This window comes from Streptomyces sp. NWU339, assembly GCF_003143855.1.
Lineage (GTDB): Bacteria > Actinomycetota > Actinomycetes > Streptomycetales > Streptomycetaceae > Streptomyces.
This window is the reverse complement of the sequence record NZ_QFRK01000022.1, coordinates 57,672-115,342: the sequence shown is the minus strand read 5'-3', so window position 1 is coordinate 115,342 and position 57,671 is coordinate 57,672. Positions and strand designations below refer to the sequence as shown.

Sequence of the window (57,671 nt, the reverse complement as noted above, 5' to 3'; positions counted from 1 at the left end):
GGCATGGCGGCTGGCTGACGCCTGACCCGGCACCAGAAAGTGGAAGGTGCGTGAGGGTCCGCCGCTGACACGGGGGTGACACGGGCATTGGGTTCCACTGTCATGAGGCGAGAGGTCCCCAGGTGGTCTGCCGGCATGAAGCCGAGAGCTCGCACCTTTCCGTCCCGGTTCGGGGATCTTCCGTGTGACACTTCTGCGGGCGCCGTGACCGGGCGCCCACCGTGCCGGTCGTCCCCGGCGCGGACAGGACCGGTGGGGGAACTCATGGAAGCTCTTTTCTACGTCATACCCGTCATCGTGATCGTCGGCGTGTCCGTCATGGCCGCCAGGACCATCAGCCGCAGCAGGCAGATCAGCGGCGCCTGGAACCACGGCCTCACGGCCGAGGGGAGATGTCTGCGGACCTACACCAGGACCAGAGGCGGCGCGGGGGACACCGGCGCGGGGGACACCGGCGTGCGCACCACCCTGCACCACGTCTACGAGTTCACGACCCGAGAGGGGCGCGTCATCCGCTTCGACGAGGCGAACGGCCCGTCGACGGTCGTCGAGGGCGACCACGTCACCGTGTACTACCTCGCCGACAGCCCGGAGCGTGCCACGGCGCACGCCCCGGCCCGCGGGAAGCTCGCCGCGGGGACGGGTGGCGTGCTCGTCTTCCTCGGTGTGGTCATCGCGGTGTGCGTGGGCTTCATGGTGATCGCCCACACCATGTTCACGGAGGCGGACGGTCTCCTGCCGTAGGACTCTTCCCGCACGACGTGCGGCCGCGCCCGGAACGGGCCAGGGAGCCGCGGACGGCGTCCGGCGCGGGCGCGGACCGAGCACCGTGTCCCTCGCGGCCGGGTTCGGCAACGGCACACTCCTGCCGATCGACCGCGTCGCCGCCGGACCGGCTCCACTCCGCCCCGCCGCGGCCGGGACGCTACGACCACTTCGCCATCGTGCACCGCCGCGACACCACCCTCAGCCGGGCCACCCGCACCCTCGTCGACCTCGCCACCACCCGCCTCCGGCAGGCGACGGCCCGAGGCAGGCAGGCCGATCGCTGAGGCGCCCCCGACACACCTCCACTCGGACAAGACGGAGAACCAGATTGCGGATCCGCTTCCTTCTGCGTCTCGGAGGAATGAGATTGCGCAGACCGGGAAGGAGATGCGGTCGGGCACATTTCCGCCAGGGCGCCCTCCACCCTTTCCGCTGCGTTGCCGACGTGAAGTTCAAAGGGTGAAAACATGCAGGGCGACGACCTTCGCGGCCAGCCCGGGGGACGACCCCCCGTCGCACCCGACGAGGTGACGAAACCGCAGCTCATCCGCCGAGAGTGGGGCTCGATGTCGACCTGTGGCCGCACGGCCGGACCGGCTGTCGCGGCCCGCACTTCCGACGGGTCGACGCCGTTGATTGCGACAGCAAATTAGCGCAACTGAGCCAATCCTGCTACGGTCAAAAGAAATCCGTCTCTCTGAACCGGTCGATACGTGCGGACTCTGGCGACCGGATGGCTCCGCCCTGCCCGTAAGGGTGGGAACGGGGCCGCATGGCGAAAATAAAGGGACATACGTGACGAACAGAAAAAGAGTAGCGATTATCGGTGCCGGCCCCTCGGGCATGGCTCAGCTGCGGGCTTTTGAGACCGCAGCGCGCGCGGGGGCTGACATCCCCGAGATCGTCTGTTTTGAGAAACAGACCGACTGGGGTGGCCAGTGGAACTTCACCTGGCGCACCGGACTCGACGAGTACGGCGAGCCCGTGCACTCGAGCATGTACCGCAATCTGTGGTCGAATGCTCCGAAGGAAGCGCTGGAGTTCGCTGATTACACCTTCGACGAGCACTTCGGTCGCGCCGTCTCCTCATACCCGCCGCGCCCGGTTCTGTGGGACTACATCGCCGCCCGGCTGAAGAAGACGAACGTGCGCGATTTCATCCGTTTCCAGACCGTCGTGCGCTGGACGGAATACGACGCCGAGCGTGAGGTCTTCACGCTCACGGTCGAGAATCTCCCCACCGGAGAAACGACGACCGAGGAGTTCGACCATGTGGTCGTCGCCAGCGGTCACTTCGCTTTCCCCAACATGCCGCAATTCCCCGGCATCGAGACCTTCCCCGGGCACATCGCCCACGCGCACGACTTCCGCGGCGCGGAAGCCTTCAAGGGGCAGGACGTCCTCGTCGTCGGCTCCAGCTACTCGGCCGAGGACATCGGCAGCCAGGCGTTCAAGATGGGCGCACGCTCGGTGACGGCGAGCTATCGTTCCGCGCCGATGGGCTACGACTGGCCCGAGGGCTTCGAGGAACGCCCCCTCATCAAGCGCATCGAGGGCAACACGGTCCACTTCGCCGACGGCACCTCGAAGCACATCGACGCCGTCATCCTGTGCACCGGCTACCTGCACAAGTACCCGTTCCTGCCCGACGAGCTCGCGCTGAACTCCCCGAACAACGTGTACCCGGACGGCCTTTACCGCGGTGTCGTGTGGCAGGACAACCCGCGTCTGGCCTACCTCGGCGCGCAGGACCAGTGGTTCACCTTCAACATGTTCGACGCGCAGGCCTGGTACGTACGCGACCTCATCCTGGGCCGCGCCGAGCTGCCGTCGGAGACCGAACGCTCCGCGTCCATCGCCGAGTGGCGGGAACGTTTCGAGAAGCTTTCCTCGGACGCCGAAGAGCTCCGCTTCCAGGCCGACTACGTGCGTGATCTGCTGCGGCAGACGGACTACCCCGAGTTCGACCTCGACCGGGTCGTCGAGATCTTCCTCGCGTGGAAGCGCGACAAGAAGGCCGACATCATGGGCTACCGCGACCGTGTCTACCGCTCGGTCATGACGGGAACCCTGGCCGCCGAGCACCACACACCGTGGCTCGAAGAACTCGACGACTCGATCGAGCGCTACCTCGCCGAAGACCCCGCCAAGACCCGGCAGAACGCCGAGTTCAGCGCAGCGGCGTAACTCCCCGAGGTCGGGGGCGGACCCCACTACGGGTCAGGGGCCCAGCAGCTCTCGCTGCGGGCCCCTGACCCGTATCCATGGGGTGGGCACAACTGGGGGATGTCGGTTGCCGGGGCCAGGGGGAGCGCGCCGTGGGCCGCGCCGGACGGCTCGTGTGTGAGGGGTGGGGATCGCGCCGCAGCCCTGCGAAGACCCTCCGCGATCGCCTCGGCATCGGCGCGGCCCGCTCAAGGACCCTGGCCTCCGTGATCCGCGCGGAACGCAACGACCACTTCCAAGGGCAGCCCTGGTCGAAGACCGTGAGCTGTTTCCGACCTGGCTGATGTCAGGCCGAGTCGGCGTGGGGGCCGGAGGTGGGAAGAGGTGAAGCTCCTGTCCGGCCGGGCCGTGGACCGGGTGATCCGGGAAGGGGGCAGACCGTGTCAGATGTCCGCTATACGGTTGACCCGGACGATCACCGGGAGAAGGAGCAGCCGTGAGGCCCACCCTGGCCGCCGCTCAGGTCCGCGGCAGTCTGACGCAGTACCTCACGACGACGTACGCCCTGTCCGACGCGGACACCCGGCTCGCCCTGGAGCGGTTCCTCGGGCATCCGGAGACGGGGATCTTCCGGGGGCCGTACCTGCGGATCAGGACGCCGTTCCACAAGGCCGGTGACGGGTGGCGGGACCATCTGGAGTGGCGTCCGGGGTTCCCGCCGTACCGGCACCAGGCGAAGGCGTGGGAGCGGCTGAGCACGCTGCGCGGGCCGGCCCGGCCGACGCTGATCACGACGGGGACCGGGTCCGGGAAGACCGAGTCGTTCCTGGTGCCGGTGCTCGACCACTGCCGGCGGGAGAAGGCGCGCGGCCGGCGCGGGGTCAAGGCCGTGCTGCTGTACCCGATGAACGCGCTCGCCACCGACCAGGCCGGCCGCATCGGCGAGTACCTGGCGGAGCCGGACCTCGCGCAGGTCACCGCGGGCCTCTACATCGGCGACCGGCCGGACACCGACTTCCGGCGGGTGCTGACCCGGCGCGAGGAGATGCGCCAGTCGCCGCCGGACGTGCTGATCACCAACTACAAGATGCTCGACCTGCTCCTCCAGCGCGGCGAGGACCGGCCGTTGTGGGAGGACGCGGAGATCGCGTACGTGGTGCTGGACGAGTTCCACACCTACGACGGCGCGCAGGGCACGGACGTGGCGATGCTGCTGCGGCGGCTCGCCGCGGCCACCGGGCGCAGCGCGCCGGGACGGCCCCTGGGGTCGATCTGTCCCGTGGCGACCTCGGCGACGCTGGGCGCGGGCGGCGGTGAGGCGCGCCGGGGCGGCGGCATCCTCGAGGTCGCCGAGCAGGTCTTCGGGATGCCGTTCGCGCCGGACTCCGTGATCGGCGAGGAGCGCATGTCGCCGGAGCAGTTCACCGGCGAGGTGGACTACGAGCTGCCCGACCCGCCGAACCCCCGGGAGGTCGTCGAGTGCTCCGGCGGCCCCGGGGTGGAGGCCCGGCCCGATCTACTGGACCTGGACGGGCTGGCCGAGAAGCTGCTGGGGCGGCGCGGGCTCGACCCGTTCCGGCTGGGCCGGCTGCTGCGGCGGCACCACTTCACGGGCGCCGCGCTGGCGCTGCTGAGCGGCGAGCCGCTCGGCGAGTGGGAACTACGGGGCCGGATGAGCGAGTTCGGGTACGCGTGGGCGCGGACCGCCCGGGAGAACCCGCGGCTGGTGCTCCAGGCGCTGGGGCGGTTCATCGCGCTGCTGTCGGCCGCCCGGGACCCCGAGTCGGACGAGAGGCGGCCCCGGCCGCTGCTGCACGTCGAGGCGCACCTGTGGGTGCGGCCGGTCACGCGGGTGCTGCGCGGGGTCGGGCCCCTCCCGGAGTTCCGCTGGTACGAGGACGACCGCACCGCCGCCCGCCGGGCCGCCCTGGCCGCGGCGCCCGGGGAGGACGACGCACGGTCCTCGGGGACCTGGCCGTCCGGTGACGCGCGCCGGGCGGAGGTTCCGCCGGGATCGGACACCACGGTGCGGCCGTCCTCCGTGCACCTGCCGGCCGTCTACTGCCGCCACTGCGGGCGGTCCGGGTGGGCCGCGCTGTCCCCGGAGGCCGACCCGCAGCGGCTCGTCATGGCGCAGGACAAGGTGTGGCGGGCCGGACTGGGCCGGGACAAGCGGCGCATCCGGTACTTCATCGCCGCCACGGCCGCCGAGCGGGACGAGGCGCTGGACGCGCTGACCGGCGCCCGGCCGGTGTCCGCGAGCGGTTTCGACCCGCTGTCCGTCGTGGTGCTCGACGGGGCGCAGGGCACCTACCGGCTGCCCACGGCGGCGGACCGCGACGAGCTCCAGGACGGCTGGTTCGCGCTGGCCGTCACCGACCGGAAGTCGGCGGACCGGGCGGCCCTCGACGACCGCTGCCCGGCCTGCACCACCGACAACGGCATCCGCTTCCTCGGCACCTCGCTGCCGGCGCTCGCCTCGGCCACGGTCACGCAGCTGTTCACCGGGGGCGACATCGCGCTCGTCCCGGAGGAACGCAAGACGCTGCTGTTCAACGACTCCACGCAGGACGCCGCGCACCGCGCGGGCTACGTCGCCAACGCCTCGTACAAGTTCTCGCTGCGGTCCCTGCTCGCGCACACCCTCGACGCCTCCCCCGAACCGCTGGCGCTCAACGACCTGATCGGCAACGTGCTCGACTCGGTCGACGACCCCGAGGCGCTGGCCGCGGTGGTGCCGCCCGACCTGCACGACGAGCCGGGCGTGGACCGGGTGCTGTCGGGGCGGGGCACGGGCGACGCCCCGACGTGGAAACTCATCGGTGAACGGCTCGCGTTCGCCACCGTCATGGAGTTCGGTCTGCGCTCGCGCCAGGGCCGCACCCTGGAACTCACGCGGACGGTCACGGCCGAGGTCGTCGTGCCGGACCCGGACCGTCTCACCGCGCTCGCCCGCGACCTGCACCTGTCCCTGCCCGGTCAGCTCGTCGCGACCGGTGGGCTGCCGACGCCGGAGCGGTACCTCGCCTTCGTGCGCGGCCTGCTGGAGCGGGTGCGCATGCGCGGCGGGGTGCGGCACCGGTGGCTGGAACCCTGGATGCGGGACGCCGGGGTCACCCGGTTCAAGATCTGGGGCGGCCGACCGGACGGCATGCCCGCCTTCCCCGACGGGGTGGCGGCACCCCGGTTCCTGCTGGACGCGCCCAAGGAGCGGTCCACGTTCGACACGGCCACCGGCCGGCTCGGCTGGTACCAGGACTGGACCCGGCGCTGCCTCGGCCTGGATGCGGCCGGGGCGAACGAGTACCTGCGGCGGCTGCTGCCCGCGCTGGCGGAGGAACACGTCCTCGCGGTGCGCACCGCGCAGGACCGCACCACCCGGGTCTACGGCCTGCAGCCGGGCCACATCGAGGTGCGGCTGCTCGACGACGCCCTGGTCAACAAGGCGTACGTCGGCTGCGCGGACTGCGGGTGGGAGCAGGTCGTGCCGCCCGAGCGGCGCACCCGCTGGTACGGGCACCCGTGCCCGCGCTACCGCTGCCGGGGCACGCTGCTGCCGCCGCAGACCGAGCCGTCCGTGAGCGTCACCGGCACCTCGGGCGGCTTCGGCGGCACCCGGGAACGCGACTACCGCAACGACTACTACCGGCGCCTGTACCTGACCGGCGGCACCTTCCGCGTGGTCACCGCCGAACACACGGGCATGCTGACCCGCCCGCAGCGCGAGCGGGTCGAGCGGACCTTCCGGCAGGGCACCCACTACACCGACCCCAACGTGCTGTCCTGCACGCCGACACTGGAACTCGGCATCGACATCGGCGACCTGTCGGCCGTACTGCTGGGCTCCCTGCCCAAGGGACCGGCCAACTACGTGCAGCGGGCGGGCCGGGCCGGGCGCCGCACCGGCAACGCCCTGGTGGTCGCCTTCGGCGGGCGGCGCGCCCGCGACCTGTACTACCTCGACGAGCCCGGCGAGATGATCGACGGGGACATCGTGCCGCCGGGCTGCTACCTGTCCGCGGTGGAGATCCTGCGCCGCCAGTACACGGCCCACCTGCTCGACCTGGCCGCCCGGGGAGCCCTCACCACGGCCGACGGGGAGCGGCTGCAGCCCGCGCCGCGCCTGGTGTCGGCGCTCTTCGGCACCACCGGCTGGTGCCAGGACCTCGCGGACGCCGCGCTCACCCACGGCGCGCGCCTGGCCGAGGAGTTCCTGTCGCTGTTCCCCCTCGGCCGGGCGGACGGCGCCGGGGTCTCCGAGCACGCCGCCGGAGAACTGCGCGCGTACGCGACCGGCGGGGTCGTACGGGCGTTGCAGGAGGCGGAGGAGGACTGGACGTCGCGGCGGGAGGAACTGCGCTGGCGGATCGCGGCCATCGACACGGCGCTGGACGGCCTGGTCCGCTCCGACCCCGAACAGGACCGGGAGTACCGGCAGTTGCTGGCCGAGCGGCGCGCCACCGGCGACCTGCTGCGCGAGCTGAGCCGGACCAGCGCGCACGGCGCCCTGGTCGACCTGGGGCTGCTGCCGAACTACAGCCTCGTCGACACGACGACGCGGCTGGAGGCGACGCTCTACTGGACGGAGAACCCCGGGGAACCCGGGGCCCCGGAGGGGGCGGAGGACGCGGAAGGGACGAGCTCCGGATCGGGCTCCGGGGCGGGCGGGAAGAAGACGTACCGCAGTGAGGTGCGGGACTACGAGCGTTCCCGCAGGCTCTCCCTGACCGAACTCGCGCCCGGCAACAGCTTCTACGTCAACGGCTACCGGCACGTCGTGCGCGCCCTGGACATCGGCGGCCCGGAGCGGCGCGCCTGGTCGGTGTGGCGGCTCTGCCCGGCCTGCGGCTACACCCGGACCGCGAACGCCCAGGCGGACACCTCGCCGTGCCCGCGCTGCGGCGGACGGGAGATCGCCGACGCCGGCTGCGTGCAGTACGTACTGGAGCCCAAGCGGGTCCTGGCCCGCGACAAGCGGGACGACGCCCGGGTCCGGGACGACAAGGACGAGCGGGACCGCCGCCGCTACGCGATGCTCACCACCGTCGACGTCGACCCGGCGCATCTGGCGCCCGGTTCCTGGCGGCACGAGACGGCCGTCTTCGGCGTCGACTTCACCCGGCGCGCGGTCGTGCGGACGCTGAACCTGGGCCTGGACCGGCAGGACGGCAGCAGTACGGTGCCGGTCGCCGGTGAGGAGGTCCGCCTCAACCCCTTCTACGTGTGCACCGGTTGCGGGGGCGCGACGGCGGACGGGCGTCCCGTCGTCGACCAGCCGCGCGACGCGCTCACCGATTCGCTGGCCGTCGCCGCGGGCGGGCGGGCCGGCGCCCACCACATGCTGTGGTGCCCGCGCCGCAAGGCGCGCCATGAGGGTGAGGAGCGGGCGGCCGGTCAGGACGTACCGCTGCTGCTGGCCCACGAGCTGACCACCGAGGCCGTGCGCATCCTGCTCCCGGCGTCCGTCGCCCGCGCCAAGGAACGCCTCGCGTCCTTCACCGCCGCCCTGTTCGTCGGCATAGCCGCCCGGTACGGCGGCGACCCCGACCACATCGACATCGCCTCCGCCTCCATGCCCGACCACGGCGACGCCGACTGGCCCCGGCGCTTCCTCGTCGTCTACGACCGGCTGCCCGGCGGCACCGGCTACCTGCACCGGCTGGCGTCGGCGGACGGCTTCCGCGAGGTGCTGCTGGAGGCGCGCAGGGTCATCGAGGGCTGCCCCTGCCGGGAGAAGGGCCAGGACGGCTGCCACCGCTGCCTGCTGCGCCGCGTACCGGCGGGCGACTACGACCGGGTGAGCCGCAACGAGGTCCGGCAGATGCTCGACGAACTGCTCGGCGAGGGCGGCGAGAGCTGGAGGACCTCACCGGTCGCCGCCACGCACCACATCCCGCTGGAGCGCCAGGCCGAGAGCGACCTGGAGGTCATGTTCATCGACACGCTCAAGGAGTGGGCCGCCCAGCCCGACGCGCGGGCCAGCGCCGACGCCTACACCACCACGGCGGGCACCTACTCGCTGGACCTGCGGCTGACCGGCGCGGACGGCACCACCCTGAGCTGGCGGGTCTCGCAGCAGAGGGTGCTGGACGGCACCCGTCCCGACGTCCTCTTCGAACGCCTCGACGCCCCCGGCCCGCGCCTGGCGCTGTACCTGGACGGCTTCGAGTTCCACGCCGGCGCCCGGCACAACCGGCTGGCCGACGACGCCGCCAAGCGGACCCGGCTGCGCGCCGAGGGGCTGCGCGTCTTCCAGCTGACGTACCACGACGTCAAGGAGTGGCGCACCCGGGTGCGGGACACCGGCCACCGTGCCGCCGGGCCGGTGGACCCGGTGTGGCTGCCCTACGGCGAGCAGGCCCGGCGCCAGGCCCGCGACTACTACGCCAAGGTGCGCGGCGGTCTGCCGGGCGAGCTGGCGGAGCACGTGTGGGTCAATCCGGCCGACCTGCTGCTCTCCTACCTCCGCCGCCCGGACGCCGAGTTGTGGCTGGCCCGCGCCGAAGCCGTCGTGGCCGGCCTGACCGGGACGCGGCCGCACGCGGCGGCGGTGGCCGAGGACGTGGTGGGCGTCCGGCTCGCGGCGGCGCTGCGCGGCACGCCCCCGCGGGGCGCGGGCGGACCGGTGCGCGTCCTCGCCGCGGTCGACGGTTCCGGGTGCCCGGTCGTGGCGGCGGCGGACGGCCGGCACAAGCCGCCCGCCTGGACCGCCGCCACCGTCCTCGACGACTCCGCGGCGGCCGTCGCGGACACCGGGACCCACCGGACGCGCTGGCGGGGCTGGCTGTACTGGAGCAACGTGCTCCAGTTCCTGGAGCAGGGGGGCGGCGACAGCGTCCAGCTGACCACCGGCATGCTGGACGCCTTCTCCGTCGACACCCTCGCGGTCACGGGCGGCGGCGGCTGGCTGGCCTCGACCCGCGTCGACCTCGGTGCCCTCGGCGGCCGGGAGACGGCCGTACCGGCGGATCTCGTGGATCCCAGGGATCGCGTGGATCCCAGGGAGAGTGCGACGGCGGTCGCGGCGACCGTCCACGACACGGCGGTGGCCGTCGCGGACAGCCGGCCGTCGCCGCACGGCGGCTGGGAGTCGGTGCTCGAACTGCTGGACCCGGACGAGCCGGGGCTGCAGCTCCTGGCCGTCGCGCTGACCAGCATGGGCGCCCCCGTCCCCGTCGACGGCTACGAACTCGACGACCACGGCTGGATGGCCGAACTGGCCTGGCCCGCGCGGAAGGTCGGCGTCGTCCGCACCCCCGCCCCCGTGGACCGCGAACCGGACCACGAGGCCGCGGACCGGGACGCGGCCTTCGCGGCGGCCGGCTGGGAGGTCCGCCCCGCGAGCGACTGGACGGCCGCCGAGCTGGCCGAGCGGCTCAAGTCGTAGGAACGGACCGCACGGAACGCGAAGCATGCACGGAACAGACGGAACGCACGGAACGCACGGAACGATCCAGGGGGAGCCCCACCGATGAACACCGCGAGTGTGACCCTGCGTCTGCTCGACAAGGCCGACAAGGAAGTCCTCCGGCTCCCCCGCACGGTCAAGGGCGCCCTCTACGACTTCCAGCACAAGTTCAAGCAGAACCCGCACGCCACCGGCCTCCAGCTGAAGCAGTTGAAGCAGCAGGCCAAGGGGGACAGCAGGCTGTGGTCGGCCCGGATCAACGACGAGTACCGCGCGCTGCTGCTGCGGCTCGCCGACCACGACTGGCTGATCGTCTCGGTCAAGCACCGCAAGGAGGTCTACGAGAACCTCGACCGGCTCGCCTACGGCGTCAACCAGATCACCGGCGGCATCGAGTACGTCGACCTCCAGGTCGTCGAGGAGAGCGTCCTCAGGCGGACCGCGCCCGAACGGCCGGCGCCGGTCCCCGAGGCCCGGCCCGCGCGGCCCGAGCAGCCCGCGCCGCTGTTCGCCCGCTTCTCGGACGAGCAGCTGACCGGTCTCGGTGTGGCCGAACCGCTGGTGCCGGTGGTCCGCACGCTCACCACCGAGGAACAACTGCTCGGACTCGTCGAGTACGCGCCCCAGCTCACCGGCGAGATCCTGCTCTCCCTCTTCGACGGCAAGTCCTACGAGGACGTGCTGGAAGAGGTGACGGCTCCGGTCGCCGCGCCGGAACCGGTCGACACCGACGACTTCCGGGCCGCCGCCGAGCGCCCGGCGACGATGGTCACGACCACGGACGACGCGCTGCGCGAGGCCCTGGAGGGCGAGGACTTCGGCCGCTGGAAGGTGTTCCTGCACCCCACGCAGTCCCGGCTGGTGGAGCGGGACCACTCCGGCCCCGCCCGGGTGGGCGGCGGTCCCGGAACGGGCAAGACCATCGTCGCCCTGCACCGGGTCAGGCACCTGGTCGAACAGCTGCCCCCGGGTCACAGCAAGCCCGTCCTGCTGACCACGTACAACAAGAATCTGGCCGCCGACCTCCGCGCGCGCCTGCTGGAACTCGGCGGTGAGCGACTGGTGTCCCGCGTGGACATCAGTCACGTCGACCAACTGGCCCTGCGCGTGGTCCGCGAGGCCGAGCCGGGCAGCACGAAGCAGACGATCGACGACAACCAGGCGCTGCGCGAGTGGCGCGCCATGTTGGACGAGCTCGACGAGACCGAGTGGGACGCCGACTTCCTGCACGACGAGTGGACCCAGGTGATCCTCGGCCAGGCCGTCGCCTCCCGGACCGACTACTTCCGTGCCCGCCGGGCGGGCCGGGGACGTAGCATCACCCGGCCGGAACGCGCCGAGCTCTGGCAGCTGGCCGAGAAGTTCACCCAGCGCCTGGACCGTCTCGGCCGCCAGACCTGGGCCCAGGTCGCCGAGCGGGCCGCACGCCTGGAGATGGAGCGGGAGCGGCGCATCCAGGCCGTCGAACAGCAGCGGGCCGCCGCCGGCGGCCTGGACAACATCCACCTCCAGGACGGTTCGGCGGGGTGGCTGCGCCACCGCTACCGGCACATCGTCGTGGACGAGGCCCAGGACCTGCGCCCGGGCCACTGGAAGATGCTGCGCGCCATGGTCGCCCGCGACCGCAACGACATGTTCCTCGTCGGCGACACCCACCAGCGCATCTACGGCAACCAGGTGACGCTCGGCAGCCTCGGCGTCAACATCCGCGGCCGCTCCGCCCGGCTCACCCTCAGCTACCGCACCACCCGGCAGATCCTCGGTTCGGCGCTCGGGCTGCTGAGCGGGGAGTCGTTCGACGACCTCGACGGCAGCGAGGAGACCCTTGCCGGATACCGGTCGGTGCTCAGCGGCACCCGCCCGCTGCTGCGTGCGTGCGCCGACTGGGAGGCCGAGCGGGAGGCCGTCGCCGAGTTGGTCACGCAGTGGAGCGACATCCCGTCGGAACAGATCGCGATCTGCGTCCCGACGAACGACATGGCGCGGGAGGTCGCCGTGGCCCTCCGGCAGGCGGGCGTCCACGCGGTGGAGATCGGCCCGGACGGACCACGCGGCGACGAAGGCGTGCACATCGGCACGATGTTCCGCTTCAAGGGCCTGGAGTACCAGCGCATGATCATCGCCGGCGCGGCGGAAGGCCTCGTACCGCGCGCGGACGTGATCCGCATGCGGCACACCGACGCGCTCCGCCACCGCCGCGAGCTCCAGCGGGCCCGCTCCCTGCTCTTCGTCGCGGCCACCCGCTCCCGCGACGCCCTGGCCGTCTTCTGGCACGGCACGCCCAGCAGGTTCCTCGCACCGCTGCTCGGCGGCTGACACCGCCGGCACTCAGCCGGCGCTCAGCCGGAGCGCTGCCGGGCCGCCTCCACGGCCCGGTCGAACAGTGTCTCCGCAGCCGTGACCGCGTGGACGAGATCGTCCGGGCTCGCCGTCAGCGACTCCAACAGGGCGTCGGCTTGGGTCAGTCCCGCCCGGTGGATCAGACCCTTCTCGTTGGTGACCCACTCCCCGCGCGCCGCCGTCACCGCGTGCGCGGTCTGGGTCGCGGCGACGGCGATGCTCCCGGCGACCTGAGTGAGGGCGCCCTTGGGGGTGTGGCCGGCCTTGGCGTAGGCGAGGGTGGCGGTGGCCGTGCCGTACCAGCGGGGCGGGGCGCTCTCGCGCAGGGCCCGCGGGTAGGCGGCGGGGCGGGGGAGGTCGCCGCGCAGCACCTTGTTGATCGCGAGCTCCGCGACGAGCAGGTACGTCGGGATGCCGGCGAGGTGGAACATCAGCGGCTCAACGCGGAAACGGCCCTGCTCCGCGTCCGACAGTTCGTTCTCGACGACGTCGAGGTCGCGGTAGTGGACGTCGACGCGGCGCCCGTCGATGGTCAGCCAGGCGCCGCCGTTGAAGACGCCGCCGCCCCAGCCGCCGATCTCGGAGACCTCGCCCTCCCAGCCGATCGCGCGCAGGTCGTCCGGGTCGAAGGCTCCCCGGTAGTAGACCGCCAAGTCCCAGTCGCTGTCCGGCCGTTCGGTGCCCTGGGCGCGTGATCCGCCGAGGGTGACGGCCCGGACGCCGGGGAGGGCGGCGAGCCGGTCGGCGGTCGTGTCGAGGAAAGCCCGGTCGGACGGAGAGGGCGACACGGTGGCGGCTCCTGGCGGTCGACGGGGCGACGGACGGCACGGGGGTGACCCGCGGGAAGGGTACGGGGACGGCTGCGCGGGGTCGAACGGTATGCGACGCGGCGCCGTGTCGCGGCGTGCGTGCGGGCCGACGCGTCCGGCCGAACGCGAGCCGGGGCACGCGGTCGTGACGCCGCGTCGCATCCACACGCGTGGTGCGTTCACATCCGACCACTCCGCCCTCTTGTCATGCTCGATGCAACATAGTCATCATAAGTCGCCGTCACTTTCCGCACCCGTCTCCTCACCCACAGGTGATGGGGCGCTTCGGACGGCACAACGCTCCGCGAAAGCCCTTGTCTTTCCCGGGTGGGCGAACCCCACCCCCCGATCAAGGAGACCCGTGGCACCCTCTCGAAGATCTCCACGCCGAGTCGCTCTGGCTTCCCTGGCAGCCCTGGTGTTACTGCCCTGGGGTGCCGGAGTCGCGGCGGCCGCCGAGCCGAGCGCGCCCCCGGCACAAGAGCTGCTGAGCGCCAAGGCCGAGCAGAAACTGCTCAAGCAGTTGGACGAGAAGGACAAGACGGCCTTCTGGGTCGTCATGAAGAAGGAAGCCGACCTTTCCGTCGCCGAGCGCGCCGAGGGCAAGACGGCCAAGGCCAAGGCCGTGCTCACGGCCAAGAAGAAGGTCGCGCAGGACACCCAGTCAGGTGTCCTCAAGGCGGCCAGGGCGGCCGGATCGGACGCCGTCTCGTTCTGGATCGACAACTCCGTCAAGGTCGTCGGCGACATCGAACTCGCCACGAAAATAGCCGAGTTGCCCGAGGTGCAGGCGATCGAGGCCGATCAAACGATCAAGCTCGACACACCGGTCAAGGGCAGCAGTGAGCCGACCGTCGACGGCGTCGAGTGGGGTGTCGACCGGATCAACGCCCCGCAGGTGTGGAGCACGTACGGCGTCCGCGGTGAGGGCGTCGTCATCGCCAACATCGACAGCGGCGTCCAGTACGACCACCCGGCGCTCAAGAACCAGTACCGGGGCCGCAACGCCGACGGCTCCTTCTCCCACGACCACAACTGGTTCGACCCGGCGGACGTCTGCGCGGGCGACAGCCCGTGCGACAACAACGGCCACGGCACCCACACCATGGGCACCATGGTCGGTGACGACGGCGACGCCAACCAGATCGGTGTCGCACCCGGCGCCACCTGGATCGCCGCCAAGGGCTGCGAGAGCAGCAGCTGCTCCCGCGATTCCCTGCTCGCCTCCGGACAGTGGGTGGTCGCGCCGACCGACGCGAACGGCGCCGACCCCCGGCCCGACCTGGCCCCGGACATCGTGAACAACTCCTGGGGCTCGAGCGTCCAGGACCCCTGGTACCAGGATGTGGTGAACTCCTGGCGGACCGCGGGCATCTTCCCCGCCTTCTCCAACGGCAACAGCGGCCCCGGCTGCAACACGGCGGGCTCCCCCGGCTCCTACATCAGCAGCTACGCGAGCGGCGCGTTCGACAGCAACAACGCCATCGCGAGCTTCTCCTCGCGCGGAACGGGCGAGAACGGCACCGTCAAGCCGAACCTGGCCGCGCCCGGCGTCAACGTCCGCTCCGCCTACATGGGCGGCGGCTACAGCGCGCTGAGCGGTACGTCGATGGCGTCCCCGCACACCGCCGGGGCTGTCGCCCTGGTCTGGTCCGCGTCGGCCTCCCTGCACGGCGACGTCGCGGCCACCGAGGCGCTCCTCGACGGCACCGCGATCGACGTGTCCGCCCTGACCTGCGGCGGTACCGCGGACGACAACAACGTCTTCGGTGAGGGCCGGCTCGACGCCTACGCCGCGGTGAGCGACGCCCCGCGCGGCGCGACCGGTTCCCTGACGGGCACCGTCACCGCCGGCGGCAACGCCGTCGCGGGCGCCCAGGTCGTCGCCGACGGACCGATCGACCGCACGGTCGTCACCGACGCCGAGGGCGACTACACCTTCCCCGCCCTGTCGGTGGGCGACTACGACCTGACGGTCAAGAAGTTCGGCCACACCGACGCGACCGGCACGGCCGCCGTCGGCGACGGCCGGAACACGGTGCGGGACTTCACCCTCACCGCCGCTCCGTCCGCCAAGGTGTCCGGCACCGTCACCTCCTCGGCGGGCCCCGCGGGCGGCGCCGAGCTGTCCTTCGCCGGCACGCCGGTGACCGCCACCGCGGACGCCCGGGGCCGCTACGAGGCGACCCTGCCGCACGGCACGTACACGCTGAACGCCACGCACGACTCGCGCTGTGTGGCGCCGGGGAGCACCCAGGTGTCGGTGTCCGGTGACACGGTCGCCGACGTGCGCCTGCCCGACCGCCTCGACGCCTTCGGCACGGCGTGCGCCTCCGGAGCCGAGTCCTGGGTGTCGGGCACCGACAAGCTGAACGTGACCGGCGACTCCGGCAACGTCAAGATCGACCTGCCGTTCCCGGTCCCGTTCTACGGCAGGACCTACCAGTCGGCCTGGGTCAGCACCAACGGGTACCTGAACTTCCTCGCGGCCAACTCCAGCAACTCCAACAGCGCGCTGCCCGGCACGGCGGCCCCGAACGCGGCTCTCTACCCGTTCTGGGACGACCTGCTGGTCCGCGCCGACGCCGGCGGCGTCTACACCGCGGTCCGGGGCGAGTACCCGAACCGGTCGCTGGTCGTCGAGTGGCGGGACATCGTGAACTGGTACGACCAGGGTGTCCCGTTCTCCTTCTCCGCCGAGATCGGCGAGGACGGCTCCGTCACCTACCGGTACAAGGACATCGCCGACACCCCCGGCGGCTACTCCACCGGCAGGAGCGCCACCGTCGGCGTCGAGAACGCCACCGGTACGGACGCCCTGCAGTACTCCTTCAACACCGAGGCGATCTCCGACGGCCTCAGCGTCGCCTTCCGCACGACGAAGTCCGGTGTCGTGCTCGGCACGGTCACGGACGGCAACGACGACAAACCGGTGTCCGGCGTCGAGGTGACCACGGGCTCGACGAACACCACGACGGACTCCAACGGCAGGTACGCGCTGCAGCTGGGCACCGGCGAGCACACGCTGGCGTTCTCGGCCACGGGGTACGCCGGCGAGGAGAAGACCGTCACCGTGGAGCCGGGCCGCGCCGCCGACGCGAGTGCCTCCCTGGCCACCGGACGGGTCGCGCTCGACCAGAAGCAGATCACGGTCGTCGCCCCCGCCGACCAGACGCGGGAACGGTCGGTGACCCTGTCCAACACCGGTTCCGCGACCCCGTACACGATCGTCGAAGCCGTCGACGGCGCGGTGCGGGACGTACCGTGGCTCACGGTCTCGCCCGCCCGGGGCGACCTGGCGAAGGGCGCCGCGCAGACGGCGAAGCTCGGCTTCGACACCACGGGCCACAAGCCCGGTGACGTGCTCTCGGCGGACCTGCTGGTGCGTTCCGACAGCGGGCGCACCCCGGAGATCAAGGTTCCGGTGCAGTTGGTCGTCCCCGGCTACCAGCAGGCGCTCGACAGCGGCGCCGGCTCCTCGTCGACGGACGCCCGCGGCGACGGTTGGCAGCCGGACCGGGCGCACGTCAAGGGGTCCTTCGGATACCTCGGCACCACGAAGACGACGTCCACCAAGAAGGGGATCAACGGCACCCAGGACCCCCAGCGGTTCACGACGGCCCGTGAGGGCATGCACGAGTACCGCTTCGACAACGTTCCGAACGGCGTCTACACCGTGGAGCTGGACTTCGCGGAGCTGTCGTCGACGAAGCCGACCGCCCGGGTCTTCGACGTGATCGCGGAGGGCAAGGAGGTCGAGCCGAGTCTGGACATCGCCCTGGAGACCGGCACCTACACGGCTCTGCAGCGCACCTACACGGTGACGGTCATCGACGGAGTGCTGAACGTCCGCTTCGTCGCGAACTCGGGCAAGACACTGGTGAACGCCGTCCGCGTCACCGAACGTCCCGACCTTTCGTGAGCCGTCCACGGCACTGAGCACCACGGCCCGTCCCGCGCCCGCCGCGGGACGGGCCCCGTTCCCGCTCCTCTTCTCGTCTTCCCGGACTCCGCTCACGCCTGTACCGGACCCCGGGGTCCGGTACAGGCGTGAGCGGAGCGAAATACGGATGCGGCGGCGCGTCATGTACCCCCATGCTCGGTGGTTGTCCGCCCCGTCCCCTTCGAAGACCGGAGCCCCTGTGATCCAGCGCGTCACCGTCCCGAGTCTCTTCCCGCCCCCCGCCTACGCCCACGCCTCCGTCGTCGAGGCGGGCACCAGACTGGCGTTCCTCGCCGGGTCCGTTCCGCTCGACGCCGACGGGAAGCTCGTCGGGGAGGGCGATCCGGTGCGGCAGGCCGAGCGGGTGGTGGCCAACCTCGAGGAGCAACTGCGCGCGGTGGGCAGCGACTTGCGGCATGTCGTGGTGACGGACGTGTACGTCGTGAGCAGTGAGCCCGCGGTGCTCTCCGCCGTGTGGAACGTGGTGGAGGCGTCCGGGCTGAGCACCGGGCCCCACTCGTCGACCCTGATCGGTGTGGCCTGCCTCGGCTATCCCGGGCAGCTCGTCGAGATCACCGCGACGGCCGTCGTCCCGGACGCGACGGCGGCGGTCTCCTGATGGCCGACGAGCGGGCCGTGGTGCTGCGCCGAGCCGTTTCGCCCGACGACGCCGAGGCCGCGGCCGGCGTCTGGCTGCGGTCCTTCGCCGCCGCGCTGCCGAGCGTGGTCCGGCCGCGGACCGACGACGAGGTGTACGGCTACTTCCGCCACGTCCTCGTGCCGCTGCGCGAGACATGGGTGGCGGAGGCGGAAGCGGAGGGTGGTGGTGGCGTCGTCGGGGTGATGGTGCTGGAGGGCGAGGAGCTGGCGCAGTTGTACCTCGCCCCCGAGTGGCGGGGGCTCGGGCTCGGTGACCGGTTCGTCGCGCTGGCCAAGGAGCGCGGCCCCGCGGGGCTTTCCCTGTGGACCTTCCAGGTCAACGCGCCCGCGCACCGCTTCTACGAGCGGCACGGCTTCGAGGCCGTGGAGTGGACGGACGGCGGCGGGAACGAGGAGCGGGAGCCGGACGTGCGGTACGTGTGGCGGCCGTAGGGCGGATCGTCAGCCGTGGGGGCGCGCGTACCGGTCGGTCGCCGCCACCAGTGCGTCGTTCCCGGTCGCCCCGGCGTCGTGCCCGGCCTCGTCCACGATCACCAGCTCGCTGTCCGGCCAGGCGTGGTGGAGGCGCCAGACGGTGCCGAGGAGGTTGCCGAAGTCGAGGCTGCCCTGGACCAGGGTGCCGGGAATGCCCTTCAGCAGGTGCGCGTCGCGGAGGACCACGCCCTCGTCGTTGCCCTCGCCCAGGAAGTGGTCGTGGCCCCAGTAGTGGGTGACGGTGCGGGCGAAGCCCCTGCGGAACTGCGGGTCCTCGAACCGCGCGACCGAGCCGGGCGGGGCGGGGATCGTCGCCGTCTCCCAGTCGGTCCAGGCCCGCGCGGCCCGTTCCCTCACCTCCGGGTCGGGGGACTCCAGCAGCCTGCTGTACGCGGCGGCCGGGTTGCCGTCTCGCTCGTCGGCGGGCAGTTCGGCGAGGAAGCGGGCGAAGGCCTCCGGGAAGATCTTTCCCAGTCCTCGGGTCAGCAGGGCCACTTCGGGATCGGAACCGGTGGCCACTGCCGTCAGCACCAGCTCGGACACCACCCCGGGGTGCGTCTGCGCGTACCGCAGTCCCAGCACCGACCCCCATGACGCGCCCCACACCAGCCACCGCTCGATGCCCAGGTGGGTGCGCAGCCGCTCCAGGTCGGCCATGAGGTGTGCGGTCGTGTTGACGCTCATGTCGGTGGCGTGGTCGGCGGCGTGCGGGGTCGAACGTCCGGCGCCGCGCTGGTCGAGCAGCACGATGCGGTACGCGGCCGGGTCGAAGTAGCGCCGGAGGGTGGGGCTCGCGCCGCTTCCCGGCCCGCCGTGCAGCACCAGCGCGGGCTTGCCGTGCGGGTTGCCGCAGGTCTCCCAGTACACGCGGTTGCCGTCGCCGACGTCGAGCATGCCGTGGTCGTACGGTTCTGTCTCCGGATACAGGCCCATCGCCGCACCCTAGCGGGGCGTGCCGCGCGGGCTCATCTCATTTCCGTGTGGGCAGCCCCGCCGCCTCGGCTGCCGCGTGCAGCACCTCCCGGAGCATGTCGGGGGTGAGTCTGCCGGTGAAGGTGTTGCGCTGGCTCACGTGGAAGCAGCCGTACAGGTGCAGGTCGTCGCCGTCCGGGGCGGGAAGCGTGACGTGGGCGCCGTGGGCGAAGGCCGGGCGGGGGCGGGGCACGGTCCAGCCCGCCTCGGTGAGCGCGGGCAGCGCGGCCTGCCAGCCGAAGGCTCCGAGGACGAGCGCGGCCCGCAGCGTCGACCGCAGCAGCCGCAGTTCCCGGACCAGCCAGGGCCGGCAGGCGTCCCGTTCCCCGGGGGTCGGCTTGTTGGCGGGCGGGGCGCAGTGCACGGGTGCGGTGATGCGTACGCCGTACAGTTCCAGGCCGTCCCCGGCGTGCGTGGAGGTCGGCTGCGAGGCGAGTCCGACGTCGTACAGCGCCTCGTACAGCACGTCGCCGGAGCGGTCCCCGGTGAACATCCGGCCGGTGCGGTTGCCGCCGTGCGCGGCGGGCGCCAGCCCGACGATCAGCAGCCGGGCGTCCGGCGGCCCGAATCCCGGCACCGGCCGGCCCCAGTACGTCCAGTCGGCGAACGCGGCGCGCTTGGTACGGGCGACCTCCTCCCGCCAGTCCACCAGCCGCGGGCAGGCGCGACAGCCGGCGATGCGCCGGTCGAGGTCGAAAAGGCCCGGGAGGCCGTCGATGCCGGCCGGGCCGGAGAGGCCGCTGGGATCCATGGCTCCACGGTAGGACGGGCCGCCGCCCGCGGGTTCACGGCATCGGCTGGGTGGTGCCGCGCGCCGCCGCCGGCACGGTGGGCCGGTCGGGCTCGCGCAGCCACGGGAGAGTCCCCCGCGATCAGCATGGCCGCCGTCAGCAGCCAGGGCAGCGACCCGGGGCTCATGGCTCCCACGGCCACACCGGTGAGCGCGCCGACCGACTGCTGGGCGAGAGATTGGACGGACGGCGCGATGGCCCGGCCGGTGCCGGAAGCGCGCCGGTGGAGCAGGTCGTTCCCGTTCGGGCCCGCCACGCCGGACCCGAGGTGGACCGTCCGAAGCCGGACCTCGGCGAAATCCCTTCTCGCCCGGCCGTCCCGGACGGCTAAGGTCGGGACCATGGCTTCCGAGGACCCGAAGACCGCCGCCGCTGTGGCCGCTGCCGAGGCTGCCGGACCGCAGGCCGGCGAGACCGTTCGCACCGACAGCTGGATCTGGTCCGTGCGCCTGCTCAAGACGCGTTCCCTCGCCTCCACCGCCTGCCGGGGCGGCCATGTGCGGGTGAACGGCGAGCGGGTGAAGCCCGCGCACTCCCTGCGCGTCGGTGACGAGGTGCGGCTGCGGCACGAGGGCCGGGAGCGGGTCGTCGTCGTCAAGCGGCTGATCCGCAAGCGGGTGGGCGCCCCGGTGGCCGTCCAGTGCTATGTCGACAACTCCCCGCCGCCCCCGCCCCGCGACGCCGTCGCCCCCGCCGGTGTCCGGGACCGCGGCGCGGGCCGCCCGACCAAGCGCGACCGCCGCGAGCTGGAACGCCTGCGGGGCCTGGGGGGTCCCGGCGCCCCCGGCGGCACGGCGCCGCGTCCCTGAACTGACGGCGCCGGTCCGGGGCGGGCCCACGATCAGGACGAGCGGTGTCACCGCGCCTTCGGCGCCACCGCTCTCACCCAGATCCTGTCCTTTGTCAGGTACTGGTCCACTGCCAGGCCCGCCTCCTCCAGCTCCCCCTCGAACTGCTCCCTCGTCAACCGCCGCGACCGGAACGTCTGCGTCCATACCGCGTCCGGGAACACGTACTCCGCGTACACGGAGTCGACCCCGTCGCCGACCGGCTCGACCGACACGATCCGCACGGTGAAGCCGGCCGGGTCCACCCGCTCGCGCGGCACGTTCGTGTGGTAGTCCTCGCCCTCCCGCTGGATCAGTACGCACCCTCCCTTCGCCAGATGCCGCGTACAGGTACGCAGCAGGCCCCGCCGCACCTCCGGGTCGCCCGCGTGCACCAGGAACGACGCGAGGAGCACCACGTCGAACGTCTCGTCCAGCCGCAGCTTCTCTATGGGGCCGCATATGGTCCGGGCCCCGCGGACGCGCTCCAGCATCTCGGCGGACTCGTCCACAGCGGTGACCTCGAATCCGCGCTCCAGCAGTGCGTGGGTCATCCGCCCCACTCCGCTGCCCAGCTCCAGGATGCGCGCGCCCGCCGGAACGGCGGCGGCGATGATGTCCGGCTCGTCACCGACGGGCAGTCGCGAGTACAGCTCCACCGCGCAGCCGTCCGGGGTGATCGCCCCGGGGCCCGTCCCCTCGTATCCTTCACGTCCTTCACGCATTTTCAGCTCCATGTCCGCCCAACGGACCGGATCCGCAAGCCCGTTCCCCTCCTCTCCCGATTCACTCGATCGAGTGAGAACGCCCTCTTCGTCGTCCTGGCGTACGGTGAAGTCGGGAGGGGTGGTGACGAGGTGCGTACGGGCAGTGAGCCGAGGACCGCGCGCAGTGCGTTGCGCGCGCGGCTCTGGCTGAGCGTCTGGGGCGAGGTGTGGACGGTCTCCGGGACGGTGGCGTTCGCGCTCTCCGGCCATCCGGGCTGGGCGCTCCTGTGCGGGGTGCTGTGGCTGGTCGTCACGACCGATCTGATCATGATCGTCCGGCACCTCCGGCAGGGGCCGCACTACCAGCCGGGCCGCGACGTCCCCCCGTACGAACCGCCCCGGGGCCCGTGGTGACCGTGTGACCGGGGGGGCAGCGCGGGCGGCCCCCTCAGGTGTCGAAGCTCGCGGCCTTCAGGTACTCCGGGTTCGGGTCCAGCGCGGCGGCCAGCCGGAAGTGGCGCCTGGCCGGTTCGGGGCGGCTCTGCCGCTGGTAGGTACGGGCGAGCGCGAAGTGCGCGAAGGCGTTGTCCGGCTCGCGCTCCAGGACGATGGAGAACTCGAGCTCGGCCGGCCTCAGCTGGGCCGCCGCGAAGAACGCACGCGCGCGCAGCAACCGCGCCGCGGTGTTCTCCGGGTACGCGTCGATGACCCCGTCGAGCAGCTTCACCGCGCCCCGCGGGTCCCGCGAGGCGAGCAGCTGCTCGGCGGCACGGAAGTCGATGACATGTGTCTCCGGCGTACGTCCGGTCGAACCACTGAGCTCGGGCACAGCCGCATCCTTCCCTCGTCGAACCGGTTCAACGCCCCGGACGGGGACCCCTATTCCTGCGCGGGCCGGCGGGCCGCCCGCTCCCTGCGCACGAGTTCGGCCCATATGTCCTTCACCCGCCGTGCCAGCTCCTCCAGGGGGACGTCGTTGTCGATGACGACGTCCGCGATCTCCCGGCGCTGCTCGCGCGTCGCCTGGGCGGCCATCCGCGCGCGTGCGTCCTGCTCGCTCATGCCGCGGCGGCCCACGAGACGGTCGAGCTGGGTCTCGGCGCTCGCGTCGACCACGATCACGAGGTCGTAGAGGGAAGCGAGGCCGTTCTCCGTGAGCAGGGGTACGTCGTGGACGACGACGGCGTCCTCGGCGGCGGCTTCCTCCAGCTCACGGGAGCGGGCGCCCACCAGGGGGTGGACGATCGAGTTGAGGACGGCGAGCTTCTCCGGGTCGGCGAAGACGATCGATCCCAGTCTCGGCCGGTCCAGGCCGCCGTCCTCGGCGAGTACGCCCTCGCCGAAGGACTCCACGACCGCCGCGAGTCCGGGTGTCCCCGGTGCGACGACCTCGCGCGCGATGCGGTCCGCGTCGATCAGTACGGCCCCGCACTCGACGAGCAGCCGCGACACCTCGCTCTTGCCGGCTCCGATCCCGCCGGTCAGGCCCACCGTCAGCATGACCCGAAGCTTAGGGCCTGCCGCCGACGGCGACGGTGGCGGCCCTGTCTCAGTTGTCGCCTTCGCGCTCCGCGAGGAACCGCTCGAACTCGAGCCCGATCTCGTCCGCCGACGGGATCTCCACCGGCTCGGCGAGCATGTTGCCCCTGGTCTCGGCGCCCGCGGCGGCGTCGTACTGGTGCTCGAGGCCCTGGATGAGGGCCGTGAGCTCGTCGTCGCCCTCCCGGACCTGGCGGTCGATCTCGGTCTGCGTGCGGTGGGCGTCGGTGCGCAGGGAGTGCGCCACGCCCGGCAGGACCAGGCCGGTCGCGGCCGTGATGGCCTCCAGGGCGGTCAGCGCCGCGTCCGGGTAAGCCGAGCGGGCGATGTAGTGCGGCACGTGCGCGGCGACGCCCAGCACGTCGTGCCCGGCCTGCATGAGCCGGTACTCGACGAGTCCCTCGGCGCTGCCGGGCACCTGCGCCTCCTCGAAGGGGCCGGTGTGGCCCGGGACGAGGTCGGTGCGGTTGCCGTGCGGGGTGATGCCCACCGGTCGCGTGTGCGGGACGCCCATCGGGATGCCGTGGAAGTTCACCGAGAGGCGGACGCCGAGCCGCTCCACGATCTGCCGCACCGCGGCGGCGAATCTCTCCCACTCGACGTCCGGTTCGGGACCGGACAGCAGCAGGAACGGCGCCCCGGTGGCGTCCTGGACCAGCCGCACCTCGAGGGCGGGCACCTCGTAGTCGGTCCAGCGGTCGCGGGTGAAGGTCAGCAGCGGGCGCCGGGCCCGGTAGTCGACGAGCCGGTCGTGGTCGAACCGGGCGACCACCTGGTGGGGCAGCGAGTCGAGCAGCCGCTCGGCGATCTGGTCGCCGGTCTCGCCCGCGTCGATGTACCCGTCGAAGTGGTAGAGCATGACAAGTCCGGCCGATTCCTGGGCGAGCGCCATGTCGACGACGGCCAGCCCCTTCGGCTCCCATGCGTACAAACCCTGCGGATCAAGCACCGTGACCGCTCCTCCTCGTGTTCCTAGGGGACAACGTGACGCGCGGCACCGGCATTCCCGGGTGAGGACAACTCCCCGAGGGGCGCGGGGCCGTGTCGACATGCGGCTCCGCTGCGCGGGCGCGACGAGCTCCCACCGGTCCGCAGTCGACGCCCGACCCCGAAGCGCAGCACTGAGGGGCCGCACCTCGAAAGGTGCGGCCCCTCAGTTACCGGCTAGAGCTCAGCGGCCGGATTTCAGCTCTGGCCGCCGGCCAGCTTCTCGCGCAGCGCGGCCAGCGCCTCGTCCGAGGCCAGGGCGCCGGAGTTGTCGCCGCCCTCGGAGGAGTACGAGCCGCCACCGGACGCGGCCGGAGCCGCACCCGCGGTGTCGCCACCCTCGGCAGCGGCCTTCTCGTCCGCCTCGCGGGACTTGATGACCTGCGCCTGGTGCTGCTCGAAGCGGGACTGCGCCTCGGCGTACTGGGTCTCCCACGCCTCCCGCTGAGCCTCGTAGCCCTCGAGCCAGTCGTTGGTCTCGGGGTCGAAGCCCTCGGGGTAGATGTAGTTGCCCTGGTCGTCGTAGGACGCGGCCATGCCGTACAGGGTCGGGTCGAACTCGACCGCCGTCGGGTCGGCGCCGAAGGCCTCGTTGGCCTGCTTCAGCGAGAGGCTGATGCGACGGCGCTCGAGGTCGATGTCGATGACCTTGACGAAGATCTCGTCGTTGACCTGGACGACCTGCTCCGGGATCTCCACGTGGCGCTCGGCCAGCTCGGAGATGTGGACCAGACCCTCGATGCCCTCGTCCACGCGGACGAACGCACCGAACGGAACCAGCTTCGTGACCTTGCCGGGCACGACCTGGCCGATCTGGTGGGTGCGGGCGAACTGCTGCCACGGGTCTTCCTGGGTCGCCTTCAGCGACAGGGAGACACGCTCGCGGTCCATGTCGACGTCGAGCACCTCGACGGTGACTTCCTGACCGACCTCGACGACCTCGGAGGGGTGGTCGATGTGCTTCCAGGACAGCTCGGAGACGTGCACCAGGCCGTCCACGCCACCCAGGTCCACGAAGGCACCGAAGTTGACGATCGAGGAGACGACGCCGGAACGGACCTGACCCTTCTGGAGGGTGGTGAGGAACGTCTGGCGGACCTCGGACTGGGTCTGCTCCAGCCAGGCACGGCGGGACAGGACCACGTTGTTGCGGTTCTTGTCCAGCTCGATGATCTTCGCCTCGAGCTCCTTGCCCACGTAGGGCTGGAGGTCGCGGACGCGGCGCATCTCGACCAGGGAGGCCGGGAGGAAGCCGCGGAGGCCGATGTCGAGGATGAGACCACCCTTGACGACCTCGATGACGGTACCGGTGACGATGCCGTCCTCTTCCTTGATCTTCTCGATGGTGCCCCAGGCACGCTCGTACTGGGCGCGCTTCTTCGAGAGGATCAGGCGGCCTTCCTTGTCCTCCTTCTGGAGAACAAGGGCTTCGATCTCGTCACCGACGGCGACGACCTCGTTGGGGTCGACATCGTGCTTGATCGAGAGCTCGCGGCTCGGGATGACACCTTCGGTCTTGTAACCGATGTCGAGCAGGACCTCGTCCCGGTCGACCTTCACGATGACGCCGTCGACGATGTCGCCGTCGTTGAAGTACTTGATCGTCTCGTCGATCGCGGCGAGGAAGGCTTCCTCGTTACCGATGTCGTTGACCGCAACCTGCGGGGTGGTGGCGGTGGTCTCGGTGCTGCTCGTCATGTGGGAAAGGGCTCCGGTACGGACAGTGAGTCGTAGGTACTGCTACGCCGGAGCCCGTTTCGCTCTGCAGAAGCCGGACAGCAAAAGAAGCGCCGTTCCATCACCGGGTGTCCCGGTGGCGCCTCGAGAACCGAGGGGACATACAACAGATGCGAGCGCAGCCTGCTATGTCTGAGGTGCGCAGGCCCGCAGCGCAACTTGTAGCATACGGGGGCAGCCGGGCAGGGTCAATGCGCGAAGCCCCCCACCCGGGGCGGATCGCCGCATAACCGGCACAATTCCCCCTTCTGGGGGTAGCGCCGCACGTCAGACGCCGCCTCGAGGCCACGCGGGACCCGCGCCACGCAGGACCTCGCGCGCCCCCCGCGGCGACAGCCGGGGCAACTTGACGGAAGAGTACGACGATGGAGCTGATCATCCAAGAGCCCGAAGCGTCCGAACCCGAGGCGACCCGACGGAACGCCGGCGTCACCGAGAGCTCCCGCGCCAACCGGGGCTGGTGGGACCGCAACGCGGACGAGTACCAGGTCGAGCACGGCACGTTCCTCGGCGACGACCGCTTCGTGTGGTGCCCCGAGGGGCTGGACGAGGTGGAGGCCGAACTGCTCGGCCCGCCGGAGGACCTGAAGGACCGCGACGTCCTGGAACTCGGCGCCGGCGCGGCCCAGTGCTCACGCTGGCTGGCCGCGCAGGGTGCGCGCCCGGTGGCCCTGGACATCTCGCACCGGCAGTTGCAGCACGCGCTGCGCATCGGGGGCCCGTTTCCGCTGGTGTGCGCCGACGCGGGCGCCCTGCCGTTCGCGGACGCCTCCTTCGACCTGGCCTGCTCGGCGTACGGGGCGCTGCCCTTCGTCGCCGACCCGCGGCTGGTGCTGCGCGAGGTGCGCCGGGTGCTGCGGCCCGGGGGCCGGCTCGTCTTCTCCGTCACGCATCCGGTGCGCTGGGCGTTCCCGGACGAGCCCGGCCCGGAGGGACTGAGCGTCTCCGGCTCCTACTTCGACCGCACGCCCTACGTCGAGCAGGACGAGCAGGGCCGCGCGGTGTACGTCGAGCACCACAGGACGCTGGGCGACCGCGTCCGCGACATCACCGCCTCGGGCTTTCGCCTGGTGGACCTGGTGGAACCGGAGTGGCCGGAGTGGAACACCTCCGAGTGGGGCGGCTGGTCCCCGCTGCGCGGACACCTGATCCCGGGCACGGCGATCTTCGTGTGCGTACGGGACTGAGTGCGTGGTCCGTCACGACGCTCTCGACGCCCTCCCGGTGCGCGAGGCCCTTCCCGCGCTGACCGACGCCCTGGAGGCGCACGGCACCGCCGTTCTCGTCGCCCCGCCCGGCACCGGCAAGACGACCCTCGTGCCGCTGGTGCTGGCCGGGCTGGTCGATGGCGGGCCCGCGCGGCGGGTGGTGGTCGCCGAGCCCCGGCGGATCGCGGCACGGGCGGCGGCCCGGCGGATGGCCTGGCTGCTGGGCGAGCGGGCCGGCGGGTCCGTGGGTTTCACGGTGCGCGGGGAGCGGGTGGTCGGGAGCCGCACGCGCGTGGAGGTCGTCACGACCGGCGTGCTCCTGCAGCGGCTGCAGCGGGACCAGGAACTGACCGGGGTGGACGCGGTGGTGCTCGACGAGTGCCACGAGCGGCATCTGGACGCGGACACGGCGGCGGCGTTCCTGTGGGACGTGCGCGAGACCCTGCGGCCGGAGCTGCGCCTGGTGGCCGCGTCGGCGACGACCGACGCGGCGGGCTGGGCGCGGCTGCTGGGCGACGCGCCCGTGGTCGAGGCGCACGGCACGGCCCATCCGGTGGAGGTGGTGTGGGCCCCTCCCGCGCGTCCGGTACGGCCGCCGCACGGCATGCGGGTCGACCCGGCGCTGCTGACGCATGTGGCGTCGGTGGTGCGGCGGGCGCTGGCCGAACGGGACGGTGACGTCCTGGTGTTCCTGCCCGGCGTGGGCGAGATCGCCCGGGTCGCCGCGCAGCTGGGGCAGCCGGGGCAGCTGGGACAGCTGGGACAACTCGGAGCGGTCGAGGTGCTCCAGGTCCACGGGCGGGCGCCGGCATCGGTGCAGGACGCGGTGCTGGCCCCCGGGCAGCGGCGCCGGGTGGTGCTGGCGACCTCGGTGGCGGAGTCGTCACTGACGGTTCCGGGGGTCCGGGTGGTCGTGGACGCGGGACTCGCGCGTGAGCCCCGCGTCGACCACGCGCGCGGGCTGAGCGCGCTGACGACGGTACGGGCCTCGCAGGCGGCGGGCAGGCAGCGGGCGGGGCGGGCCGGACGTGAGGCGCCGGGCGCGGTGTACCGGTGCTGGGCGGAGGCCGAGGACGCGCGGCTGCCCCGGTTCCCCGCCCCCGAGATCAAGGTGGCCGACCTGACGGCGTTCGCGCTGCAGGCGGCCTGCTGGGGCGATCCGGACGCCTCCGGGCTCGCGCTGCTCGATCCGCCGCCGCGCGGGGCGATGGCGGCGGCCGGGGCCGTCCTGACGGCGATCGGGGCCGTCGGCGCCGACGGGCGGGCCACGGAGCGGGGCACGCGGCTGGCCCGGCTGGGCCTGCACCCCCGGCTGGGGCGGGCGCTGCTGGACGCGGCACCGGCCGTGGGCCGGGCGCTCGCCGCCGACGTGGTCGCGCTGATCGGCGAGGAGGCGCCGCGCGGCTACGGGGACGACCTCGCGGAGGCGCTGCGCGCCGCGCGGCGCGGGGACGACGCCTATGCGCAGCGGTGGCGGGCGGAGGCGCGTCGGCTGCGGTCGCTCGCCTCGGAGGTCTCCCCGGAAGCCCTCCCCGCCGCGCCGCCCGTGCCGACGGGCGGGGAGGGCCAGAAGGGTGGAGAGGGCTGGAAGGGCGGGGAGGGCGCCCGTGTCGGGCTGGTGGCCGCGCTCGCGTTTCCCGAGCGGATCGCCCGCGCGGAGGGCGGTTCGTATCTGATGGTGTCCGGGACGCGCGCCGAGGCCGGCGAGGACACCGGGCTGCGGGGCGCTCCCTGGATCGCGGTCGCCGCCGCCGACCGGCCGGTGGGGCGGGGGCACGCGCGCGTGCGGCTCGCCGCGGCCGTCGACGAGCAGACCGCGCGGTGGGCGGCCGGGACCCTGCTGGAGACGCGCGAGGAGGTGCACTGGGCCGACGGCGATGTCGTCGCCCGCCGGGTCGAGCGGCTGGGGGCGGTGGAACTGGCGGTACGGCCCCGCACCGACGCGGAGCCCGCCCTGGTGCGGGCCGCGCTGCTGGAGGGGCTGCGGCAGGAGGGGTTCGGACTGCTGCGGTGGCCGACGGGAGCAACCGTGCTGCGGCAGCGGCTGGCCTTCCTGCACGGCCGGCTCGGCGCCCCCTGGCCCGATGTGTCCGACGACGCGCTCCACGCGCGCGTGGAGGAGTGGCTGGAGCCCGAGCTGAGCCGCGCCCGGCGCCGGGCCGACCTGGCGCGGATCGACGCAGGCCAGGCCCTCGGCCGGCTGCTGCCGTGGGCGTCCGGGCAGGCCGCCCGGCTGGACGAGCTGGCCCCCGAGCGGATCACCGTACCCAGCGGGTCCGCGATCCGGATCGACTACTCCGACGCCGGGCAGCCGGTGCTCGCGGTGAAACTCCAGGAGATGTTCGGGCTCCAGGAGTCGCCGCGGGTGGCCGGGGTGCCCCTGCTGGTGCACCTGCTCTCCCCGGCCGGGCGGCCCGCCGCCGTCACCTCCGACCTCGCCTCCTTCTGGCAGGACGGATACAAGGGCGTACGGGCCGAGCTGCGCGGTCGTTACCCCCGGCATCCGTGGCCCGAGGACCCGGCCGCAGCCGAGCCGACCCGGCACACCAACGCGCGGCTCAGGCGGTGACCCTGCTCCCGACTACGAGTCGGTGGCGGGGTCGGGGGACGCCGACGGGCCGGGGGACTCCGTCTCGGCGGCGGCCACGGTCAGTTCGACCGTGAGGGTCGCGCCGCCCGCGGTGGTGACGCGGAGCAGGAAGGTGCCGGTGGTGTCGTCCGCGTAGAGCTGCGGCAGCGTCAGGAGACCGTCCTCGTCCGTCTCCAGGCCGCTCAGGGTGCGGACGGCCTTGCCGTCGTCGTCCTTGAAATAGGGGCCCTCGTCGTTGACGGCCGGGTCGTCGGCCGACGTGATCAGCGTGGCGGTGGCCTCGACCTTGCCGGCCGGGGCGCCGCCGCGGGTGGCCCGCACCTCGACCCGATGGGCGAACTCGCCGCCCGGGGTGCAGGTCAGTGCCTCGTCCCCGGTGCGCACGACGGTGTCGGCGGTGCGCTCGGTGACGGTGGCCCGGTAGCCGAGGCCCGGGACGGCGCGGCCGACGACGGTGGCGCGGACGGTGACGTCGCCCGTCTTCTCGCCCGCCCGGAGCGCGGGCGCCACGGCGACACCGGCGCTGTCGGTGACGACGGTGGCCACGCTCTCGCCGCCGGTGAAGGTGGTGTCGGTGTCGCCGAGGACGGTGAAGCGGATCCGCACCTTCGCGACGGCCTTGCCCTCGTCCGTCTCCGCGCGGGCGCGGATCCTCTCGGTGAACGCGTCGCCCGCCATCGCGGTGAGCTTGCCCGTGCCGGCGTTCTCCAGGTGGTCCACCGTGTCGGTGGGCGTGGGGGGCTTGCCGGGCGGTGGTGTCGTCGGTGGCTGTGTACTCGGCGGTGCGCCCGGCGGTGTGCTCGGCGTGCCCGGGGAGGAGGCCGGCGGCTTGGAGCCGGTGCCGCTGCCGCCACCCGGCTTGTCGGGGCTGGGGCTGGGCTTCGGCGACGTGCCCGGTGCCGAGGGGGTGGTGCCCGGCTGCGTCGACGGCGACGACGCAGCCGGAGTGGGGCGTGTGGTGTGGTCGTCGCTGCGGTCGCCGGGCAGGGCGCCGGTGCCGTCCGGGATCTCGTGCGTGCCCTTGCGGTAGTACTCCAGCCACGACAGGACGGTGTTCAGGTAGTCCGTCGACTGGTTGTAGCTGAGGATCGCCTTCTCGAGGTCCGCCCGGTCGGACAGGTCCCAGCCGAAGCGGCACAGGTAGTGGCCGGCGGCCAGGGCGGCGTCGTAGATGTTGTTGGGGTCCTTGCGGCCGTCGCCGTTGCCGTCGCGGCCCGCCCACGCCCAGGTGGACGGTATGAACTGCATGGGGCCGACGGCGTTGTCGTAGGCGCTGTTGCCGTCGTACACGCCGTTGTCGGTGTCCCGGATGAGCGCGAAGCCGTTGCCGTCGAGCTGCGGGCCGATGATCGGGGAGAGGGTGGTGCCCTCGGCGTCGACGCGCCCGCCGCGGGCCTGGCCGGACTCCACCTTGCCGATGGCGGCGAGCAGTTGCCAGGGCAGGTTGCAGCCGGGCTTGGACTCGCGCAGCGCCGCCTCGGCCTTCTTGTAGGCGTCGAGGACGGTCGCGGGTATGCCCGCCTCGGAAGCGCCCGGCGTGAGCGGGCCGGTGCCCGCGGACGGGGAGGGGTTGGGGCTGTTGAGCGGCGGCAGGTCCGTGTAGTAGGGCGAGTTGCCGGTCGCGCCGGAGCCGTCGGCGCTCTCCTCGGGCGCCGAGGCGGCGTCCGGGGCGGCCCGGCCCGCCGGGTCGTCGATCGTCGCACCCGGGGCCTGGGACGCGGACAGGGCCGCCACCGCGGCCGCCGCCACGGCGGTGGTTGCCGCCCCCTTGCGCAGCCTCCTGCCGAAATGCGCCGCCATAGAGTGAACCCCTCCCCGCGGACGCCGGAGCATCCGTCAACGTCTGCCACACTCGCCCAGTTGTGACGATTCAGCCCGCCCGCCGGTTGCACCTGGCACGGCGACTCCCGCGACCCTACGGCAACATCCTTTGCCCGCACACCCGTTCATGCCCGGTATTCACCGGTTGGTCACATTCGTTCCCGCACGAGCACGGAGGGGTGTCGCGCATACTGGGGCCCGCCGAGCACCGGGACCGACCAGCCCGGTCAACGAACCTTCCGGGGAGCCGAGTTGCCCTTCACGTTGAGCCATGCGGCGGCGGTCCTGCCCGCCGTACGAACCGACGGGACCGGCCGGGGCCCCCTGGTGCCGGCCGTTCTCGTGGCGGGCAGTCTCGCCCCGGACCTGACCTACTACACGGCCAGCGTCCTGTCCGGAGCGATGGAGTTCGGAGACTTCACCCACTCGTTCCCGGGCGTCCTCACCGTGGACGTGTGCCTCGCCTGGGCGCTGGTGGGTCTGTGGCTCCTGATCCGCGAACCTCTCGTGGCGCTGCTGCCGCGGCCCCGGCAGGGGCGGACGGCCGCCCTGCTGCGTTGCGGCACGCCCCCCGCGCGCGTGCGGGCTTCCCTGGTGGCGCGCTGGTACGTCTCGGCCGTGCTCGGTGCGCTGACGCACGTGGTGTGGGACGCGTTCACGCACCTCGACCGGTGGGGGATGCGGGTCTTCCCCGTCCTGGGACGGGAGATCGCGGGCTCACCGCTGTACTGGTACCTGCAGTACGGCGGTTCGGCGGTGGCCGCGGTGGTGATCGTCGTGTTCCTGGCGCGGGCGCTGAAGCGGGCGGCGCCCCGGTCCGCGCCGGCGGGGGTGCCGTCGCTGTCCGCGGCCGACCGGTGGGCGGCCGCCGCGCTGCTCGGCGGCTGTGCGCTGGTGGGGGCCGTGCATCGGGCCTCGCGGTGGTGGGACTACTGGGGTGCGACCGCGAAGCCCTGGGAGTTGATCCCCACGGTGTGCTTCGGGGCGGGCGCCGGGCTCGTGGTCGCGCTGCCGCTGTACGCCGTGGCGGTCAGGGCGCTGCGTCCGGCCCCGGCCACCGGGGACCTTGATGACTCCGGTACGGGGCGGCCGAGCCGTACGGCCGCACGCTGAGGGTATCCCCGGCCGCCACGAACACGGTGACGGTACGGACGGGGCGGGGGCGGGGCAACAGGGTGAGGGCGAGCGCCAGATAGCCGCGGGTCAGCTCGGTCCACAGCCGCCACGGGGGCGGCTCGCCGGCGCCGGGCGACGGTGCGGGCAGTGCGGCGGTGGCCCCGCGGCCGGTGCGCCGTCGGCCGGCACGGCGCAACGCGGTCGTGAGGGGGGCGGGAGTACGGGCGGTACTCGCGGTGGCCGCGAAGACCGGAACCGGCGACAACGCCTCGAGGGTGGGTCCGTCGGCGTCGGTCGGCGGGGGCCCCGCTCTGCGGTGCAGCATGCGTATACCCATGCCCCGCATCCTGGCGCCCGGCCCCCGCCACGGCCCGCCCGCGGGGTCCACGCGAGTGAGGCCCCTCGCGAGGACGGGGCATGGGCGTGGCCGGCAGACGGTGTGCCGGCCCCGGACCGCGAAAGACCCGAGGAGGGGCACCTCGACAGCCCGCCGCACGGCGGACGGGCGGACTGCCGCAGGTGCCGTCGGCAGCGGGGCCCTGGTGCCCGCGGCCGCCCACGCCCGGCGGGCCGGTGCCGTGGCCACCGCGCGGGACCGGGCCGGCACCTTCCGGCGGCCCGGCTCCGCGCGAGGCACCACGGGGCCGTGGCGGAGGGCGCCCGTCGAGCGCCCTCCGTCGCGGCCCGCCGCCTCCGCCCCGCAGGGCTAGTGCGCCGCCGACTCCCAGTCCGGGCCCGCGCCGATCGAGACGCCCAGGGGGACGCGGAGCCGGACCGCTGCGGCCATCTCCCGGCGGATCAGCTCTTCCGCGGCCGGGCGCTCGCCGGGGGCGATCTCCAGGACGATCTCGTCGTGGACCTGGAGGAGCATCCGGGACGTGAGGTCCGCCTCGCGCAGCGCTCGGTCCACGTTCAGCATGGCGATCTTGACGATGTCCGCCGCCGTGCCCTGGATCGGCGCGTTCAGCGCCATCCGCTCGGCCGCCTCCCGGCGCTGGCGGTTGTCGCTGTTGAGGTCGGGCAGGTAGCGCCGGCGGCCGAAGAGGGTCGCCGTGTAACCCGTGGCCCGAGCCTCGTCGACCACGCGGCGCAGGTAGTCCCGCACCCCGCCGAACCGCTCGAAGTACGCGTCCATCAGGGCACGGGCCTCGGCCGCCTCGATGTTCAGCTGCTGGGAGAGGCCGAAGGCGGACAGCCCGTACGCGAGGCCGTACGACATCGCCTTGATCTTGCGGCGCATCTCCGCGTCGACCGCGGACTGCTCGACCGCGAACACCTGCGCGGCGGCGGTGGTGTGCAGGTCCTCGCCGGAGGTGAACGCCTCGATGAGGCCGGCGTCCTCGGAGAGGTGGGCCATCACCCGCAGTTCGATCTGGCTGTAGTCCGCCGTCATCAGCGACTCGAAGCCCTCTCCGACGACGAACCCTCGGCGGATCGCGCGGCCCTCGTCGGTGCGGACCGGGATGTTCTGCAGGTTCGGGTCGGTCGACGACAGGCGGCCGGTGGCGGCGACCGTCTGGTTGAACGTGGTGTGGATGCGGCCGTCCGCGGCGATGGTCTTGATCAGCCCCTCGACGGTGACGCGCAGCTTCGCCTGCTCACGGTGCCGGAGCATGATCACCGGCAGCTCGTTGTCGGTCCGGCCCGCCAGCCAGGCCAGGGCGTCGGCGTCGGTGGTGTACCCGGTCTTGGTCTTCTTCGTCTTCGGCAGGCCGAGTTCACCGAAGAGGACCTCCTGGAGCTGCTTGGGCGAGCCCAGGTTGAACTCGTGTCCCGCCGCCGCGTGCGCCTCCTTCACGGCCTGCTGCACGGCGCCCGCGAACATCTGCTCCATGCCCTCGAGGTGGGCTCGGTCCGCCGCGATGCCGTGCCGCTCCATGCGGGCCAGCAGGACGGACGTCGGCAGTTCCACGTCCCGCAGCAGATCCGCGGCGCCCACGTCCTGGAGGCGGCCCTCGAAGGCCTCGCCCAGGTCGAGGACCGCGCGGGCCTGCACCATCAGCGCCTCGGCCTCGGCGGTGTCGTCCGCGCCGAAGGCCAGCTGGCCGTCGGCCGTGGCGGCGGGCGCCAGCTCGCGGTGCAGGTACTCCAGGGACAGTGCGTCCAGGTCGAAGGAGCGGCGGCCCGGCTTGACCAGGTAGGCGGCGAGCGCGGTGTCCATGGAGACGCCCCGGATGCTCCAGCCGTGCTCGGCGAAGACCCGCATCGCGCCCTTGGCGTTGTGGAACACCTTGGGCCGGTCCTCGTCGGCGAGCCATGCGGCGAACGCCCGCTCGTCGCCCTCGTCCAGCTCGGCCGGGTCGAACCAGGCGGCCGGCCCCGCGGCCGCGGCCAGGGCGATCTCGGCGACCGAGCCGGTCCCCAGCGCCCAGGTGTCGACCGTGGCGACGCCCAGGGGCGCGGTGCCGTGCTCGGAGAGCCAGCCGGCCAGCTCGCCCGCGCCCAGGACGGTGCCGTCCAGCTCCACCCCGTCCGCGACGACCGGGGCGGCCTCGGACTCCTGCGCGCCCGGGTCGACGGCGAAGAGCCGCTCACGCAGCGACGGGTTCCTGATCTCCAGGGTGTCCAGGATCACCGCGACGGCCTTGCGGTCGTAGGCGGTCCGCTCCAGGTCGGCGACGTCCCTGCCCAGCTCGACCTGCCGCTCCAGCTCGGTGAGGCGGCGGTTGAGCTTGACCGACTCCAGGTGGTCGCGCAGGTTCTGCCCGGCCTTGCCCTTGACCTCGTCGACGCGCTCGACGAGGTCCGCGAAGGAACCGAACTGGTTGATCCACTTCGCGGCCGTCTTCTCGCCGACGCCGGGGATGCCGGGCAGGTTGTCGGACGGGTCGCCGCGCAGCGCCGCGAAGTCCGGGTACTGCGCGGGCGTCAGCCCGTACTTCTCGACCACCTTCTCCGGGGTGAACCGGGTCAGCTCGGAGACGCCCTTGGTCGGGTACAGCACCGTGGTGCGGTCGGAGACCAGCTGGAAGGAGTCCCGGTCGCCGGTGACGATCAGCACGTCGAAGCCCTCGGCCTCGGCGCGGGTGGCGAGCGTGGCGATGACGTCGTCCGCCTCGAAGCCCTCGACGGCGAAGCGCGGGGCGCGCATCGCGTCGAGCAGCTCACCGATCAGCTCGACCTGTCCCTTGAACTCGTCCGGTGTCTTGGAGCGGTTCGCCTTGTACTCGGGGAACTCCGCCGACCGCCAGGTCTTGCGGGAGACGTCGAAGGCCACCGCGAAGTGGGTGGGCGCCTCGTCGCGCAGCGTGTTCGCCAGCATCGACGCGAAACCGTAGATCGCGTTCGTCGGCTGGCCCGTCGCGGTCGTGAAGTTCTCCGCGGGCAGCGCGAAGAACGCGCGGTAGGCCAGCGAGTGCCCGTCCATGAGCATCAGTCGCGGACGGGTCTCGCCGGAGGTCTGGTCGGTCTTCTTCGCTGCTGTCTCTGCCACGCCCCCGATCCTGCCACGCGTCACTGACACTCGGCCCCGCCCCCGCCCTTCCGGGACACCCCGCGGCACCCGGGCCGCCCTCACCGGCCCCGAGCCCCCGCCCTCCGCCCGGCCCTCCGTCGCCGGCACCGCCGCATGCGAGGATCGGCGGCGTACGTCACACGTGTACGTGAAGAGGAGTGCGCGATGGCCACCAAGCCGCCCAAGGGTGATCCGGTCCAGGACGCGCCGCAGGTCACCGAGCCGAAACACGCGGCCGCGGGCCTCACGGCGATCGGCCACAGCCTGCGTATGGCGCACCGGCAGATGGGCGTGAAGCGGACGGCGCTGACCCTGCTCAACGTCAACCAGAAGGACGGCTTCGACTGTCCGGGCTGCGCGTGGCCGGAGCCGGAGCACCGGCACACCGCGGAGTTCTGCGAGAACGGCGCGAAGGCCGTGGCCGAGGAAGCCACCCTGCGCCGGGTCACCCCCGAGTTCTTCGCCGCGCACCCCGTCGCCGACCTGGCCGGCCGCAGCGGCTACTGGCTGGGCCAGCAGGGCCGCCTGACCCACCCCGTGTACCTCCCCGAGGGCGGCGACCGCTACGAGCCCGTCACCTGGGAGCGCGCCTTCGACATCGTCGCCGAGGAGATCGCCGCCCTCGGCTCCCCCGACGAGGCCCTCTTCTACACCTCCGGACGCACCAGCAACGAGGCCGCCTTCCTCTACCAGCTCTTCGCACGAGAACTCGGCACCAACAACCTGCCCGACTGCTCGAACCTGTGCCACGAGTCCTCCGGCTCCGCCCTGTCCGAGACGATCGGCGTCGGCAAGGGCAGCGTCCTGCTGGAGGACCTCTACAAGTCCGACCTGATCATCGTCGCCGGACAGAACCCCGGCACCAACCACCCCCGCATGCTGTCCGCCCTGGAGAAGGCCAAGGCGAACGGCGCGCGGATCATCACCGTCAACCCGCTGCCCGAGGCGGGCCTGGAGCGCTTCAAGAATCCGCAGACCCCCAAGGGCCTCACCACCGGCGCCGCCCTGACCGACCTGTTCCTGCAGATCCGCCTCGGCGGCGACCAGGCCCTCTTCCGCATCCTCAACAAGCTGATCGTCGACACGCCCGGCGCCGTCGACGAGGACTTCGTCCGCGAACACACGCACGGCTACGAGGAGTTCGCCGAGGCCGCCCGCGCCGCCGACTGGGACGCGACGCTCGCCGCGACCGGCCTCACCCGCGGCGACATCGAGCAGTGCCTGCGCATGGTCCTCGAATCGAAGCGCGTCATCGTGTGCTGGGCGATGGGCCTCACCCAGCACAAGCACTCCGTGCCCATGATCCGCGAGATCGTCAACTTCCTCCTGCTGCGCGGCAACATCGGCCGCCCCGGCGCGGGCGTCTGCCCGGTGCGCGGCCACTCCAACGTGCAGGGCGACCGCACCATGGGCATCTTCGAGAGGCCCGCACCGGAGTTCCTCGACGCCCTGGAGAAGGAGTTCGGCTTCGCGCCCCCGCGCGAGCACGGCTACGACGTCGTACGGGCCATCCGCGCGCTGCGCGACGGGAAGGCGAAGGTGTTCTTCGCCATGGGCGGCAACTTCGTCGCCGCCTCCCCCGACACGGAGGTCACCGAGGCCGCGATGCGCCGGGCCCGGCTGACCGTGCACGTGTCGACCAAGCTGAACCGCTCGCACGTCGTCACCGGCGCGCGCGCCCTGATCCTGCCGACCCTGGGCCGCACCGAACGCGATCTGCAGGACAGCGGCGAGCAGTTCGTCACGGTCGAGGACTCCATGGGCATGGTGCACGCCTCCCGCGGCCGCCTCGAACCGGCGAGCGGGCACCTGCTGTCCGAACCGGCCATCGTGTGCCGACTGGCCCGCCGGGTCCTCGGCGCGGACAGCAAGGTCCCGTGGGAGGAGTTCGAGAAGGACTACGCGACGATCCGCGACCGCATCGCGCGCGTGATCCCCGGCTTCGAGGACTTCAACGCGCGCGTGGCGCACCCCGGAGGGTTCGCCCTCCCCCACGCCCCGCGCGACGAACGGCGCTTCCCCACGGCCACCGGCAAGGCCAACTTCACCGCCGCGCCGGTGGAGTACCCCGAACTGCCCGAGGGGCGGCTGCTGTTGCAGACGCTGCGCTCGCACGACCAGTACAACACCACGATCTACGGCCTGGACGACCGCTACCGGGGCATCAAGAACGGCCGCCGCGTGGTGCTCGTCAACCCGCAGGACGCACGGGAACTGCGGCTCGCGGACGGCTCGTACGTCGACCTGGTCAGCGAGTGGAAGGCCGACAAGGACAAGGACGACAACGCCGACAAGGACATCGTGGAGCGCAGGGCGCCCGGTTTCCGCGTGGTGCACTACCCGACGGCCCGCGGCTGCGCCGCCGCGTACTACCCGGAGACCAACGTCCTGGTGCCGCTGGACGCGACCGCGGACATCAGCAACACCCCGGCCAGCAAGTCCGTCGTGGTCCGTCTGGAACAATCGGCGACCGACTGAGCGTTTGCTCAGTGGCCACCGCCGCGGTCGCGGCGGCGCCGCAGTGCCGTATTGCCGTAGTGATCACGACGAACGGAGCCGGGCCCCATGGGAGAGCAGCAGCACGTGAAGTTCCCGCAAGAGGTCATCGACGAGTACGCCGCGCTCGGCGTGGATCTGCAGGCGCTCTTCTCCGCGGGCCATCTCGGTACGCGCATGGGCGTGCAGATACTGGAGGCCTCGGCCGAGCGGGTCGTCGGGACGATGCCGGTGGAGGGCAACACCCAGCCCTACGGGCTGCTGCACGGCGGCGCGTCCGCCGTACTGGCCGAGACCCTGGGCTCGGTGGGGTCGATGCTGCACGGCGGCGCCGACAAGATCGCCGTGGGCGTCGACCTCAACTGCACCCACCACCGGGGCGCCCGCTCCGGCCTGGTCACCGGCGTCGCCACCCCGGTGCACCGGGGGCGGTCCACGGCGACGTACGAGATCGTCATCAGCGACGAGGCGGACAAGCGGGTGTGCACCGCGCGGCTGACCTGTCTGCTGCGGGACGTGAACCCGGGCAACAACCCGGGCGACGCCGAGCGGGCGGCCGGCGCCACGAACTGACCGGTGGGTGAGGGTGCGGGGGCGGCCGTGCGGCCGCCCCCGCACCCGTCTCCCGGCACGACCGCGGACCGGCGTCATCACGGCCCCGCACCGCCGTTGCCCGCGGGCGGCGGGCGCCCCGCCGTTTCGGACACGAAGCGGGGAGGCGTCTTTCGGCCCGCCGGGCGGGCTCTCGGCTCCCCTGCTCACCGCCCGCTCACCGCGGTACCGCTCCTGACGGTCGTCCCGACCGCCGGCTGCGGCCCGTCCGGAGCCGGCGGCACCGGCACCCCGCCCCCGCCCACACCCCCGCCGTCACCCTCGGCAACCTCCGCCGAGGACGTCTGCGTGCGCCTCGTCGCCCACCGGTCCCGCGGGGTGCTGGAGGGCACCGCCCACGGCGACCACCGGTCGATGGGCCTGTCCAAAACGGCCGGTACGACATCCTGCGCGCAGCGGTGGACGCCGCACGCCCCGTCAGAAAACGCCAAGGCATCCAGGCCGCACATGCGGTGATCGACCGTCAGGTACGCGAGGCCCGCACCGAGCGGTACCGCACCGGCGCACCGGGCCCGGGCCCCGGCGATGAGCGGGACGGCCCCGTGGAACCACGCTCACCACTCTCCCCGCCGCCCGCTGAAACCGCAGGTCACACCCCTCGAAACAGGGAAACGGAACCTCGTATTCAATACCGGCCTCCGGGCGGAATCCGGCACTACGGCCATCGTTACGGTGATATCCCGGCCGTACACGGCCTTTCCGTGACCCCCGCCCCACGCAACCCCCTTTCCGGACAAAGAATCGGCCTTCTTCCGCAAGATCACTATCAGGCCCGCGCGCCACGGAGGGCAGAAACGTTTCACTGAACGTCGCGCCCCCCTCCCCGGCCGTAACTCTACGTATTGCGTGTGCAATACAGGTATTCCGCTTCGCCTCCGGATCACGCCACACACGGGACTTCCTCCAGGCCACACAGGTCGCCTGCAGCAACGAATTCGAGTAATCACCAAAACGGCTGATACACCTGAACGCCCCCCGCCGGGTCCTGCGGTTTCTCATGATGCGGACGGGGCAAAACGGCGAGAATTCAGCCGTTCCCCCCACCGAGTACCGCTCTGCAATACGTCGTGTCATAACAAGAGAGTCACAGCCTTGGCCAGACCCTCCTCCATATTCCCCACGCCCGCTTAGAGTCACGGCCAGTCACCGCGCCGCCCGATTGCCATTTCGGCCCAGCGCTCGACTCGGCCGTTTCCACCGGGAAACGACCGTCAGGGGAAAGGACTGGATCGTGCGTCAACGTTCGCTCATCGCCATCACCGCCACACTGGCGGCGGGAGCACTCACCCTCACCGCCTGCGGCTCACGCGACGACAACGGCGGCAGCTCGGGCTCCGGCAGCGGTGGCACCACCGTGGTCATCGGCGTCGACGCGCCACTGACCGGCGACCTGTCCGCGCTGGGCCTCGGAATCAAGAACTCCGTGGACCTCGCCGCCAAGATCGCCAACAAGGAGAAGCTCGTCGACGGCATCACCTTCAAGGTCGAAGCCCTCGACGACCAGGCACAGCCCTCCTCCGGCCAGCAGAACGCCACCAAGTTCGTCGCCAACGACGAAGTCCTCGGCGTCGTCGGCCCGCTGAACTCCTCCGTCGCCGAAGCCATGCAGAAGGTCTTCGACGACGCCAAGCTCGTCCAGGTCTCACCCGCCAACACCAACCCCTCCCTCTCCCAGGGCGCCGACTGGCAGAAGACCCAGACCCGCCCGTACAAGTCGTACTTCCGCACCGCGACCACGGACGCCATCCAGGGCCCGTTCGCCGCCCAGTACCTGTACAACGACTCCAAGAAGCGCAAGGTCTTCGTCATCGACGACAAGAAGACCTACGGCGCCGGCCTCGCCGCCACCTTCACCGCCGAGTTCAAGAAGCTCGGCGGCAAGGTCGTCGGCACCGAGCACATCGACCCCGAGACCAAGGACTTCTCCGCGGTCGCCACCAAGGTCAAGTCCTCCGGCGCCGACGTCGTCTACTACGGCGGCGAATACCCGCAGGCCGGCCCGCTCAGCAAGCAGATCAAGGCCGCCGGCGCCAAGATCCCGCTCGTCGGCGGCGACGGCATCTACAGCGCCGACTTCATCAAGCTCGCCGGCGCCAGCGGCACCGGCGACCTCGCCACCTCCGTCGGCGCCCCCGTCGAAGAACTCCCCTCCGCCAAGGAGTTCGTCGCCAACTACAAGGACGCGGGCTACAAGGAGGCCTACGAGGCCTACGGCGGTTACAGCTACGACTCCGGCTGGGCCATCATCGAGGCCGTCAAGAAGGTCGTCGAGGACAACGACGGCAAGCTGCCCGACGACGCCCGCGAAAAGGTCACCGCCGCCATGCAGGACGTCTCCTTCGACGGAGTCACCGGCAAGGTCTCCTTCGACGAGTACGGCGACGCCACCAACAAGCAGCTCACCGTCTACGCCGTCGAGAACAACGACTGGAACGACGTCAAGTCCGGCACCTACACCGGCTGACCCAGCCGCACCCACCGAGCCGCGCGGGGCGCCGCACCACAGGCGCCCCGCGCGCACTCACATCCGGCCCCATCCATCGAACTTTCCGAACGTCTCGGAGGACATGCGGTGAACGAACTGCCGCAGCAGCTGGTCAACGGCCTGCTACTGGGATCCATGTACGGGCTGGTCGCCCTCGGCTACACAATGGTCTACGGCATTGTCCAGCTCATCAACTTCGCCCACGGCGAGATCTTCATGACCGGCGCCTTCGGCGCACTCACGGTCTACGTCTACATCCTGCCCGACGGCACCTCCATGCTGATCGCCCTGCCGCTCATGCTGATCGGCGCCATGATCGTCTCCACCACCGTGGCCGTAGGGGCGGAACGGTTCGCCTACCGGCCCCTGCGCGGCGGCCCCCGCCTCGCCCCCCTCATCACCGCCATCGGCCTCTCCCTCGCCCTCCAGCAAGCCGTATGGGCCTGGTACCCCGAAGCGAAATCCGCCCGCACCTTCCCCAACATCCCCGGCGGACCCTTCGAAATCGGCAACGTCACCATCCAGACCGGCGACGTCTTCGTCCTCTGCGCCGCCCCCCTCAGCATGGCCGTCCTCGGCTACTTCGTCATGCGCACCCGCACCGGACGCGGCATGCAGGCCACCGCCCAGGACCCCGACACCGCCAAGCTCATGGGCATCAACACCGACCGCATCATCGTCGTCGCCTTCGCCCTCGGCGCCGTCTTCGCCGCCGTCGGCGGCGTCGCCTACGGCCTCAAATACGGCCAGATCGACTTCCGCATGGGCTTCATCCTCGGACTCAAGGCCTTCACCGCCGCCGTCCTCGGCGGAATCGGCAACATCTACGGAGCCATGCTCGGCGGCCTCGTCCTCGGCATCGCCGAAGCCCTGTCCACCGCCTACATCTCCGACATCCCCGGCATGCAGCAGTTCGGCAGCCAGTCCTGGGCAAACGTCTGGGCCTTCGTACTCCTCATCCTCGTGCTCCTCTTCAGGCCCCAAGGCCTCCTCGGCGAGCGCGTCGCGGACAGGGCGTGACACCGATGACCACACAAACCACCACGCAGACCCCCGGCTCCCCCACCGCCGAACCCCCCAAGGGCCTCATCGGCATCCCGGAGAACACCGGCCGCGCCCTCGCCACCGCCGGCGGCGCCCTCACCGTCATCTCCACCTTCCTCGCCTGGACCTGGACCTCCGCCTTCCCCGGCGACCTCACCGTCTACGGCTACCCCGGCGGCCTCCAGGTCCTCGTTCTCATCGGCGGCGCCCTCACCACCCTCCTCGGCCTCGCCTCCTACGACACCAAAGGCCTGCGCTGGCTCACCCCCGCAGGAGCCGACAGCGCCATCAAACTCGCCGCCACCGGCACCTTCGCCACCGCCTGGTACACGATCATCGCCATCAGCGCCACCCTCGGCGGAGTCGTCCACCTCGAACCCGGCGGCTGGATCGCGGCCGTCGCCACCCTCACCGCACTCCTCGGCGCCCTTGCCCTCCCCTTCGAACGACCCGAACCCGACCCCCACGACCCCGACGACACCGGCTGGGAACAGTTCCGCCACCACACGCGGCACTCCTTCACCATCCTGCGCGCAGCCGTCGCGAGCGGCCGCACCCGGCCCGCCCGCCCCCTGCCCGCCTACGCCGAGACCCTCATCATCGTCGCCGCCCTCGCCGTCGGCCTGCTGGTCTTCACCTACGGCATCGGCACCTCCTACGACGAACTCTTCGTCGGCTTCCTCATCACCGCCGGCTTCGGCTTCGCCGCCCTCGCCAAAGCAGGACTGATCAACCACGTCTCCGCGCTCACCGCCAAACACCGCAACGTCACCCTGGTCGGCGCCTTCGTCGCCGCCGCCGCCTTCCCCTTCACCCAGTCCGACGACCAGTACGCCACCATCGGCGTCTACATCCTCATCTTCGCCACCGTCGCCCTGGGCCTCAACATCGTCGTCGGCCTCGCCGGCCTCCTCGACCTCGGATACGTCGCCTTCCTCGGCGTCGGCGCCTACACCGCCGCCATGGTCTCCGGAAGCCCCTCCAGCCCCTTCGACATCCAACTCCCCTTCTGGGCCAGCGCCCTCCTCGGCGCAGCCGTCGCCATGGTCTTCGGCGTCCTCATCGGAGCCCCCACCCTCCGCCTCCGCGGCGACTACCTCGCCATCGTCACCCTCGGCTTCGGCGAAATCTTCCGCCTCGCCGTCCTCAACGCCGACGGCACCTCCGGACCCGACATCACCAACGGCTCCAACGGCATCTCCTCCATCCCCAACATCAACATCCTCGGCTTCGACTTCGGCCAGGAACACACCATCGCCGGCTTCACCATCGCCCGGTTCGCCAACTACTTCCTGCTGATGCTCCTCATCACGCTGATCGTCGTCGTCGTCTTCCGACGCAGCAGCGACTCCCGCATCGGCCGCGCCTGGGTCGCCATCCGCGAAGACGAAACCGCCGCCCGCGCCATGGGCATCAACGGCTTCCGCGTCAAACTCATCGCCTTCGCCCTCGGCGCCACACTCGCCGGCCTCGCCGGCACCGTCCAGGCCCACGTCACCTACACCGTCACCCCCGAGCAGTACATGTTCGCCCACGTCGTCCCGCCCAACAGCGCCTTCCTCCTCGCCGCAGTCGTCCTCGGCGGCATGGGCACCATCAGCGGACCCCTCGTGGGCGCCGCCCTGCTCTACCTCATCCCCGCCAAACTCCAATTCCTCGGCGACTACCAGCTCATCGCCTTCGGCCTCGCCCTCGTCCTCCTCATGCGCTTCCGGCCCGAAGGCCTCATCCCCAACCGGCGTCGCCAGCTCGAATTCCACGCAGAGGCCGAAACACCCACAGTCCTCAGCAAGGCAGGGGCCTGACCACCATGACCACCACCGACACCACCACCCAGAACGCCCCCACCGGCGAAACCATCCTCGACGCCCGAGGCGTCACCATGCGCTTCGGCGGCCTCACCGCCGTCCGCGACGTCGACCTCACCGTCAACAGCGGCGAAATCGTCGGCCTCATCGGACCCAACGGCGCCGGCAAGACCACCTTCTTCAACTGCCTCACCGGCCTCTACATCCCCACCGAAGGCGAAGTCCGCTACAAGGACAAGGTCCTGCCCCCCAAGTCCTTCAAGGTCACCGCCGCCGGCATCGCCCGCACCTTCCAGAACATCCGCCTCTTCAGCAACATGACGGTCCTCGAAAACGTCCTCGTCGGCCGCCACACCCGCACCAAAGAAGGCCTCTGGTCCGCCCTCCTGCGCGGCCCCGGCTTCCACAAGGCCGAAGCCGCCTCCCGCGAACGCGCCATGGAACTCCTCGAGTTCGTCGGCCTCGCCGACAAGGCCGAACACCTCTCCCGCAACCTCCCCTACGGCGAACAACGCCGCCTCGAAATCGCCCGCGCCCTCGCCAGCGAACCCGGACTCCTCCTCCTCGACGAGCCCACCGCCGGCATGAACCCCCAAGAAACCCGCGACACCGAACAACTCGTCTTCGCCATCCGCGACAAAGGCATCGCCGTCCTCGTCATCGAGCACGACATGCGGTTCATCTTCAACCTCTGCGACCGCGTCGCCGTCCTCGTCCAAGGACAAAAACTCGTCGAAGGCGACGCAGCCACCGTCCAGGCCGACGAACGCGTCATCGCCGCCTACATCGGAGACCCCATCGCGAACGACCCCGGCGCCGAAGAAGCAGCCGAAGTCGAAGCCGCGGAAGCAGCCGCCGAGGCCACCACGGACGCCGCGCCCGGCAAGGAGAACGACCGATGACCGCACTGCTCGAAGTCGAAGACCTCAAAGTCGCCTACGGCAAGATCCAAGCCGTCAAGGGAATCTCCTTCAAAGTCGAAGCCGGCCAAGTCGTCACCCTCATCGGCACCAACGGCGCAGGCAAAACCACCACCTTGCGCACCCTCTCCGGCCTCCTCAAGCCCATCGGCGGCCAGATCAAATTCAACGGCAAATCCCTCAAGAAGATCCCGGCACACGACATCGTCGCCCACGGCCTCGCCCACTCCCCCGAAGGCCGCCACATCTTCCCCCGCATGACCATCGAGGACAACCTCCGCCTCGGCGCCTTCCTCCGCAACGACAAGGCAGGCATCGAGAAAGACATCCAACGCTCCTACGACCTCTTCCCCATCCTCGGAGAACGCCGCAAACAGGCCGCAGGAACCCTCTCCGGCGGAGAACAGCAAATGCTCGCCATGGGCAGAGCACTCATGTCCCAACCCAAACTCCTCATGCTCGACGAACCCTCCATGGGCCTCTCACCGATCATGATGCAGAAAATCATGGCCACCATCGCCGAGCTGAAATCCCAGGGCACCACCATCCTGCTCGTCGAACAGAACGCCCAGGCCGCCCTCTCCCTCGCCGACCACGGCCACGTCATGGAAGTCGGCAACATCGTCCTCTCCGGAACCGGACAGAAACTCCTCCACGACGAATCCGTCCGCAAGGCCTACCTCGGCGTCGACTGACCCACCCACAACGCAACACAGCACAGCACAGCACAGCACTGAGGCCCGGCTCCCCCTCGGGAACCGGGCCTCAAGCACACAACCGACACCTACCCCTTCGACGCCTTCTTCTCCGCCGCGTCATCGATGACCGCCTGCGCCACCTGCTGCATCGACATCCGCCGGTCCATCGACGTCTTCTGGATCCACCGGAACGCCGCCGGCTCCGACAACCCGTACACCGTCTGCAACACCGACTTCGCCCGATCCACCAGCTTCCGCGTCTCCAGCCGCAGACTCAGATCCGCGACCTCACGCTCCAGCTCCCGCAACTCCGTGAACCGCGACACCGCCATCTCGATCGCCGGCACCACATCACTCTTCGAGAACGGCTTCACCAGATACGCCATCGCCCCCGCGTCCCGCGCCCGCTCCACCAGATCACGCTGCGAGAACGCCGTCAGCATCAACACCGGCGCGATGCTCTCCTCGGCGATCTTCTCCGCCGCCGAGATACCGTCCAGCTTCGGCATCTTCACATCGAGGATCACCAGATCCGGCCGGTGCTCCCGCGCCAGCTCCACCGCCCGCTCACCGTCACCGGCCTCACCGACGACGGTGTACCCCTCCTCCTCCAGCATCTCCTTGAGATCGAGCCGGATCAGCGCCTCGTCCTCGGCGATCACGACACGGGTCGTCATCGGAGGCACGTGCGACTTGTCGTCGTCGGACGCGTCTACTGGCTGGGGCGACTCGGGGACGCTCACGTGGGGGCTCCTTGGTGCGGGGCAGACCGGTACTGCTGACAAGAGCGTACCCAGCTGCGGTAGGGTGGGGGCACGGCGGGCCACCGCCAGCCTTCGTTTCACAGGCCCCGGTATTCCAACTGGTTAGAGAAGCGGTGCTCAAACCACCGACAGTGTGGGTTCGAATCCCACCCGGGGCACTTTTCCTTCGATTCCAAGATTTCCACCCCAAGCGGATGTCCACGTTCTGGTGAACATCCGCCTTTTGCTGCGTGTTGCTGTGATCGCTGGCACACGGTGTGCACATGTACGGCATCAGCACCCGCAAGCAGGCACTCGCATTGGTGGCTCAGGGCCGCAGCCTCAATTCAGTGAGCCGTGAGACGGGCATCTCGCGCGCCGCGCTCCGATCCTGGCAGCGGCACCTGGAGCCCTCCCCACGCATGGCGGCCCCAGATCCGGGGCCCCCTGCTGATGCGCCTGCGTACGCCTATCTCCTCGGCCTCTACCTCGGCGATGGCTGCATCAGCGCGCACCCGCGTTCTGGCTACTACCTGCGGATCGCCTGCGCGGACGCGTGGCCAGGGTTGATCGAGCAGTGCCGTGAAGCCATTCTTCGAGTCCGCCCCGGTATCGGCTTCTATGTCCAGACGAAGCAGGGTTGTGTGGCGGTCACCAGCTACTCCCTCTACTGGCCACGGCTCTTCCCCCAGCACGGCCCCGGCAAGAAGCATGAGCGGCCGATCGTCCTCGAGCCCTGGCAGCGGGCCGTCGTCGAGGCTCACCCGTGGGAGTTCGTCCGCGGTCTCATTCACTCCGACGGGTGCCGGATCACCAACTGGACCACCCGCGTGGTCGGCGGTGAGCGGAAGCGCTACGAGTACCCCAGGTACTTCTTCACCAACAAGTCGGACGACATCCGGAGGCTGTACACCGACGCCCTGGACCGGCTCGGTGTCGAGTGGACGCACTGCACCCGGGGCGGCGCCCCCTTCAACGTCTCCGTCGCCAAGAAGGCCTCCGTGGCCCTGATGGACCGCCACGTGGGCCCCAAGTACTGAACCGGGGCCCTGTGAAGGCTACTTGGGGCTGTCGTCCTCGCCGATGTGGTGGACGCGGACGAGGTTGGTCGAGCCGGGGACGCCGGGAGGGGAGCCGGCCGTGATGACGACCGTGTCGCCCTTCTCGCAGCGGGCGTACCGCAGCAGGAGTTCGTCGACCTGGTCGACCATGGCGTCGGTGGTGCCGACGTGGGGGCCGAGGAAGGTTTCGACGCCCCAGGTGAGGCTGAGTTGGGAGCGGGTGGCGGGGTCGGTGGTGAAGGCGAGGAGGGGGATGGGTGAGCGGTAGCGGGAGAGGCGGCGGGCGGTGTCGCCGGAGCGGGTGAAGGCGACGAGGAACTTGGCGCCGAGGAAGTCGCCGATTTCCGCTGCCGCGCGGGCCACGGCGCCGCCTTGGGTGCGGGGTTTGTTGCGTTCGGTGAGGGGTGGGAGGCCTTTGGCGAGGAGGTCTTCTTCGGCTGCTTCGACGATGCGGGCCATGGTGCGGACGGTGTGGATGGCGTGTTTTCCGACGCTGGTTTCGCCGGAGAGCATGACGGCGTCGGTGCCGTCGATGACGGCGTTGGCGACGTCGGAGGCTTCGGCGCGGGTGGGGCGGGCGTTGTCGATCATCGAGTCGAGCATTTGGGTGGCGACGATGACCGGTTTGGCATTGCGTTTGGCGAGTTTGATGGCGCGTTTTTGAACGATGGGGACTTGTTCGAGTGGCATTTCGACGCCGAGGTCTCCGCGAGCGATCATGACGGCGTCGAATGCGGCGACGATGTCGTCGATGTTCTCGACGGCTTGGGGTTTTTCGATTTTGGCGATGACGGGGAGGCGGCGGCCTTCTTCTTCCATGATGCGGTGGACGTCCTTGATGTCGCGTCCGCTGCGTACGAAGGAGAGGGCGATGGTGTCGAAGCCGGTGCGCAGGGCCCAGCGGAGGTCGTCCTCGTCCTTTTTGGAGAGGGCGGGGACGGAGACGGCGACGCCGGGGAGGTTGAGGCCTTTGTGGTCGGAGACCATGCCGCCTTCGATGACGGTGGTGTGGACGCGGGGGCCGTCGATGGCGGTGACTTCGAGGGTGACTTTGCCGTCGTCGATGAGGATGCGTTCGCCGGGGGTGACGTCGTCTGCGAGGCCGGCGTGGGTGGTGCCGCTGGTGTGGCGGTCGCCTTGGGCGCCGTCTTCGACGGTGATGGTGAAGGTGTCGCCGTGTTCGAGGAGTACGGGGCCTTCGGTGAAGTGGCCGAGTCTGATTTTCGGGCCTTGGAGGTCGGCGAGGAGGCCGACGCTGCGGCCGGTTTCGTCGGCGGCTTTTCGTACGCGGTGGTAGCGCTCCTCGTGCTCGGCGTGGGTGCCGTGGCTGAGGTTGAATCGGGCGACGTCCATTCCGGCGTCGACCAGGTCTTTGATCTGGTCGTATGTGTCGGTGGCGGGCCCCAGCGTGCAGACGATTTTTGCTCGGCGCATGGTGTTGAGCCTAGGGCTTACCGATGGGTAGTGATGAGGTCGTATGTGACCGTTCGGCGGACTGCGCATGAATGGTTATGGACAAGAGTTGAATTGTGCGACCGGGTGCTCGTATGAGCATTCATGACTGCCGTTCATATTTCGGTCATGAGTTCGCATTGTCGGGGGTGCCGTGAGGTGCGGCGCCCCCGACAGTAAAGCGTCCGCAATTCATGCCTGGCGTACGCGCAGTGCCCGGGCCAGGTCGTCGAGCTGGTCGACGAGTTTGCGGCGGAGGGCGGGGGTCGGGTCGGCCTTGCGGAGGGATTTCTCGCCGAGGCGGAGGTTTTCGGGGTCGACGGCGTGGGCGGGGAAGGCCCAGCGGCCGGCGGCTTCGGCGAGGGCGGGGCCGCGGCGGGCGGCGAGGGCGACGGCGTCCTTGTAGTAGCGGGCGACGTAGGGGCGTACGAGGTCTGCTTGTTCGGGTTGCCAGAAGCCCTGGGCGGTGGCGGTGAACAGGTAGTTGGACAGGTCGTCGGTGTGGAACATGGCGTCCCAGGCGCGGGCCTTGGCGTCTTCGTGGGGCAGGGCGGCGCGGCAGCGGGCGGCGCCTTCCTGGCCGGTGGCGCTGGGGTCGTGGGCGAGTTCGGCGGCGATGGCGGTTTCGTCGGTGGCGTCGAGGACGGCGAGGCGGGTGAGGATGCGCCAGCGGAGTTCGGGGTCGAGTTCGGGGCCGCCGGGGACGGTGCCGTCGGCGAGCCAGGCGGCGATGGTGTGGGGGTGGGCGGCGGTGTCGATGCGGTGGCGTACGGCGATGAGGCGCAGGTCGGGGTGGTCGCCGTCCTCGGTGCGGCGGATGAGGTCGCGGCACAGGTCGGTGAGGGTGGTGAGGGCGGCGGGCCGTTGTTCGGGGGTGACGTAGCGGTCGGCGAGGTGGGTGGTGGCGAAGGTGAGGGCGCCTTGGACGAGGGCGAGGTCGGTTTCGTGCGGGAGGTGGGTGCGGGCGATGTCCAGGTAGGTGGTGGCGGGGAGGTCGCCGTCGCGGACGGCGTCGCGCAGGGCGTTCCAGATGACGGCGCGGGTGAGGGGGTCGGGCAGTCCGGACAGGCGGGTCTGGATGGTCCGGAAGGACTCGTCGTCGAAGCGGATCTTGGCGTAGGTGAGGTCGCCGTCGTTGAGGACGAGGAGGGCGGGGCGTGGGCCCGGGGCGCTGATGGTGGTGTCGCCGTGGGTGGGGAGGTCGGCTTCGAAGCGGGTGCGGAGGGTGAGGCCGCGTGTGTCGTCGAGGTCGTGGTCGTAGAGGCCGAGGGTGATGCGGTGGGGGCGGCTGTCGCCGTCCGCGTGGCGGATGGCGAGGTGCCAGTGTCCGTTGTCGGTGTGGAGTTGGGGGGTGAGGGTGTCGACGCCGGTGGTGCGGAGCCAGGCGTCGGCCCAGGCGTGGACGTCGCGGTCGGTGGCGGAGGCGAGGGAGTCGATGAAGTCGGCGAGGGTGGCGTTGGCGAATTTGTGCCGGTCGATGTGGGTGTTGATGCCGGCGAGGAAGTCTTTTTCGCCGAGCCAGGTGACGAGTTGGCGTAGTGCGGAGGCGCCCTTGGCGTAGGAGATGCCGTCGAAGTTGAGGAGGGCGGAGGCGGTGTCCTGGACGTTCTCGGGGGCGACGGGGTGGGTGGAGGGGCGTTGGTCGGCGTCGTAGCCCCAGGGTTTGCGGGTGATACCGAAGTCGGTCCAGGTGTCGGCGAAGCGGGTGGCTTCGGCGGTGGTCTGGTAGCCCATGTATTCGGCGAAGGACTCGTTGAGCCAGATGTCGTCCCACCAGGTGAGGGTGACGAGGTCGCCGAACCACATGTGGGCCATTTCGTGGGCGATGACCATGGCGCGGGTCTGGCGTTGGGTGTCGGTGACGGCGGAGCGGAAGACGAATTCGTCGCGGAAGGTGACGAGTCCGGGGTTCTCCATGGCGCCGGCGTTGAATTCGGGGACGAATGCCTGGTCGTAGGAGTCGAAGGGGTAGGGTTCCTGGAATTTTTCGTGGTAGCGGTCGAAGCAGGAGCGGGTGATGTCGAGGAGTTCGTCGGCGTCGGCGTCGAGGTGGGGTGCGAGGGAGCGGCGGCAGTGGAGGGCGAAGGGCAGGCCGCGGTGTTCGGTGCTTACGGTGTGCCAGGGGCCTGCGGCGACGGCGACGAGGTAGGTGGAGATGAGGGGGGTGGGGGCCGCTTTCCAGCGGCCTTGGCCGAGGTGTTCGGTGATGCCGTTGGCGAGGACCGTCCAGTTGTGGGGGGCGGTGACGGTCATCTCGAAGACGGCTTTGAGGTCGGGCTGGTCGAAGGCGGCGAAGACGCGTTGGACGTCGTCCATGAAGAGCTGGGTGTAGACGTAGGTCTCGCCGTCGGCGGGGTCGGTGAAGCGGTGCATGCCTTCGCCGGTGCGGGAGTAGTGCATGGTGGCGTCGAGGCGTAGTTCGTGTTCGCCGGGGGTGAGGCCCTTGAGCGGCAGTCGGTTGCCGTGGAGGGTGCCGGGGTCGAGGGGGTGTCCGTCGAGGGTGACGGAGCGCAGCTCGGCGGGCTTGACTTCGACGAAGGTGTCCGTGTCGTCCTGGTCGGTGAGGACGGTGAAGCGGATCAGGGTGTGGGAGTCGAAGGTGTCGTCACCGGTGGTGAGATCGAGTTCGATCGTGTAGCGGTGGACGTCGAGGAGCTGTGCTCGGTTGTGCGCTTCGTCGCGCGTCAGTACGGACATGCAGGCCATGCTGCCCGATGCCGCCGGTGTGGCACAGAGGCGGATCGGTACGTGGTCCCTGCCCGGTGTTGTGGGGGCTCCCCGATGCGCGCCTCTGCGGGTTTTCGGGGGTGTCAGTCGGTGGTGGGTGTGGAGTTGCCGGTGGTGTTCCTGGTGGTGGTGTCGGCGATGTGTTCGTGGTGGCGGATGACCTCGGCGATGATGAAGTTGAGGAATTTCTCGGCGAAGGCCGGGTCGAGTTTGGCGTTCTCGGCGAGGGTGCGCAGTCGGGTGATCTGCCGGCTTTCGCGGGCGGGGTCGGCGGGTGGCAGGTGGTGGCGGGCCTTGAGGCGGCCGACCTGCTGGGTGCATTTGAAGCGTTCGGCGAGCATGTGGACGACGGCGGCGTCGATGTTGTCGATGCTGTCGCGCAACCGGACGAGTTCCTCGCGGACTGCGGGGTCGATGTCTCCGGTACCGGTGTTGCTGGTGGTCATGGGGTGGCAGCCTACGGGGCGGTGGCGGGTGGGGGGTGTGGTGTTCGGGGTGTGGACGGCCGGGGTGGTCGGTCGAGGGCGGTTGTCGGGGCGGGGCCGTAGGGTGGAATCGGTTTCTGGGCGTCCTGGGGGTGAGGCGTGGCGAACGGCGGGCCGGTGGAGCACGGCTTTCCGCATCTGGAGACGGTGCGGTCGGCTCTCACGGCGGTGTACCGGCGTTTGTCGTGCGACACGGTGCGGTCGTTCTCGACCAGTGTGGCTCCGGTGGATGTGGCGTTCGGCGATATGGACGATCTTCATCTGGGGGCGCAGCGGGTGGCGCGGGAGTTGGTGCGGCACTACCGGTTGCCGGATGCGCGGTTGGTCATCGGTTTTCGTGAGATGCGGCATGCGGCGAATGTCGAGCTCGCGGCCGGTCCGGAGTACTTCGTGGAGCTGAATGATCGGTTCCGGACGCATCGGCGGGATATCGGGGCGGCGCTGGCGCATGAGGTGATGCATGTGTATCTGCATCGTCTGGGGTTGTCGTTTCCCGGTACGCGGGACAACGAGATCCTGACGGACACGGCGGCGACGTATCTGGGGGCGGGGTGGCTGCTGCTGGACGCGTTCCGGGAGGACGGGGTGTCGTCGCAGAAGCTGGGGTATCTCACGCCGGAGGAGTTCGGGTATGTGCTGGCGAAGCGGTCGCTGGTGTTCGGTGAGGATCCGTCGGTGTGGTTCACCAGTGCGCAGGCTTATGCGGCGTATGTGAAGGGGATGGAGTTGGCGCGGCGGGACGGGCAGCAGCCGCCGTTGACGGCGGCCGGCTGGGTGGGGCGTCGGCGGTACGCGCGGGACCGCCGGCAGGCTCGGGAGCGGCGGCAGGGTCTCGTCGCGGTTCCGTCGGCGTCGGGGGGTGTGCCGTACAGCTTCACGTCCGGCGGTGATGGTGAGGGGGCGTTGCGGGTGTCGTTCCCGTGTCCGACCTGTCATCAGCGGATCAGGGTCGCGGTGCGGGGGCGGGTGCGGGTGCGGTGCGGGTTGTGCCGGACGGTGCTGGAGTGCGACACGTAGGGGCGGGCGTCCGGGGCGGGTGTCCGGGGTGGGTGTCTGCGGCTCCCCGGGGTGCGGGCCGTGGCGCGCGGTGCGGGCACTTCGACCCCGCTTCCGCGTGACTGCACCGGTGTTCGATACTTTTGTTCGCCGCCGTCCCCGCCGGCTCGTCCGTCCCGTCCCTCACAAGGAGCCGGTTCGTGGATTCCGAGTCCACCGTCACCACCTGTTACCGCCATCCCAAGGTGGAGTGTCACGTCAGCTGTGTGCGCTGCGAGCGGTACATCTGTCCGGACTGCATGCGGGAGGCGGCCGTGGGCCACCAGTGTCCCGAGTGCGTGAAGGAGGGCGTGCGGTCGATGCGGCAGGCCCGCACCGTGGCGGGTGGCCGGGTGTCGGCGGTGCCGGTGGTGACGTACGCACTGATCGTCATCAATGTGCTGGCCTATCTGGCGGAGGTGGCGCTGCCGGAGGTCGTGGACCGGTTCGCGATGCTGGGCGCGGGGCTGGTCGGGCCGGACGGCGGGCACTACGTGTGGGTCGAGGGCGGGTACTTCGGGGACTTCCGTCCGGAGGGTGTGGCGGGCGGGGAGTGGTACCGGCTGCTGACCGGCGCGTTCCTGCATCTGCCGCCCACCGGGGGGACGTTCGGCGTCCTGCACATCGTGATGAACATGGTGGTGCTGTGGAACCTGGGCCGGGCCGTCGAGCCGATGCTGGGGCGCGTCCACCATCTCGCCCTGTATCTGCTGTCGGCGCTGGGTGGTTCGGTGCTGGTGCTGCTGCTCGCGCCGCAGGACGTCGTGGTCGGGGCGTCCGGTGCGATCTTCGGGCTGGGGGCCGCGTACTACGTCATGGGGCGTCGGATCGGTGCCGACATGGGCGGGGTCAACCGGTTCATGGCGGGGCTGCTGCTGTGGCTGGTGGTCTCCGCGGTGTTCACGTCGTGGGAGGGGCACCTGGGCGGGCTGCTGGCGGGCGGTGCGGTGGCGGTGGCCTTCGCGTACGTGCCCAGGGGCAGGCACCGTGCGTTGTTGCAGGCGGGGGCGTGTCTGGCGCTGTTCGCGCTGCTCGTCGCCCTGGCGGGGGTCAAGGTGGCGGATCTGACCGGTGGAGGTGTTTTCCAGTGAGGCGTCCAGCGCTGCTGATCGCAGCCGTGCCCGTGGTGGCGACGGCCGTGTACATGCTGATGCCCGGGGGGTCGGACGGTTCGGCCGTCGGCAACGGTCCGGCCGTGTCCGCCTCGTCGAACGCGCGTGAGCAGGCCAAGGAGCGTGCCGAGTCGGAGTCGGCCAAGGACGACGCGCTGGTGGCGAGCCGGCCGCCGGGCCTGGCCGACCCGGTGAAGAAGGAGCTCGCCCAGCAGCTCGTGGCGAGTGCCGAGAACTCGACGCTGCGCTGGCGTGAGACCTACGGCACCATCGAGGACGTCGGGGACGGTGTCGGCTACACGGCCGGCATCGTCGGCTTCACCACCGGCACCCACGACCTGCTCGCCCTCGTGGAGGGCTACACGGAGGACCACCCGGACAACGGGCTGGCGGAGTTCCTGCCCGCGCTACGTGAGGTGGACGGCACGGACTCGCACGAGGGTCTGGACCCGGGCTTCACGGAGGCCTGGCGGGCGGAGTCGGAGAAGTCCGCGTTCCGCGCGGCCCAGGAGGCCGAGCGCGACCGGGTCTACTTCGATCCGGCGGTGCGCATGGCCAAGCTGGACGGTCTCGGCACGCTCGGCCAGTTCGTGTACTACGACGCGATGGTCCGGCGTGGCCCCGACACCGGCCCGGACGGTTTCTACGGCATACGGGAGCGGGCCATGCGCAAGGCGGAGACGCCGGGGCAGGGCGGCGACGAGAAAACGTTTCTGGAGGCGTTCCTCGAGGTGCGCCGCGCGGCCATGCTCGCGAGGAAGCCGGACGCCGACACGTCCCGGGTGGACACCGCCCAGCGCCGGTTCCTGCGGGAGGGGAACCTGGAGCTGGCGACGCCGCTGGCGTGGCAGGTGAACGGGAGCACCTTCCGGATCCCCTGACCGGGATGCGGCGGCGCCTGCCCGGTTTCGTCCTGGTCGGGGACGTCTGGCAGGCGCCACCTGGTGTTCCGTACGCCGTTGTACGGGACCTCTGTGGGGGACCGTCAGGTCCCTTGTGCGGGGCGGTCCGTCACACCATCAGTGAGCGGTCCGTGGGGCGGATCGGTGCGGGCAGGTCGCTCGCGCCGGTGAGGTGGCGGTCGCAGCCGCGCGCGGCGGAGCGGCCCTCGGCGATCGCCCACACGATGAGGGACTGTCCACGGCCGGCGTCACCGGCGACGAAGACACCCGGCACGCTGGTCTGGAAGTCCGCGTCGCGGGCGATATTACCGCGTTCGTCGAGGTCCAGGCCGAACTGCTCGACGAGGCCGTTGTCCCGGTCGGTGCCGGTGAAACCCATGGCGAGGGTGACCAGCTGGGCCGGGATCGCCCGCTCGGTGCCGGGCTTGTGGGTGAGCTTGCCGTCGACGAATTCGACCTCGGTCAGGTGCAGCCGCTGCACGTTGCCGTCCACGTCGCCCTCGAAGCGGGTGGTGGAGACGGAGTAGACCCGCTCGCCGCCCTCCTCGTGCGCGGAGGTGACCTTGTAGAGCATGGGGAAGGTCGGCCACGGCTGGGAGAGCGGGTTCCGTTCCTCGCCCGGGCGGGGCATGATCTCCAGCTGGGTGACGGAGGCGGCGCCCTGGCGGTGGGCGGTGCCCACGCAGTCGGCGCCGGTGTCGCCGCCGCCGATGACGACGACGTGCTTGCCCTCGGCGGAGATCGGCGGGGTGACGTAGTCGCCCTCCTGCACCTTGTTGGCCAGCGGCAGGTATTCCATGGCCTGGTGGATGCCGCCCAGTTCGCGGCCCGGTACCGGCAGGTCGCGTGCCGTGGTCGCGCCGACGGCGAGGACGACGGCGTCGTACCGCTTGCGCAGTGCGGTGGCCGGCATGTCACGGCCGATCTCGATGCCCGTGCGGAACTTGGTGCCCTCCGCGCGCATCTGCTCGATACGGCGGTTGATGTGCCGCTTCTCCATCTTGAACTCGGGGATGCCGTAGCGCAGGAGGCCTCCGATGCGGTCGGCCCGTTCGTACACGGCGACGGTGTGGCCGGCCCGGGTCAGCTGCTGGGCGGCGGCCAGGCCGGCGGGGCCGGAGCCGACGACCGCGACGGTCTTGCCGGAGTGGCGTTCGGGGACGCGCGGGGCGACGTCGCCGGTCTCCCACGCCTTGTCGATGATCGAGACCTCGACGTTCTTGATGGTGACGGGCGGCTGGCTGATGCCGAGGACGCACGCCGATTCGCACGGGGCGGGGCACAGGCGGCCGGTGAACTCCGGGAAGTTGTTGGTGGCGTGCAGGCGCTCGGAGGCCGCCTGCCAGTCCTCGCGGTAGGCGTAGTCGTTCCACTCGGGGATGAGGTTGCCCAGCGGGCAGCCGTTGTGGCAGAACGGGATGCCGCAGTCCATGCAGCGGCCGGCCTGCTTGCTGATGATCGGCAGCAGGGAGCCGGGGACGTGGACCTCGTTCCAGTCCTTGACGCGTTCGGTGACCGGGCGGGAGGTGGCGACCTCGCGCCCGTGGTTCAAGAAGCCCTTCGGGTCAGCCATGGGTCGCCGCCTCCATCATCTTCTGGTGGGTGTCGGACTCGGAGAGTCCGGCTCGCTCGGCGGCGTCCTTGGCGGCGAGCACTGCCTGGTACGTACGGGGGGTGATCTTGCTGAAGCGCTCGACCGCGGTGTCCCACTCGGCGAGCAGCTTGGCGGCGACGGTGGAGCCCGTCTCCTCCTGGTGCCGGCGCACCACGTCGT

42 protein-coding genes and 1 tRNA gene (2 of these 43 cut by a window edge) are annotated in these 57,671 nt (G+C 71.2%); 26 read left to right on the top strand and 17 right to left on the bottom strand.

Features of this window, described 5'->3' with window-relative positions; all coding sequences use genetic code 11:
* The 5 genes from DIZ27_RS24560 to DIZ27_RS24540 form a co-directional block, all read left to right on the top strand.
* A protein-coding gene (locus tag DIZ27_RS24560; RefSeq protein ID WP_219933645.1) for a glucose 1-dehydrogenase crosses the window boundary here: on the top strand, positions 1 to 18 show its 3' end. Its footprint begins 753 nt before the window's first position; 18 of the gene's 771 nt are visible here — the last part of the coding sequence; its start codon lies off the left edge, out of view; its stop codon occupies positions 16 to 18.
* A 246-nt stretch (positions 19 to 264) separates the two neighbouring features.
* Entirely contained in the window at positions 265 to 744 is a 480-nt protein-coding gene (locus DIZ27_RS24555) for a DUF3592 domain-containing protein (protein WP_109380627.1), read from the top strand.
* A gap of 780 nt (positions 745 to 1,524) precedes the next feature.
* A complete protein-coding gene (locus tag DIZ27_RS24550) occupies positions 1,525 to 2,955 on the top strand; it encodes an NAD(P)-binding domain-containing protein (protein WP_219933644.1) in 1,431 nt (476 codons plus the stop codon).
* A 475-nt stretch (positions 2,956 to 3,430) separates the two neighbouring features.
* Positions 3,431 to 10,321: a DEAD/DEAH box helicase gene (locus tag DIZ27_RS24545; RefSeq protein ID WP_109380625.1), complete on the top strand. Its 6,891-nt coding sequence runs from the start codon at positions 3,431 to 3,433 to the stop codon at positions 10,319 to 10,321.
* Between the two features lie 84 nt (positions 10,322 to 10,405).
* Positions 10,406 to 12,658, top strand: a complete 2,253-nt coding sequence (locus DIZ27_RS24540) for a UvrD-helicase domain-containing protein (protein ID WP_109380624.1) — start codon at positions 10,406 to 10,408, stop codon at positions 12,656 to 12,658.
* 23 nt (positions 12,659 to 12,681) lie between these two features.
* Here the strand turns inward: DIZ27_RS24540 and DIZ27_RS24535 are convergent, their stop codons facing one another.
* Positions 12,682 to 13,470, bottom strand: a complete 789-nt coding sequence (locus tag DIZ27_RS24535) for a nucleotidyltransferase family protein (protein ID WP_109380623.1) — start codon at positions 13,468 to 13,470, stop codon at positions 12,682 to 12,684.
* Positions 13,471 to 13,909: 439 nt separating this feature from the next.
* Between DIZ27_RS24535 and DIZ27_RS24530 the strand changes: the two genes are divergently transcribed.
* The 3 genes from DIZ27_RS24530 to DIZ27_RS24520 all read left to right on the top strand — a co-directional run bounded on the left by DIZ27_RS24530 (position 13,910) and on the right by DIZ27_RS24520 (position 18,526).
* Entirely contained in the window at positions 13,910 to 17,413 is a 3,504-nt protein-coding gene (locus tag DIZ27_RS24530) for a S8 family serine peptidase (protein WP_258308523.1), read from the top strand.
* A 220-nt stretch (positions 17,414 to 17,633) separates the two neighbouring features.
* Complete coding sequence (locus DIZ27_RS24525; RefSeq protein ID WP_109380621.1) at positions 17,634 to 18,053, top strand: RidA family protein; 420 nt, start codon at positions 17,634 to 17,636, stop codon at positions 18,051 to 18,053.
* On the top strand, positions 18,053 to 18,526 hold the full coding sequence (locus DIZ27_RS24520; protein ID WP_109380620.1) for a GNAT family N-acetyltransferase: 474 nt from the start codon (positions 18,053 to 18,055) through the stop codon (positions 18,524 to 18,526). Before DIZ27_RS24525 ends, DIZ27_RS24520 begins: the two co-directional genes overlap by 1 nt.
* A 9-nt stretch (positions 18,527 to 18,535) precedes the next feature.
* Here the strand turns inward: DIZ27_RS24520 and pip are convergent, their stop codons facing one another.
* Both pip and DIZ27_RS24510 read right to left on the bottom strand, forming a co-directional pair.
* Positions 18,536 to 19,501: a prolyl aminopeptidase gene (pip, locus tag DIZ27_RS24515; protein WP_109380619.1), complete on the bottom strand. Its 966-nt coding sequence runs from the start codon at positions 19,499 to 19,501 to the stop codon at positions 18,536 to 18,538.
* A gap of 37 nt (positions 19,502 to 19,538) precedes the next feature.
* Positions 19,539 to 20,291: a uracil-DNA glycosylase gene (locus tag DIZ27_RS24510; protein WP_109380618.1), complete on the bottom strand. Its 753-nt coding sequence runs from the start codon at positions 20,289 to 20,291 to the stop codon at positions 19,539 to 19,541.
* A 381-nt stretch (positions 20,292 to 20,672) separates the two neighbouring features.
* Here DIZ27_RS24510 and DIZ27_RS24505 point away from each other — a divergent pair, with 381 nt between their 5' ends.
* Positions 20,673 to 21,140 carry an RNA-binding S4 domain-containing protein gene (locus DIZ27_RS24505; protein ID WP_109380617.1) on the top strand — a complete coding sequence of 156 codons (468 nt, stop codon included), beginning with the start codon at positions 20,673 to 20,675 and terminating at the stop codon, positions 21,138 to 21,140.
* Positions 21,141 to 21,187: 47 nt separating this feature from the next.
* Here DIZ27_RS24505 and DIZ27_RS24500 read toward each other — a convergent pair whose 3' ends face one another.
* A complete protein-coding gene (locus tag DIZ27_RS24500; RefSeq protein ID WP_375232001.1) occupies positions 21,188 to 21,883 on the bottom strand; it encodes a class I SAM-dependent methyltransferase in 696 nt (231 codons plus the stop codon).
* A gap of 132 nt (positions 21,884 to 22,015) precedes the next feature.
* Here DIZ27_RS24500 and DIZ27_RS24495 point away from each other — a divergent pair, with 132 nt between their 5' ends.
* A complete protein-coding gene (locus DIZ27_RS24495) occupies positions 22,016 to 22,279 on the top strand; it encodes a DUF6343 family protein (protein WP_109380615.1) in 264 nt (87 codons plus the stop codon).
* 34 nt (positions 22,280 to 22,313) lie between these two features.
* Here the strand turns inward: DIZ27_RS24495 and DIZ27_RS24490 are convergent, their stop codons facing one another.
* The 4 genes from DIZ27_RS24490 to rpsA form a co-directional block, all read right to left on the bottom strand.
* The gene (locus DIZ27_RS24490) at positions 22,314 to 22,694 is read right to left on the bottom strand and encodes a tetratricopeptide repeat protein (protein WP_109380614.1); all 381 of its coding nucleotides are present in this window, start codon (positions 22,692 to 22,694) and stop codon (positions 22,314 to 22,316) included.
* A gap of 50 nt (positions 22,695 to 22,744) precedes the next feature.
* Positions 22,745 to 23,365 (bottom strand): dephospho-CoA kinase, encoded by a 621-nt coding sequence (gene coaE / locus DIZ27_RS24485; protein WP_109380613.1) that lies wholly within the window; start codon positions 23,363 to 23,365, stop codon positions 22,745 to 22,747.
* Between the two features lie 49 nt (positions 23,366 to 23,414).
* Positions 23,415 to 24,353, bottom strand: coding sequence for a PAC2 family protein (locus DIZ27_RS24480; protein WP_109380612.1), 939 nt, complete (start codon positions 24,351 to 24,353; stop codon positions 23,415 to 23,417).
* A 236-nt stretch (positions 24,354 to 24,589) separates the two neighbouring features.
* Positions 24,590 to 26,089: a 30S ribosomal protein S1 gene (gene rpsA, locus DIZ27_RS24475; RefSeq protein WP_109380611.1), complete on the bottom strand. Its 1,500-nt coding sequence runs from the start codon at positions 26,087 to 26,089 to the stop codon at positions 24,590 to 24,592.
* A gap of 404 nt (positions 26,090 to 26,493) precedes the next feature.
* Here rpsA and DIZ27_RS24470 point away from each other — a divergent pair, with 404 nt between their 5' ends.
* Positions 26,494 to 27,315 carry a class I SAM-dependent methyltransferase gene (locus DIZ27_RS24470; protein ID WP_181383668.1) on the top strand — a complete coding sequence of 274 codons (822 nt, stop codon included), beginning with the start codon at positions 26,494 to 26,496 and terminating at the stop codon, positions 27,313 to 27,315.
* A 4-nt stretch (positions 27,316 to 27,319) separates the two neighbouring features.
* Positions 27,320 to 29,905, top strand: coding sequence for an ATP-dependent helicase HrpB (gene hrpB, locus DIZ27_RS24465; RefSeq protein WP_109380610.1), 2,586 nt, complete (start codon positions 27,320 to 27,322; stop codon positions 29,903 to 29,905).
* 12 nt (positions 29,906 to 29,917) lie between these two features.
* Here the strand turns inward: hrpB and DIZ27_RS24460 are convergent, their stop codons facing one another.
* Positions 29,918 to 31,726 (bottom strand): lytic murein transglycosylase, encoded by a 1,809-nt coding sequence (locus DIZ27_RS24460; protein WP_109380609.1) that lies wholly within the window; start codon positions 31,724 to 31,726, stop codon positions 29,918 to 29,920.
* Between the two features lie 273 nt (positions 31,727 to 31,999).
* Here DIZ27_RS24460 and DIZ27_RS24455 point away from each other — a divergent pair, with 273 nt between their 5' ends.
* On the top strand, positions 32,000 to 32,860 hold the full coding sequence (locus DIZ27_RS24455; RefSeq protein ID WP_109380608.1) for a DUF4184 family protein: 861 nt from the start codon (positions 32,000 to 32,002) through the stop codon (positions 32,858 to 32,860).
* Here the strand turns inward: DIZ27_RS24455 and DIZ27_RS24450 are convergent.
* Entirely contained in the window at positions 32,778 to 33,200 is a 423-nt protein-coding gene (locus DIZ27_RS24450; protein ID WP_109380607.1) for a hypothetical protein, read from the bottom strand. The genes DIZ27_RS24455 and DIZ27_RS24450 overlap by 83 nt on opposite strands.
* 369 nt (positions 33,201 to 33,569) lie before the next feature.
* A complete protein-coding gene (gene polA, locus DIZ27_RS24445; RefSeq protein WP_109380606.1) occupies positions 33,570 to 36,296 on the bottom strand; it encodes a DNA polymerase I in 2,727 nt (908 codons plus the stop codon).
* A gap of 186 nt (positions 36,297 to 36,482) precedes the next feature.
* Here polA and DIZ27_RS24440 point away from each other — a divergent pair, with 186 nt between their 5' ends.
* The 8 genes from DIZ27_RS24440 to DIZ27_RS24405 all read left to right on the top strand — a co-directional run bounded on the left by DIZ27_RS24440 (position 36,483) and on the right by DIZ27_RS24405 (position 46,377).
* Positions 36,483 to 38,795: an FdhF/YdeP family oxidoreductase gene (locus DIZ27_RS24440; RefSeq protein ID WP_109380605.1), complete on the top strand. Its 2,313-nt coding sequence runs from the start codon at positions 36,483 to 36,485 to the stop codon at positions 38,793 to 38,795.
* Positions 38,796 to 38,882: 87 nt separating this feature from the next.
* Positions 38,883 to 39,386 carry a PaaI family thioesterase gene (locus tag DIZ27_RS24435; protein ID WP_109380604.1) on the top strand — a complete coding sequence of 168 codons (504 nt, stop codon included), beginning with the start codon at positions 38,883 to 38,885 and terminating at the stop codon, positions 39,384 to 39,386.
* Positions 39,387 to 39,713: 327 nt separating this feature from the next.
* The gene (locus tag DIZ27_RS45890; RefSeq protein WP_181383667.1) at positions 39,714 to 39,881 is read left to right on the top strand and encodes a hypothetical protein; all 168 of its coding nucleotides are present in this window, start codon (positions 39,714 to 39,716) and stop codon (positions 39,879 to 39,881) included.
* Positions 39,882 to 40,656: 775 nt separating this feature from the next.
* Entirely contained in the window at positions 40,657 to 41,889 is a 1,233-nt protein-coding gene (locus tag DIZ27_RS24425) for a branched-chain amino acid ABC transporter substrate-binding protein (RefSeq protein ID WP_109380603.1), read from the top strand.
* Positions 41,890 to 41,997: 108 nt separating this feature from the next.
* Complete coding sequence (locus tag DIZ27_RS24420; RefSeq protein WP_109380602.1) at positions 41,998 to 42,930, top strand: branched-chain amino acid ABC transporter permease; 933 nt, start codon at positions 41,998 to 42,000, stop codon at positions 42,928 to 42,930.
* 5 nt (positions 42,931 to 42,935) lie between these two features.
* Positions 42,936 to 44,759, top strand: a complete 1,824-nt coding sequence (locus DIZ27_RS24415; protein ID WP_109380601.1) for a branched-chain amino acid ABC transporter permease — start codon at positions 42,936 to 42,938, stop codon at positions 44,757 to 44,759.
* A gap of 5 nt (positions 44,760 to 44,764) precedes the next feature.
* Positions 44,765 to 45,664 (top strand): ABC transporter ATP-binding protein, encoded by a 900-nt coding sequence (locus DIZ27_RS24410; protein ID WP_181383666.1) that lies wholly within the window; start codon positions 44,765 to 44,767, stop codon positions 45,662 to 45,664.
* Positions 45,661 to 46,377, top strand: coding sequence for an ABC transporter ATP-binding protein (locus DIZ27_RS24405; protein ID WP_109380599.1), 717 nt, complete (start codon positions 45,661 to 45,663; stop codon positions 46,375 to 46,377). Before DIZ27_RS24410 ends, DIZ27_RS24405 begins: the two co-directional genes overlap by 4 nt.
* An 89-nt stretch (positions 46,378 to 46,466) precedes the next feature.
* On the opposite strand, the gene DIZ27_RS24400 is transcribed toward DIZ27_RS24405, so the two are convergent.
* Positions 46,467 to 47,123, bottom strand: coding sequence for an ANTAR domain-containing response regulator (locus DIZ27_RS24400; protein WP_042166083.1), 657 nt, complete (start codon positions 47,121 to 47,123; stop codon positions 46,467 to 46,469).
* Between the two features lie 104 nt (positions 47,124 to 47,227).
* On the opposite strand from DIZ27_RS24400, the gene DIZ27_RS24395 reads away from it, so the two are divergent.
* Together DIZ27_RS24395 and DIZ27_RS24390 are read left to right on the top strand one after the other, a co-directional pair.
* Positions 47,228 to 47,302 (top strand) — tRNA-Leu (locus DIZ27_RS24395).
* Between the two features lie 105 nt (positions 47,303 to 47,407).
* On the top strand, positions 47,408 to 48,163 hold the full coding sequence (locus DIZ27_RS24390; protein WP_109380598.1) for a helix-turn-helix domain-containing protein: 756 nt from the start codon (positions 47,408 to 47,410) through the stop codon (positions 48,161 to 48,163).
* Between the two features lie 18 nt (positions 48,164 to 48,181).
* Here the strand turns inward: DIZ27_RS24390 and pyk are convergent, their stop codons facing one another.
* From pyk to DIZ27_RS24375, 3 genes are all read right to left on the bottom strand, one after another.
* Positions 48,182 to 49,618, bottom strand: coding sequence for a pyruvate kinase (gene pyk, locus DIZ27_RS24385; protein ID WP_109380597.1), 1,437 nt, complete (start codon positions 49,616 to 49,618; stop codon positions 48,182 to 48,184).
* Positions 49,619 to 49,828: 210 nt separating this feature from the next.
* Positions 49,829 to 52,342 carry an aminopeptidase N gene (gene pepN, locus DIZ27_RS24380; RefSeq protein WP_109380596.1) on the bottom strand — a complete coding sequence of 838 codons (2,514 nt, stop codon included), beginning with the start codon at positions 52,340 to 52,342 and terminating at the stop codon, positions 49,829 to 49,831.
* Between the two features lie 104 nt (positions 52,343 to 52,446).
* Positions 52,447 to 52,809, bottom strand: a complete 363-nt coding sequence (locus DIZ27_RS24375; protein WP_109380595.1) for a chorismate mutase — start codon at positions 52,807 to 52,809, stop codon at positions 52,447 to 52,449.
* A 138-nt stretch (positions 52,810 to 52,947) separates the two neighbouring features.
* Between DIZ27_RS24375 and DIZ27_RS24370 the strand changes: the two genes are divergently transcribed.
* The 3 genes from DIZ27_RS24370 to DIZ27_RS24360 all read left to right on the top strand — a co-directional run bounded on the left by DIZ27_RS24370 (position 52,948) and on the right by DIZ27_RS24360 (position 55,876).
* Complete coding sequence (locus DIZ27_RS24370) at positions 52,948 to 53,865, top strand: hypothetical protein (RefSeq protein WP_109380594.1); 918 nt, start codon at positions 52,948 to 52,950, stop codon at positions 53,863 to 53,865.
* 179 nt (positions 53,866 to 54,044) lie between these two features.
* Positions 54,045 to 54,974 (top strand): rhomboid family intramembrane serine protease, encoded by a 930-nt coding sequence (locus DIZ27_RS24365; RefSeq protein ID WP_109380593.1) that lies wholly within the window; start codon positions 54,045 to 54,047, stop codon positions 54,972 to 54,974.
* Between the two features lie 59 nt (positions 54,975 to 55,033).
* On the top strand, positions 55,034 to 55,876 hold the full coding sequence (locus DIZ27_RS24360; RefSeq protein WP_181383672.1) for a chitosanase: 843 nt from the start codon (positions 55,034 to 55,036) through the stop codon (positions 55,874 to 55,876).
* Positions 55,877 to 56,006: 130 nt separating this feature from the next.
* Here the strand turns inward: DIZ27_RS24360 and DIZ27_RS24355 are convergent, their stop codons facing one another.
* Together DIZ27_RS24355 and gltB are read right to left on the bottom strand one after the other, a co-directional pair.
* Entirely contained in the window at positions 56,007 to 57,470 is a 1,464-nt protein-coding gene (locus DIZ27_RS24355) for a glutamate synthase subunit beta (RefSeq protein WP_109380592.1), read from the bottom strand.
* On the bottom strand, positions 57,463 to 57,671 hold the 3' portion of the coding sequence (gene gltB / locus DIZ27_RS24350; RefSeq protein WP_109380591.1) for a glutamate synthase large subunit. 4,336 nt of this gene lie beyond the right edge of the window; 209 of the gene's 4,545 nt are visible here — the last part of the coding sequence; its start codon lies off the right edge, out of view; the stop codon is at positions 57,463 to 57,465. The genes DIZ27_RS24355 and gltB overlap by 8 nt, the downstream gene beginning before the upstream one ends.

Bases quoted from the DNA above. Each gene is read 5' to 3' on its own strand.
- DIZ27_RS24410 (WP_181383666.1), top strand. From the start codon at position 44,765: ATGACCACCACCGACACCACCACCCAGAACGCCCCCACCGGCGAAACC.
- DIZ27_RS24520 (WP_109380620.1), top strand. From the start codon at position 18,053: ATGGCCGACGAGCGGGCCGTGGTGCTGCGCCGAGCCGTTTCGCCCGAC.
- DIZ27_RS24390 (WP_109380598.1), top strand. From the start codon at position 47,408: ATGTACGGCATCAGCACCCGCAAGCAGGCACTCGCATTGGTGGCTCAG.
- pyk (WP_109380597.1), bottom strand. From the start codon at position 49,618: ATGCGCCGAGCAAAAATCGTCTGCACGCTGGGGCCCGCCACCGACACA.
- DIZ27_RS24440 (WP_109380605.1), top strand. From the start codon at position 36,483: ATGGCCACCAAGCCGCCCAAGGGTGATCCGGTCCAGGACGCGCCGCAG.
- DIZ27_RS24415 (WP_109380601.1), top strand. From the start codon at position 42,936: ATGACCACACAAACCACCACGCAGACCCCCGGCTCCCCCACCGCCGAA.
- DIZ27_RS24555 (WP_109380627.1), top strand. From the start codon at position 265: ATGGAAGCTCTTTTCTACGTCATACCCGTCATCGTGATCGTCGGCGTG.
- DIZ27_RS24540 (WP_109380624.1), top strand. From the start codon at position 10,406: ATGAACACCGCGAGTGTGACCCTGCGTCTGCTCGACAAGGCCGACAAG.
- DIZ27_RS24435 (WP_109380604.1), top strand. From the start codon at position 38,883: ATGGGAGAGCAGCAGCACGTGAAGTTCCCGCAAGAGGTCATCGACGAG.
- DIZ27_RS24500 (WP_375232001.1), bottom strand. From the start codon at position 21,883: ATGCGTGAAGGACGTGAAGGATACGAGGGGACGGGCCCCGGGGCGATC.
- DIZ27_RS24470 (WP_181383668.1), top strand. From the start codon at position 26,494: ATGGAGCTGATCATCCAAGAGCCCGAAGCGTCCGAACCCGAGGCGACC.
- DIZ27_RS24505 (WP_109380617.1), top strand. From the start codon at position 20,673: ATGGCTTCCGAGGACCCGAAGACCGCCGCCGCTGTGGCCGCTGCCGAG.
- DIZ27_RS24460 (WP_109380609.1), bottom strand. From the start codon at position 31,726: ATGGCGGCGCATTTCGGCAGGAGGCTGCGCAAGGGGGCGGCAACCACC.
- DIZ27_RS24450 (WP_109380607.1), bottom strand. From the start codon at position 33,200: ATGGGTATACGCATGCTGCACCGCAGAGCGGGGCCCCCGCCGACCGAC.
- DIZ27_RS24355 (WP_109380592.1), bottom strand. From the start codon at position 57,470: ATGGCTGACCCGAAGGGCTTCTTGAACCACGGGCGCGAGGTCGCCACC.
- DIZ27_RS24360 (WP_181383672.1), top strand. From the start codon at position 55,034: ATGCCCGGGGGGTCGGACGGTTCGGCCGTCGGCAACGGTCCGGCCGTG.
- rpsA (WP_109380611.1), bottom strand. From the start codon at position 26,089: ATGACGAGCAGCACCGAGACCACCGCCACCACCCCGCAGGTTGCGGTC.
- DIZ27_RS24375 (WP_109380595.1), bottom strand. From the start codon at position 52,809: ATGACCACCAGCAACACCGGTACCGGAGACATCGACCCCGCAGTCCGC.
- pip (WP_109380619.1), bottom strand. From the start codon at position 19,501: ATGGGCCTGTATCCGGAGACAGAACCGTACGACCACGGCATGCTCGAC.
- pepN (WP_109380596.1), bottom strand. From the start codon at position 52,342: ATGGCCTGCATGTCCGTACTGACGCGCGACGAAGCGCACAACCGAGCA.
- DIZ27_RS24510 (WP_109380618.1), bottom strand. From the start codon at position 20,291: ATGGATCCCAGCGGCCTCTCCGGCCCGGCCGGCATCGACGGCCTCCCG.
- coaE (WP_109380613.1), bottom strand. From the start codon at position 23,365: ATGCTGACGGTGGGCCTGACCGGCGGGATCGGAGCCGGCAAGAGCGAG.
- DIZ27_RS24405 (WP_109380599.1), top strand. From the start codon at position 45,661: ATGACCGCACTGCTCGAAGTCGAAGACCTCAAAGTCGCCTACGGCAAG.